The sequence below is a fragment of the Thermococcus onnurineus NA1 genome (assembly GCF_000018365.1).
GTDB classification, from domain to species: Archaea; Methanobacteriota_B; Thermococci; order Thermococcales; family Thermococcaceae; genus Thermococcus; species Thermococcus onnurineus.
On the sequence record NC_011529.1, the window covers coordinates 219,864 to 274,938 of the forward strand.

At 51.9% G+C, this 55,075-nt stretch carries 61 protein-coding genes and 1 pseudogene (2 of these 62 only partly in view); 20 read left to right on the forward strand and 42 right to left on the reverse strand.

Translation table 11 applies throughout. The annotated features are described in order from the left end of the window. From TON_RS01300 to TON_RS01330, 8 genes are all read right to left on the reverse strand, one after another. Nucleotides 1-733 carry the 5' portion of a mannose-1-phosphate guanylyltransferase/mannose-6-phosphate isomerase gene (locus TON_RS01300; protein WP_012571203.1) on the reverse strand. 650 nt of this gene lie to the left of the window's left edge, so 733 of the gene's 1,383 nt are visible here — the first part of the coding sequence; it begins with the start codon at nucleotides 731-733; the stop codon falls past the left edge of the window. Between the two features lie 75 nt (nucleotides 734-808). After that, nucleotides 809-2,170 carry an ADP-specific glucokinase gene (locus tag TON_RS01305; protein WP_012571204.1) on the reverse strand — a complete coding sequence of 454 codons (1,362 nt, stop codon included), beginning with the start codon at nucleotides 2,168-2,170 and terminating at the stop codon, nucleotides 809-811. A gap of 74 nt (nucleotides 2,171-2,244) precedes the next feature. Then, on the reverse strand, nucleotides 2,245-2,814 hold the full coding sequence (pgiA, locus tag TON_RS01310) for a glucose-6-phosphate isomerase (protein WP_012571205.1): 570 nt from the start codon (nucleotides 2,812-2,814) through the stop codon (nucleotides 2,245-2,247). A 65-nt stretch (nucleotides 2,815-2,879) separates the two neighbouring features. Then, nucleotides 2,880-3,476 (reverse strand): site-2 protease family protein, encoded by a 597-nt coding sequence (locus TON_RS01315; RefSeq protein WP_012571206.1) that lies wholly within the window; start codon nucleotides 3,474-3,476, stop codon nucleotides 2,880-2,882. Then, nucleotides 3,473-3,652 carry a KH domain-containing protein gene (locus TON_RS01320; protein ID WP_012571207.1) on the reverse strand — a complete coding sequence of 60 codons (180 nt, stop codon included), beginning with the start codon at nucleotides 3,650-3,652 and terminating at the stop codon, nucleotides 3,473-3,475. The genes TON_RS01315 and TON_RS01320 overlap by 4 nt, the downstream gene beginning before the upstream one ends. Before the next feature lie 49 nt (nucleotides 3,653-3,701). Then, nucleotides 3,702-3,878: a zinc ribbon domain-containing protein gene (locus TON_RS10330; RefSeq protein WP_238516413.1), complete on the reverse strand. Its 177-nt coding sequence runs from the start codon at nucleotides 3,876-3,878 to the stop codon at nucleotides 3,702-3,704. Between the two features lie 5 nt (nucleotides 3,879-3,883). Beyond that, nucleotides 3,884-4,585, reverse strand: coding sequence for a TraB domain-containing protein (locus TON_RS01325; RefSeq protein WP_012571209.1), 702 nt, complete (start codon nucleotides 4,583-4,585; stop codon nucleotides 3,884-3,886). After that, the gene (locus TON_RS01330) at nucleotides 4,582-5,517 is read right to left on the reverse strand and encodes a ribonuclease Z (protein ID WP_012571210.1); all 936 of its coding nucleotides are present in this window, start codon (nucleotides 5,515-5,517) and stop codon (nucleotides 4,582-4,584) included. Before TON_RS01330 ends, TON_RS01325 begins: the two co-directional genes overlap by 4 nt. 88 nt (nucleotides 5,518-5,605) lie before the next feature. Here TON_RS01330 and TON_RS01335 point away from each other — a divergent pair, with 88 nt between their 5' ends. Continuing rightward, nucleotides 5,606-6,565, forward strand: a complete 960-nt coding sequence (locus TON_RS01335) for a tetratricopeptide repeat protein (protein WP_012571211.1) — start codon at nucleotides 5,606-5,608, stop codon at nucleotides 6,563-6,565. On the opposite strand, the gene TON_RS01340 is transcribed toward TON_RS01335, so the two are convergent. From TON_RS01340 to TON_RS01355, 4 genes are read right to left on the reverse strand one after another with little or no spacing between them, the layout of a single operon-like run. Further along, nucleotides 6,533-7,309 (reverse strand): ABC transporter ATP-binding protein, encoded by a 777-nt coding sequence (locus tag TON_RS01340; protein ID WP_012571212.1) that lies wholly within the window; start codon nucleotides 7,307-7,309, stop codon nucleotides 6,533-6,535. The genes TON_RS01335 and TON_RS01340 overlap by 33 nt on opposite strands. Beyond that, entirely contained in the window at nucleotides 7,306-8,340 is a 1,035-nt protein-coding gene (locus TON_RS01345) for a FecCD family ABC transporter permease (RefSeq protein WP_012571213.1), read from the reverse strand. Before TON_RS01345 ends, TON_RS01340 begins: the two co-directional genes overlap by 4 nt. 5 nt (nucleotides 8,341-8,345) lie before the next feature. Further along, nucleotides 8,346-9,482, reverse strand: coding sequence for an iron ABC transporter substrate-binding protein (locus TON_RS01350; protein WP_012571214.1), 1,137 nt, complete (start codon nucleotides 9,480-9,482; stop codon nucleotides 8,346-8,348). Between the two features lies 1 nt (nucleotide 9,483). After that, nucleotides 9,484-10,182, reverse strand: a complete 699-nt coding sequence (locus TON_RS01355) for an FmdE family protein (RefSeq protein ID WP_012571215.1) — start codon at nucleotides 10,180-10,182, stop codon at nucleotides 9,484-9,486. Nucleotides 10,183-10,301: 119 nt separating this feature from the next. On the opposite strand from TON_RS01355, the gene TON_RS01360 reads away from it, so the two are divergent. Next, nucleotides 10,302-10,676: a NifB/NifX family molybdenum-iron cluster-binding protein gene (locus TON_RS01360; RefSeq protein ID WP_012571216.1), complete on the forward strand. Its 375-nt coding sequence runs from the start codon at nucleotides 10,302-10,304 to the stop codon at nucleotides 10,674-10,676. Nucleotides 10,677-10,734: 58 nt separating this feature from the next. Then, complete coding sequence (gene tdt, locus TON_RS01365; protein WP_012571217.1) at nucleotides 10,735-11,760, forward strand: TDT family transporter; 1,026 nt, start codon at nucleotides 10,735-10,737, stop codon at nucleotides 11,758-11,760. Between the two features lie 334 nt (nucleotides 11,761-12,094). On the opposite strand, the gene TON_RS01370 is transcribed toward tdt, so the two are convergent. After that, the gene (locus TON_RS01370; protein WP_012571218.1) at nucleotides 12,095-12,982 is read right to left on the reverse strand and encodes a cation diffusion facilitator family transporter; all 888 of its coding nucleotides are present in this window, start codon (nucleotides 12,980-12,982) and stop codon (nucleotides 12,095-12,097) included. Between the two features lie 151 nt (nucleotides 12,983-13,133). Between TON_RS01370 and hypA the strand changes: the two genes are divergently transcribed. Genes hypA through TON_RS01385 form a run of 3 tightly spaced genes read left to right on the forward strand, consistent with a single transcriptional unit; the run spans nucleotide 13,134 to nucleotide 14,798 of the window. Beyond that, complete coding sequence (gene hypA, locus TON_RS01375) at nucleotides 13,134-13,553, forward strand: hydrogenase nickel incorporation protein HypA (RefSeq protein WP_012571219.1); 420 nt, start codon at nucleotides 13,134-13,136, stop codon at nucleotides 13,551-13,553. Then, a complete protein-coding gene (locus TON_RS01380; protein WP_012571220.1) occupies nucleotides 13,550-14,296 on the forward strand; it encodes an Mrp/NBP35 family ATP-binding protein in 747 nt (248 codons plus the stop codon). Before hypA ends, TON_RS01380 begins: the two co-directional genes overlap by 4 nt. Nucleotides 14,297-14,321: 25 nt before the next feature. Continuing rightward, nucleotides 14,322-14,798, forward strand: coding sequence for a hydrogenase 3 maturation endopeptidase HyCI (locus tag TON_RS01385; RefSeq protein WP_012571221.1), 477 nt, complete (start codon nucleotides 14,322-14,324; stop codon nucleotides 14,796-14,798). 213 nt (nucleotides 14,799-15,011) lie between these two features. Here the strand turns inward: TON_RS01385 and mobA are convergent, their stop codons facing one another. From mobA to TON_RS10080, 19 genes are all read right to left on the reverse strand, one after another. Continuing rightward, nucleotides 15,012-15,593 carry a molybdenum cofactor guanylyltransferase MobA gene (mobA, locus tag TON_RS01390; RefSeq protein ID WP_012571222.1) on the reverse strand — a complete coding sequence of 194 codons (582 nt, stop codon included), beginning with the start codon at nucleotides 15,591-15,593 and terminating at the stop codon, nucleotides 15,012-15,014. Then, complete coding sequence (locus tag TON_RS01395; RefSeq protein ID WP_012571223.1) at nucleotides 15,590-16,030, reverse strand: nucleotidyltransferase; 441 nt, start codon at nucleotides 16,028-16,030, stop codon at nucleotides 15,590-15,592. The genes mobA and TON_RS01395 overlap by 4 nt, the downstream gene beginning before the upstream one ends. Before the next feature lie 25 nt (nucleotides 16,031-16,055). After that, nucleotides 16,056-17,621 carry a proton-conducting transporter transmembrane domain-containing protein gene (locus TON_RS01400; protein ID WP_012571224.1) on the reverse strand — a complete coding sequence of 522 codons (1,566 nt, stop codon included), beginning with the start codon at nucleotides 17,619-17,621 and terminating at the stop codon, nucleotides 16,056-16,058. Between the two features lie 10 nt (nucleotides 17,622-17,631). Then, nucleotides 17,632-18,117, reverse strand: a complete 486-nt coding sequence (locus tag TON_RS01405; protein ID WP_012571225.1) for a Na+/H+ antiporter subunit E — start codon at nucleotides 18,115-18,117, stop codon at nucleotides 17,632-17,634. Then, nucleotides 18,114-18,506 carry a Na+/H+ antiporter subunit C gene (locus TON_RS01410; RefSeq protein WP_012571226.1) on the reverse strand — a complete coding sequence of 131 codons (393 nt, stop codon included), beginning with the start codon at nucleotides 18,504-18,506 and terminating at the stop codon, nucleotides 18,114-18,116. Before TON_RS01410 ends, TON_RS01405 begins: the two co-directional genes overlap by 4 nt. Beyond that, entirely contained in the window at nucleotides 18,503-19,276 is a 774-nt protein-coding gene (locus tag TON_RS01415; RefSeq protein WP_012571227.1) for an MnhB domain-containing protein, read from the reverse strand. Before TON_RS01415 ends, TON_RS01410 begins: the two co-directional genes overlap by 4 nt. Then, entirely contained in the window at nucleotides 19,277-19,531 is a 255-nt protein-coding gene (locus tag TON_RS01420) for a hydrogenase subunit MbhD domain-containing protein (RefSeq protein ID WP_012571228.1), read from the reverse strand. Beyond that, nucleotides 19,524-19,880: a monovalent cation/H(+) antiporter subunit G gene (gene mnhG, locus TON_RS01425; protein WP_012571229.1), complete on the reverse strand. Its 357-nt coding sequence runs from the start codon at nucleotides 19,878-19,880 to the stop codon at nucleotides 19,524-19,526. Before mnhG ends, TON_RS01420 begins: the two co-directional genes overlap by 8 nt. Continuing rightward, a complete protein-coding gene (locus tag TON_RS01430; RefSeq protein ID WP_012571230.1) occupies nucleotides 19,877-20,161 on the reverse strand; it encodes a monovalent cation/H+ antiporter complex subunit F in 285 nt (94 codons plus the stop codon). Before TON_RS01430 ends, mnhG begins: the two co-directional genes overlap by 4 nt. Before the next feature lie 4 nt (nucleotides 20,162-20,165). Beyond that, nucleotides 20,166-20,432, reverse strand: a complete 267-nt coding sequence (locus tag TON_RS01435) for a hypothetical protein (RefSeq protein ID WP_187146214.1) — start codon at nucleotides 20,430-20,432, stop codon at nucleotides 20,166-20,168. After that, a complete protein-coding gene (locus tag TON_RS01440; RefSeq protein WP_012571232.1) occupies nucleotides 20,422-21,222 on the reverse strand; it encodes an NADH-quinone oxidoreductase subunit B family protein in 801 nt (266 codons plus the stop codon). The genes TON_RS01435 and TON_RS01440 overlap by 11 nt, the downstream gene beginning before the upstream one ends. Further along, complete coding sequence (locus tag TON_RS01445) at nucleotides 21,219-21,836, reverse strand: NADH-quinone oxidoreductase subunit I (RefSeq protein ID WP_012571233.1); 618 nt, start codon at nucleotides 21,834-21,836, stop codon at nucleotides 21,219-21,221. Before TON_RS01445 ends, TON_RS01440 begins: the two co-directional genes overlap by 4 nt. After that, nucleotides 21,836-23,587: an NADH-quinone oxidoreductase subunit D-related protein gene (locus tag TON_RS01450; protein ID WP_012571234.1), complete on the reverse strand. Its 1,752-nt coding sequence runs from the start codon at nucleotides 23,585-23,587 to the stop codon at nucleotides 21,836-21,838. Before TON_RS01450 ends, TON_RS01445 begins: the two co-directional genes overlap by 1 nt. Nucleotides 23,588-23,590: 3 nt before the next feature. Next, nucleotides 23,591-24,493 (reverse strand): respiratory chain complex I subunit 1 family protein, encoded by a 903-nt coding sequence (locus TON_RS01455; RefSeq protein ID WP_012571235.1) that lies wholly within the window; start codon nucleotides 24,491-24,493, stop codon nucleotides 23,591-23,593. Nucleotides 24,494-24,503: 10 nt separating this feature from the next. Continuing rightward, nucleotides 24,504-26,483, reverse strand: a complete 1,980-nt coding sequence (locus TON_RS01460; RefSeq protein ID WP_012571236.1) for a complex I subunit 5 family protein — start codon at nucleotides 26,481-26,483, stop codon at nucleotides 24,504-24,506. 6 nt (nucleotides 26,484-26,489) lie between these two features. Further along, entirely contained in the window at nucleotides 26,490-27,941 is a 1,452-nt protein-coding gene (locus TON_RS01465) for a hydrogenase 4 subunit D (protein ID WP_012571237.1), read from the reverse strand. Between the two features lie 14 nt (nucleotides 27,942-27,955). Beyond that, nucleotides 27,956-28,453, reverse strand: a complete 498-nt coding sequence (locus TON_RS01470; RefSeq protein ID WP_012571238.1) for a 4Fe-4S dicluster domain-containing protein — start codon at nucleotides 28,451-28,453, stop codon at nucleotides 27,956-27,958. A gap of 5 nt (nucleotides 28,454-28,458) precedes the next feature. Continuing rightward, complete coding sequence (gene fdhF, locus TON_RS01475) at nucleotides 28,459-30,528, reverse strand: formate dehydrogenase subunit alpha (RefSeq protein ID WP_012571239.1); 2,070 nt, start codon at nucleotides 30,526-30,528, stop codon at nucleotides 28,459-28,461. Between the two features lie 394 nt (nucleotides 30,529-30,922). Next, nucleotides 30,923-31,474, reverse strand: coding sequence for a TetR/AcrR family transcriptional regulator (locus TON_RS10080; protein WP_012571240.1), 552 nt, complete (start codon nucleotides 31,472-31,474; stop codon nucleotides 30,923-30,925). 283 nt (nucleotides 31,475-31,757) lie between these two features. On the opposite strand from TON_RS10080, the gene TON_RS01485 reads away from it, so the two are divergent. From TON_RS01485 to TON_RS01510, 6 genes and pseudogenes are all read left to right on the forward strand, one after another. Then, nucleotides 31,758-32,003, forward strand: a complete 246-nt coding sequence (locus tag TON_RS01485; RefSeq protein ID WP_012571241.1) for a HypC/HybG/HupF family hydrogenase formation chaperone — start codon at nucleotides 31,758-31,760, stop codon at nucleotides 32,001-32,003. 1 nt (nucleotide 32,004) lies between these two features. Then, a pseudogene (gene hypD / locus TON_RS01490) lies at nucleotides 32,005-33,107 on the forward strand (hydrogenase formation protein HypD). A gap of 92 nt (nucleotides 33,108-33,199) precedes the next feature. After that, nucleotides 33,200-35,512 (forward strand): carbamoyltransferase HypF, encoded by a 2,313-nt coding sequence (hypF, locus tag TON_RS01495; protein WP_048055020.1) that lies wholly within the window; start codon nucleotides 33,200-33,202, stop codon nucleotides 35,510-35,512. A gap of 46 nt (nucleotides 35,513-35,558) precedes the next feature. After that, nucleotides 35,559-36,569 (forward strand): hydrogenase expression/formation protein HypE, encoded by a 1,011-nt coding sequence (gene hypE, locus TON_RS01500; protein WP_012571245.1) that lies wholly within the window; start codon nucleotides 35,559-35,561, stop codon nucleotides 36,567-36,569. Between the two features lie 78 nt (nucleotides 36,570-36,647). Further along, nucleotides 36,648-36,941: a hypothetical protein gene (locus TON_RS01505; protein ID WP_012571246.1), complete on the forward strand. Its 294-nt coding sequence runs from the start codon at nucleotides 36,648-36,650 to the stop codon at nucleotides 36,939-36,941. Next, nucleotides 36,938-38,137, forward strand: coding sequence for a cysteine desulfurase (locus tag TON_RS01510; RefSeq protein ID WP_012571247.1), 1,200 nt, complete (start codon nucleotides 36,938-36,940; stop codon nucleotides 38,135-38,137). The genes TON_RS01505 and TON_RS01510 overlap by 4 nt, the downstream gene beginning before the upstream one ends. 41 nt (nucleotides 38,138-38,178) lie before the next feature. On the opposite strand, the gene TON_RS01515 is transcribed toward TON_RS01510, so the two are convergent. The 5 genes from TON_RS01515 to TON_RS01535 all read right to left on the reverse strand — a co-directional run bounded on the left by TON_RS01515 (nucleotide 38,179) and on the right by TON_RS01535 (nucleotide 42,209). Further along, nucleotides 38,179-39,315, reverse strand: a complete 1,137-nt coding sequence (locus TON_RS01515; RefSeq protein ID WP_012571248.1) for an ATP-NAD kinase family protein — start codon at nucleotides 39,313-39,315, stop codon at nucleotides 38,179-38,181. A gap of 4 nt (nucleotides 39,316-39,319) precedes the next feature. Continuing rightward, on the reverse strand, nucleotides 39,320-40,765 hold the full coding sequence (locus TON_RS01520; protein ID WP_012571249.1) for a potassium channel family protein: 1,446 nt from the start codon (nucleotides 40,763-40,765) through the stop codon (nucleotides 39,320-39,322). A gap of 64 nt (nucleotides 40,766-40,829) precedes the next feature. Next, complete coding sequence (locus TON_RS10230; protein ID WP_394295136.1) at nucleotides 40,830-41,138, reverse strand: hypothetical protein; 309 nt, start codon at nucleotides 41,136-41,138, stop codon at nucleotides 40,830-40,832. A gap of 32 nt (nucleotides 41,139-41,170) precedes the next feature. Next, a complete protein-coding gene (locus TON_RS01530) occupies nucleotides 41,171-41,413 on the reverse strand; it encodes a DUF4405 domain-containing protein (protein ID WP_012571251.1) in 243 nt (80 codons plus the stop codon). A gap of 4 nt (nucleotides 41,414-41,417) precedes the next feature. Beyond that, nucleotides 41,418-42,209 carry a hypothetical protein gene (locus tag TON_RS01535; protein ID WP_148202352.1) on the reverse strand — a complete coding sequence of 264 codons (792 nt, stop codon included), beginning with the start codon at nucleotides 42,207-42,209 and terminating at the stop codon, nucleotides 41,418-41,420. Between the two features lie 142 nt (nucleotides 42,210-42,351). Here TON_RS01535 and TON_RS01540 point away from each other — a divergent pair, with 142 nt between their 5' ends. Genes TON_RS01540 through TON_RS01555 form a run of 4 tightly spaced genes read left to right on the forward strand, consistent with a single transcriptional unit; the run spans nucleotide 42,352 to nucleotide 46,541 of the window. After that, nucleotides 42,352-43,962 carry an ABC transporter substrate-binding protein gene (locus TON_RS01540; protein WP_012571253.1) on the forward strand — a complete coding sequence of 537 codons (1,611 nt, stop codon included), beginning with the start codon at nucleotides 42,352-42,354 and terminating at the stop codon, nucleotides 43,960-43,962. Further along, nucleotides 43,959-44,903 carry a FecCD family ABC transporter permease gene (locus tag TON_RS01545; RefSeq protein ID WP_012571254.1) on the forward strand — a complete coding sequence of 315 codons (945 nt, stop codon included), beginning with the start codon at nucleotides 43,959-43,961 and terminating at the stop codon, nucleotides 44,901-44,903. The genes TON_RS01540 and TON_RS01545 overlap by 4 nt, the downstream gene beginning before the upstream one ends. Then, nucleotides 44,890-45,669 carry an ABC transporter ATP-binding protein gene (locus TON_RS01550; protein WP_012571255.1) on the forward strand — a complete coding sequence of 260 codons (780 nt, stop codon included), beginning with the start codon at nucleotides 44,890-44,892 and terminating at the stop codon, nucleotides 45,667-45,669. Before TON_RS01545 ends, TON_RS01550 begins: the two co-directional genes overlap by 14 nt. A gap of 38 nt (nucleotides 45,670-45,707) precedes the next feature. Continuing rightward, nucleotides 45,708-46,541 carry a hypothetical protein gene (locus TON_RS01555; protein WP_012571256.1) on the forward strand — a complete coding sequence of 278 codons (834 nt, stop codon included), beginning with the start codon at nucleotides 45,708-45,710 and terminating at the stop codon, nucleotides 46,539-46,541. Here TON_RS01555 and TON_RS01560 read toward each other — a convergent pair. Continuing rightward, complete coding sequence (locus TON_RS01560) at nucleotides 46,498-46,869, reverse strand: hypothetical protein (protein ID WP_012571257.1); 372 nt, start codon at nucleotides 46,867-46,869, stop codon at nucleotides 46,498-46,500. The two genes, TON_RS01555 and TON_RS01560, sit on opposite strands and share 44 nt — an antisense overlap. A gap of 187 nt (nucleotides 46,870-47,056) precedes the next feature. On the opposite strand from TON_RS01560, the gene TON_RS01565 reads away from it, so the two are divergent. The 4 genes from TON_RS01565 to TON_RS01580 all read left to right on the forward strand — a co-directional run bounded on the left by TON_RS01565 (nucleotide 47,057) and on the right by TON_RS01580 (nucleotide 50,824). Further along, nucleotides 47,057-47,908: a molybdopterin-dependent oxidoreductase gene (locus TON_RS01565; protein WP_012571258.1), complete on the forward strand. Its 852-nt coding sequence runs from the start codon at nucleotides 47,057-47,059 to the stop codon at nucleotides 47,906-47,908. Nucleotides 47,909-47,912: 4 nt separating this feature from the next. Then, the gene (locus TON_RS01570; protein ID WP_012571259.1) at nucleotides 47,913-48,704 is read left to right on the forward strand and encodes a molybdopterin-binding protein; all 792 of its coding nucleotides are present in this window, start codon (nucleotides 47,913-47,915) and stop codon (nucleotides 48,702-48,704) included. Nucleotides 48,705-48,713: 9 nt separating this feature from the next. After that, complete coding sequence (locus tag TON_RS01575) at nucleotides 48,714-49,454, forward strand: Rossmann-like domain-containing protein (protein ID WP_012571260.1); 741 nt, start codon at nucleotides 48,714-48,716, stop codon at nucleotides 49,452-49,454. A 125-nt stretch (nucleotides 49,455-49,579) separates the two neighbouring features. Then, nucleotides 49,580-50,824 carry an MFS transporter gene (locus TON_RS01580; protein WP_012571261.1) on the forward strand — a complete coding sequence of 415 codons (1,245 nt, stop codon included), beginning with the start codon at nucleotides 49,580-49,582 and terminating at the stop codon, nucleotides 50,822-50,824. Nucleotides 50,825-50,832: 8 nt separating this feature from the next. Here TON_RS01580 and cdr read toward each other — a convergent pair whose 3' ends face one another. The 4 genes from cdr to TON_RS01600 all read right to left on the reverse strand — a co-directional run. Continuing rightward, nucleotides 50,833-52,158: a CoA-disulfide reductase gene (cdr, locus tag TON_RS01585; RefSeq protein WP_012571262.1), complete on the reverse strand. Its 1,326-nt coding sequence runs from the start codon at nucleotides 52,156-52,158 to the stop codon at nucleotides 50,833-50,835. Between the two features lie 59 nt (nucleotides 52,159-52,217). Continuing rightward, nucleotides 52,218-53,384, reverse strand: coding sequence for a 60S ribosomal export protein NMD3 (locus TON_RS01590; RefSeq protein ID WP_012571263.1), 1,167 nt, complete (start codon nucleotides 53,382-53,384; stop codon nucleotides 52,218-52,220). A gap of 53 nt (nucleotides 53,385-53,437) precedes the next feature. Then, complete coding sequence (locus TON_RS01595) at nucleotides 53,438-53,737, reverse strand: DUF424 domain-containing protein (RefSeq protein ID WP_012571264.1); 300 nt, start codon at nucleotides 53,735-53,737, stop codon at nucleotides 53,438-53,440. Nucleotides 53,738-53,814: 77 nt separating this feature from the next. Continuing rightward, nucleotides 53,815-55,075, reverse strand: the 3' portion of a protein-coding gene (locus TON_RS01600; protein WP_012571265.1) for a S8 family peptidase. It continues 2,984 nt past the right edge of the window; 1,261 of the gene's 4,245 nt are visible here — the last part of the coding sequence; its start codon lies off the right edge, out of view; it ends in the stop codon at nucleotides 53,815-53,817.

The window sequence follows — 55,075 nt, forward strand, 5'->3', positions numbered from 1 at the left end:
TATCAGTTTTCTCCATTATCCCGTAGTCAACGGAGATATCCTGAACCCGTTCGTAGGCTTCCCGGATAGTCGCAGCCTCTTCAAAAGCAGAGTAGATTTCGGGAGCTAGCCTCTTCACTTCATCAATGAAGAGCTCAGTATCGAACATAAACATGCCGCTGTTCCAGTAATAGCCTTCCTCAACGTAGCGTTTGGCAGTCTTCAAATCCGGCTTCTCCTTGAACTCAGCAACGCGGTAGCCACCTTCAAGCCGTTCCCCTGGCTTTATGTAGCCATAGCCGGTGTGCGGCCTCGTTGGTTTTATTCCGAAGGTTACGAGGTAATCATGAGCAATCCTCTCAGCATTCCTGAAGGCTTTCTCGTAGTTCTTATCCGCTTCTATCAGGTGATCCGACGGGAGGACCGCCACAATGGAGTCTCCGAAGATTTCTTCGATTCTCATTATTCCCCAGTAAATGGCAGGGAGAGTGTTCTTTCCTACGGGCTCAAGGAGGAGGTTCTCTTCTGGGAGCTCCAGGCCGAGCTCTCTTAAATCGTCAAGAATACGAAACTTGTACTTCTCATTAGTCACGATGAATATTTCGTTTGGTTTTGAGAACATCAACGCCCTCTGAATCGTTTTCTGAAAGAGGGAATAGTCATCAAACATCCTTATGAACTGCTTTGGCATCAGCTCCCTGCTCAGGGGCCAGAGGCGAGTTCCCTTACCACCGGCAAGAATCAGAGTCTTCATTGGGCACCACCTTAGTTTAGCTCTGAATCCTTTTAGCATCCAAAGTTTTTAACTTTAAGGGGAAAGAAGGAAAACTCAGCGAAGGGCGAATTCCCCGATGAAGGCGGAACTGGAAATCGTGTCACCAATGCCAACTGTGCTCTTGGGCTTGGTGACTATCTTGGTCGGGACAAATGCAAGCTGATAGTCGTCGACTTTAGCAATGCCATCCTCCGTGCCATACTCCCTAACGAGAGCCCCCTCGACGGCTCTGACCTTCTCGTTAACTGGAACGTCCATGGCCTTAACCACGTCGTCTATGTCTCTAACGTCACCAAGTTTAGCCCTGGCTGCGGCGGCTAGGGCCGCAAAGAGCAGGGCATCGCGCACATGGGTTCCATCGTAGGCAGTCAAAGCCAAGTAATAGCCGTAAGTGTGGAAGTGTATCCTCTCAACGCCGGTCTTCTCCGCCAGCTTGAGCATGGCCTCCGTAACAGCTATCGGATCAACTGGGTCGTTTGCAAGAAGCTTCTCTGCTATGGCTTTCTCGCCAAGAACCTCCATTATCGAGGCCAGCTCGACCTCATTCAGGCCAACGCTCGTGAACTTGCCCAGAATCTCGACGAGCCTCCTTCTGACGGTCTCGTCTGGCGTGAAGGCGAACTCCAGGTGAACGGGAATTCCCCTCTCGTCAAGCACCTCAAGGTGCCTCTCAAGCTCTTCAAAGGGTTCTTTGTAGTTCTCCTTCGTCAAAGCTTGGAGTCCGCTTATTATCACCAGCTCGGCCTTTCCAGCTATCTCCTCGAAGGCTTCCCTAAACTCAGGCCTTATGTAGACGTTTGGATTGTAGTCATCAGCGGATCCTATGAAGCGGTTCTCCCTCGGGGCCTCGAAGTCGAAAACCCTGAATCCGCGCGGGAACTCATAGATGTAGTGGATAAGGTTCTCCTCGTCGCCGGCGAACTCTCTGGGGTGGAGGAGCTTGAGCTTTCCATCCTCGAGCTTCGGCACGTAAATCGGTCCGTCCTTGAACAGGTTCGCCTGGAGCTTTGATATCTGCGGAACGTGCGCTATAACTGGAACGCCGTAAACACCACCGAGGAGGTTGGCCATTATTCCGACCTGGCCGCCCATCCTGAGTTCGTCCCAGCCCCAGTTCTTCATGTAGAGCCTGACCGTGCAGCTCTCGACGAAGAGTTCAGCGGCCTTTCCCCTCCGAATGCTCCAGAGGATTCCACCGAGAAGGTGATGAATCTTCGTTATCCTTCCGGGAAGCTCCTCAGAAAAGCAGAAAACCTCTTCCTTTCCAACCTTCTCCACCCTTCCCTCAAGATCTTCCGAATCGAGGTACTTTATCGCGTCGATGTTGGTATTGTACGCAAGAAGAACGCTGCCGACTTTTCCGATTTTATCCTTGACGCGCTGAAAAGCCGATGAGTAGAGAGCGTCCCACATCATGTATATCACCGGGAGTGATGTAACTCCTGGAAGTTAATAAGGGTTGCGGTGAACGTTAAAAATTAAGAAGAGGCTCATGCTTTCCACTTGGGATTGTCAACAACCTTAACTTCACCGCCCTCCTCAATCACAAGCTTTGAGAAGCCCTTCTCCTTTATTGAGCCGTAGTCATGGCCGGCATCGGCCGGATATATCGCCAGGAATATAAATGGCTCATCCCCAGTGTTCACCGTCCTGTGGGCCCAGTATGGTGGAACGTAGACGACTGTTCCCGGCTCCATTGGGACCCACTTGGCATTTCCTTCAGGCGTCTGGAGGAGCATTCCTCCCTTACCTTTGATGGCGTAGTATATCTCCGCCCTGTCGGCCTTGGCATGGTAGTGACCCTTCGTAAAGAAGAATTCCTTTCCAACCTTGCCCGGATAGAGAACCGTGGTCGCGAAGTTGAGATCACCGTCCTTCTCCTCCTGCTCTATTGCATAGACTTCATAAACAACAGGATCTTCCCTGAGGAGCTCGTTGTATGCCTCTTCATCGATGAAGTATCCCTTGAGGTCACTGAGCCTTCTCACAAGCTTCTTGGCGCCGGGGATAACGCCGGTTTCAAGGTCAATCTTAACACCAATCGGAGCTTTGTACTCCATTTTGATCACCGCTCTAAAGTCGTTCCAGGCCTATTTAATCTTTCGCTTCTATATCACTGTGGGTGTTATATAAAGGCCCTAAGCAGATAGGCCACACCTATGGCTATCGCCCAGTAGCCGGTGTTCCAGCGGAGCACCTTCCAGCCATCGAGCGGAGGAACCGGAAGGAGATTGAAGAAGGCCAGCCAGAGGTTCACGCTCGCGGTTGTCCTGAGAACCCACCACAGCGTTGTGAGCGGCGTAACCGCCCTCATCATGATTATGGCCACTATGCCTATCACTATGTTCGTCAACGGGCCGACGAGGCTTATCTTTCCATGTGCCTCCTTATCCTCCCAGTACTGATAAGGCGCGTAGATATAAACCGCCCCCAGGGCTGCAAATATCCACACTCCCCCCGTTAAGAGCTTCGTAAGTATGCCAAGGAGAAGGGCCATCACTATTCCAGTGTCCCACCGCTTATAGTAGGCAACGTAGCCATAGCGCCTGGCCATGCTTCTATGAGCGAGTTCGTGGAATATAAAGGCCGTCAGAACCGCCACTACAACGTAGGGGATGTTATAGGGGTCAAAGTTGGAAAATAGCAAGACGAGGACGAGGAAAGAGATGGCTAGGTCTTCCAGCTCCCTTCGGTGGAAACGCTCCCCAAGGGAGAGATTCATTTACTTTTCACCTCAATCTTCTTGCCGATAACGAGCTCGGCAGCTTTCACTGCAGCACCGCCGCTACCAACGGCTATCCTCACCTGATCCTCTGGAACATAGACAACTATCTTGTCGTCGAGTTCCTCTATCTCCAAGATCTTAACGTTGAGCATCTTCTCCAGCCTGTCCTTCATGGTGAATCCCCAAGAATGCTCGGCGGTTCCAAATATAAAAGTAACGAAATCAGTCGAAGTCCCAGATGGTCCTTCCCTTGTAGAACATCATCACATAGCCGCAGTTCTTGCAGATGACTATCTTGACCTTATGGGCAGTAAAGCCCCACTTGCTGTCGAGCTTTCCTTCCTCAACTTTGAAATCTGTCCCTCCGCAGAGGGGACATTTAAGGTGCCTGTGTTCCATGTCGATCACTGGTAGTAGCTCCAACTTGAAGATATAAATGCTTTTTCCTTTGCAGAGTTTAGCAAGTGTTCAATGCCAGGTTTGTGGCCAAGGCCAACCACCGCCACAACCTTCGGCTTCTTAACGCCTTGAGCCTTCAGGAAGTTGACGATTGAGATTAGGTTCCTCGCCATGACCTCGTTGCGCTCTTCCACAAGAACGCGGTAGAGATAGGGGTAACGCAACCTGAACTGTATCATCATAACTTTGTAGTCTGCCATAACATCGGGAGAGCTCCCAGAGACCCCAACAGGCAAAAAGACGCTCAAAGCCTCAAGCGCCATCAGGAGCTTCTCGCGCGATGGGGCCGCGGCTATCTTCGCTAAGATGACGTTGATGTCCTCGTCGATGAGGTATAACGGGACGCCGAGGGTTTGGGCAGCACTTATAGCTGCCTTCATTTCCTCTCCCGGCTTCATGCCGAACTCTTCCCCAAGCCTCTCCTCGACCTTAGCCAGAACGTAGTTTATAAGCCCTTTCTTTCCATAACGGAGGGATTCCTCCAGCGTTAGCTCTCTGTTCTGCTTCATAGCCAGGAAACGTGCCCTGTCGAGCTCTATCGCAACTGCGTGAGGTTTCTCAGAAAGGATGGTACTTATTACCTCTTCTCTACTCTTTGGGGAGACATGCATGGTTCCGATAAGCTTGACGTAGCGCAGGTAGCTCATTGCCAATCCTCCAGAAGGTTTCTCATCTCCCAGCGTCCGGATTTGAAAGTCAGAACGTCGAAGTCCTTAGGGATAACAAAGGGGACATCGCACAATTCTCTGGCCTTTGCCATGTATTCGTCATAAGTATAACGGAACGCTCTGTGGAACAACGCCAAAAGTTTAACCTTGGCCTTTTTGGCTATCTCACAGGCCTCCCCAACGGTGGTGTGGTAACTGTCCCCTCTATCCTCCGGCCTCAGATAGGTCGCCTCGTGGATGAGCAGGTCAGCGTTCTCGGCGAAGAGCCTCGTCCTCTCGCACGGCTCGGTATCGCCGGTGTAAACCACCTTAACACCCTTCCTCCTCGGTCCGGTCACGTCCTCCAGGCGGATTATTCGACCGTTCCACTCGATTTGACCCTGCTTCTCAAGCTTCCCCAGAATTGGCCCCTCGCTCAGGCCGTATTCTGCGAGCTTCTCGGGGAGGAACTTCCCACGCTTATCCTTTTCCTTGAAGACATAGCCCAGAGCAGGAATTCCGTGCTCAACTTTGAAGCTCCAGATTTCGTAATCACCAAACTTGAGCCTTACCTCACCTATCTCATGGACGTGTATATCAAAGCCTGGCCTGAAGAAGCCGCTGTTGAGAAAATTCTGGATGAACCGGAAGGTGTACTTGGGTCCGTAGATGTGGAGAGGCTTTTCCCTGTTCCAAAGGTTCATGGTCTGGATTAGCGCGGCCAAGCCGAGGTAGTGGTCGCCGTGGAAGTGCGTGATGAATATCTTCTCGACTTTCATGGGGCTGAGCTTGGCAGTGCTCATCTGCCTCATCGTGCCTTCTCCAACATCGAAGAGGATAATCTCACCTTTGTAGCGGAGCGCTATGGCCGGGACGTTCCTCTCGCGGTTAGGCATTATACCACCGGTGCCAAGGAATATCACTTCAAGCATGGTCTAATGTTCCATTCTGGGATTAAAAACCTAAGCATGCCAAAGCGTTAAATACCTGAGAGTGTTAATCCGTATGAGGTGTTTGGGAATGGAAGAAATTCTGAAGGCTATCGAGGAGAAGGACTGCAAAAAGGTGGCAAGCCTTCTCTACTACAAGGTCGATGAGCTCTCGGACGAGGAGCTAAAAGAGGCTCTCGAGAGGGCCGAGAAGCTGGCCCTCGAGTGTAAGGATCCGGAACTGTACAAGCTCATCGTTTACTACTTCCATGCACTTCTCGACGTGGACAAGATACACGAGTTCGAAAATCTGGCGGAGGAGATGGATACCTTCGAGGCAAAGTTCAACCTGGCCGACCTCTACTACCTCATCGGAGAGCTGGAGAAGAGCCTCGACCTCTACCGCGCTCTTCTCGAGGAGGAAACCGCGAAGGGCAACAGGGAGAACGTGGCGAAGGTGTACTACAACATGGCCCTCATTCACGAAGAGATACAGGAGTACGAGAAGGCCCTCGAACTGCTGGAGAAAGCCAAGGAGGTCTACGAAGAGCTAGGAAAGGAGGAGGAAGTCCTCCACGTCGAGGTCTACAGGGCATACGTCATATTCGAAGCCGGCGAGCCTTACAGGGCCAAGGCTCTGCTGGCTAAAGTTATTCCCAAGGCCGTGAACAACAGCAGACTGCTGGCAGAGATACACCTTGCCTTCGAGGAGATATTCGAGGAAGACGAGAACTACGAGGCGGCACTGCAGGAGTGCCTCTACGCGGCGATGAGCGCCAAAGGAACTGAGTACCAAGACGTCGCCTTTGACTCGCTCATAGACGTCATCTGGCAACTCATGCTTGACGACGAGTTCGAGATGGTATACCTTCACATGGATATGTTCGCCAACGCAATGCCCGAGCTGGCGGACTTCTTCGAGGCCATAAAGGCAATAGCCCTCTACAAGGACGGCAAGATTGAGGCGGAGGAAGCCAGCAAAGTCATCGAGAAAGTCAAAGACAGAAGGCTACTTGACTTACTTGAATTCCTCGGAGAAGCCGAGATGTGAAAGGGAAACGATCACTGGAATTCCCCTTATTTCTTCCACCTCAACTTTTACGCCGTAGACCTCTTCGAAAAGCTCTGGCTTGAGGATTTTCCTCCCACCGTCGGCTATTATTTCTCCATTCTTCATGAAGACGAAGCGCTCGGCGAAGCGAAGGGCTAAGTTGACGTCGTGCATAACGACTATAGAAGTTCCTCCCGAGAGCGCGAAATCCCGGGCTATCTCCATCACCTCGAGCTGGCTCTTCAGGTCGAGGTTGTTGGTGGGCTCGTCCATCATGAGGATTCTCGGCTCCTGGGCTAACGCTCTCGCTATACTGACCTTCTGCAGCTCACCGCCGCTCAGTCTGTTGGTCGGCTTCAGGGCGAGGTGAGATATACCGAGCTTTTCGAGGGTTTTCCTAACAACCTCAATATCCCTCTTCGAGGGCCGTAGCCCCATGTAAGGCCTCCTGCCGAGGAGAACCGTGTCAAAGACAGTCATAAAGCCAGGTTCACATCTCTGAGGAACATATGCTAAAACCCTCGCGAGCTCGTTTCTGGGATAGCTCTCGATGGGTCTCTCCAGAACCTCAACACCCTCACAGTGAAGGATTCCTGCGATGCATCTCAGGAGCGTGCTCTTTCCAGCGCCGTTCGGTCCGAGGATTACTATGAACTCGCCCTCCTCGACCTCGAGGTCTATTCCCCTCAGCACCTCGGAGCCGTTGTAGGTGAAGCGCAGGTTTCTGACTTTTACTGCCTTCATCGCCGCCCCTCCATCCTTATGAGGAGGTATATGAATGTCGGCGCACCGAGGAAGGAGGTTACAACGCCAACGGGCAGGATCATCGGTGAGAAAGCCAGCCTCGCAACTGTATCCGCCGCGAGGAGGAGCAGAGCCCCGGTTAGGGCAGAAAGGGGAATGAGGAAGCGGTAGTCACCGCCGACGATGAGCCTGATTGCGTGGGGAGCTATTAAGCCGACGAAGCCTATTACCCCAACGAAGGCCACGCTGATTGCTGTTATCAGTGCAGCCAAAAACGTCGAGATAAGTCTGACCCTCTCGACCTCTACACCGACCGACTTTGCAACATCATCTCCCATCGCCGAGGCGTTAAGGTCCCAGCGCTTGATAACGAAGTATAGGAAAACCGGAATGAAAACGGCAAACATTATTCCGTCTTCCCTCCACGTCGCCCTGCCAAGATCGCCGAAGCTCCAGTAGACCATTGCAGCCAGCTGGAGCTCGTCGGCGAAGTATTGGACGAGTGTCGTTAGGGCCACAAAGAGGGAGCTCATTGCCACCCCGGCAAGAATTATGGCCTCGGGACTGAGGCCTTTGAGTTTGGCGAGGGCAAGGATAACCGCGGTAGCACTTACCGCCCCGAGAAAGGCGAAGATAACCACCGCGTATGGATTGCTGAGCGAAATCCTGCCCGAGCTTTCCGCGTAGCCCGCTCCTAGGAGTATCGCCAGAGAGGCGCCAAACATCGCCCCGTGTGAAACGCCTATCGTGAACGGAGTGGCGAGAGGGTTCCTGAGGAAGCCCTGCATGACCGCTCCGGCTATGGCCAGAGAAGCCCCTACAAGAATAGCAGCAACGATTCTCGGCAGGCGGATGTTCCAGACGACGAGATGGGCGCTCCCGCTCCCACCACCGAGAAGAGCATTCATCATCTCTCCAATCGTGAGGCTGTAGGCACCATGGGTGAGGGAGTACAGGCTAACCAGGACGAGAATGAGAAAGAGGGAAAGGCCAACGAGCAGCTTTTTGGCGACATAACCCTCGTAGTCCATGGCCATCACGGTGAAGTAGGCAGTGAGTACTTAACGGTTCCGTTGGCGAGGTCGATCTTTCCGAAACCACCGAACTGCTCGGCCATGACGCTGTAGACGGGCTTCCCGAGGAGGAAGGTGTATATCTCGTCGGCCTTCTCGACGGGGTCTATGTCTTCAAAGCGCTCTGGATAGAGGACTTTTCCGATGAAGTAGGCGTCCGCTAAAGCGGTTCCGATGTTGGTGGTGTAGAAGTTGTACGGGAGGATTCCGTAGACGTTGCCCTCTCTGACAGCCTTGAGGGAGTTGTAGAAGTCCGGGTCTTTCTGGTAGTCATCGAGGACGAGCTTAAGGCCGCCCTCATCGATGAAGATGTAGTCTGGGTTCCACTCAAGGAGCTGCTCCTTATCAATGAACTTGTGCCCGTCACCGAGCTCATCAGCGACGTTCTTGGCGTGAACAACCACAAAAGGTGGATATTTGGCCTCGGTGCTCTCTATGCCGTGTGCTCCCTTGTAGCCTATTCCACCGACGTAAACAGCTGGACTCTCAACGTTCTCGGTGCGCTTCATGAGGTCGTCCTGGATGGATTTGACAAAGTTTATAACCTCCTCCGCGCGCTTCTCCTTTCCGAGGATTTTACCTGCCAGCTCGAGGGACTTAAAGAGCTCCTCGTCGTCGAAGGTAGCCAACTGGCCGTAGCTGAGGACTACAACTGGGACGCCTGTCTTCTCTTGGATGTCGTCAGCGGTCTTGGCGTCAACGTAGGTGATGAATATCACGTCCGGTTTGAGCTTAACCAGTGCTTCCAAATCGGGAAGCTTTCCGGGGCCGCCTGGCCCTATGGTGGGCAGCTCCTTGAGCTCGGGATGGGCTATTATGTAGGGCCTGCCGTAGTTGTAGCGCTTCTCGAAGTCCTCGACTCCAATCACCATGCCGCTAGCGTTGAGATAGACCATCAGCCTCAAAGCTCCGGGTCCAGCGGCTACAACCTTGGTGACCTGAGCCGGAACCTCAACGGTTCTTCCGAGCAGATCCGTCACAGTTACGTAAGCCGAACTGGTCTCTGTGGTTGCAGTATTGGTTGGATTTTCCGTCGTGCCTATGCACCCGCTTACAGAGACAACCAGCAGAACGAGAAGTAGAGCCAGAGCCTTCCTCATTTCAGCACCCCCTAAAGCTGTTGACATCGACTATGCCTCTGCCGATGATGGCGTGATACTTCTCATTAGCGCATCTCATGCAGAGAGGCTCCTCGTTGATGTAAACGATCCTCGTGGACATGACCAGCTCGCCACAGCGAGAGCAGCGGATGCTCTCAACTATTGGCGCCTGTTCGATTGGCGGAACCTTGACGCGCTCGATTTTGAACTCTTCTTTTGGCAGGTAAAGCATGGTCTTAGCAATCGATTCCCAGAGCCCCCAGAGGCGCTTCCGCTCTTCAGGGGTTCCTTTCCGTTCCTTAACGACCTTATTGAAGAGCTCGGTTGTGCCCGAAGGGTAGTACTTCCTCAGCTTCTCAGCATCGGTGTAGACCCTAACGCCCTCCCATGTGGAGCGTTTGACGAGAGTCAGGGCTGTCTTGCCGAGATCGATGTATATCATGGAGTTATTTCCCAGCGTGCAGCCTGTAGCTACCTGGACGCCGTCAGTAAAGCAGCTGTTGACCTCGACTATGGCAAGAATGGACTCATCGACGCTTCCAGAATAGTCAAGCCTTCCGACACCTAGTTCCTCCATTGCTATCAGTGAAGCCCTTATTCCGAGGGCTAGGTATGGACAAACATGGCCATGGAACTCGCGGGCGTATTCAAGGATTTTCTCCGCGTCCCTCTCCTCCACGAGACGGTTGAGCGCGAGCATGGTATCACCAATAACAGTAAAAGTAACACGCTTTTAATCATTTTTGAACCCAGGTGTTATCAACCCTTGGTTGCGGCAGGTTTTTAATGAATGAGTTTTCATGAATTAGTGGTGGTACCATGAGGATAGTCGTGCCGATAAAGGACAATAGCGGCCTTGAGAGCGAGGTTTGCGAGCACTTCGGAAGGGCCAGATACTTCGTTTTCATCGACGTCGAGGATGGGAAAGTTAAAGGATCGGAGGTTATAGAGGTACCCTTTAAGGAGCATGAACCTGGAGACCTACCCGCCTTTATTAAGGAGCACGGGGGAGAAGTCGTCCTTGCCTACGGCATGGGGAGGAGGGCCATCGCCTACTTCAACACCATGGGAATAGAGGCCATCACAGGCGCAAGCGGAAGGGTGAAAGACCTCGTGGAGGCCTTACTGAAGGGAGCACTGAAGGTGGACCCCGAGTGGAGGAGCAAAGGCGATTTCGGACGGCACGAGTTCTGAACTTTCAGTTGCGGTAAGGTTTATATATGAAATTTTTTTCATATATTTTGGTGGTGATATGAAGCTGAACGTGAAGGACTTCGCCCCAAGCTGGTTCGCGAGCGTCATGGGCACAGGAGCTTTGGTACTGGTGAGCAAAGCTTACTCCTCAAAGCTCACAATCCTTGAAAGTTTCGCTGAGTTCCTCGTTTATCTCAACACCGTCCTCTTCTTCGTTCTGCTGATTCCGTGGGTTCTCAGATGGATCAAATACCGAGAGAACGCTCTGGCGGATCTACACCATCCAGTCCTCGGCAACTTCTACGGAACGATAGCCATAGCGATGCTCGTGCTCTCGGCCGATTACCTCACGGTCTTCGGGAATACAAGTGTGGCGTGGGCCTTCTGGCTCGCCGGGACACCGCTGACGATATTCTTCGCCCTGATGATTCCATACCTTGTTTTCACGAGCGAAGGAGTAGATACCAAGGCCATAACACCCGCCTGGTTCATTCCGCCGGTGGGGCTGATAGTCATTCCGATAAGCGGGGCGAAGCTCATGACACTCGCTTCTGGAACTGCGAGAGAGGTTATGGCCTTCATCAACTACTTCGCCTGGGGCGCTGGGTTCTTCCTGTATTTAGCACTCTTTGCCATCGTGATGTACAGACTCATAACCCACGAGCCGATGCCCTGCGGCATAGCGCCTTCGATATGGATAAACCTCGGTCCGATAGGGGCTGGAACCTCAACCCTCTACGCCCTCGTTAAAGCTTCCGATTTCATAACCGTCAAGGAACCGCTCTTAGCTTTCGGCTTGTTCTTCTGGGGCTTCGGCGTCTGGTGGTTCGTCATGGCAGTCCTGCTGACCATCCACTACATCAGAAAGCTCAACCTGCCATACAGCCTGGCTTGGTGGGCCTTTATATTCCCCTTTGGAGCCTACGTAAGTGCCACATACAACGTTGGGACGACGTTCGGAATAGGTTCAATCGTTAACTTTGGCTTCGCCCTGTACTGGCTGCTCCTAGCGATGTGGCTGGTGACGGGAGTTAAAACTATCGTGCACGTACTTTCCGGCCCCAAAACAAGAGGCAAGGTATGAGTAGTTTCCTCCCAAGTTCAGAAACATGGAGAACCAAAGTGGCGCTCTCACTTTCCCTGTTTCACCCTTTTCGCCGAGGTGCTCAGAGGCTCCACTCCTTCTGGAAGCCGTCAATCCATTGGCGTTCCTTTTCCTCTGGGCATACTACGGTGATGGCGTTCTCCTCGTGAGAGAGGTCTGGGATGAGGTGGGAGGGTCACCTCAAGTTTATGCTCCTCGGGGCTGTTTACGGTACAGGTGAGCCAAGGCCATCCTTGGGATAGTGACCTTTGCATACCTTCTCAAGAAGAGAAAGGAAAATGGCCCAAGCACAGCCCGAAGGCAAGGAAAGCGCTTAACTCTTGCATACCACATCGTCGTCATCACAGCGGTTCACCTCGAGTTGCACTGTGACGTGGGTTACTCCATACTTCTCCAGAATCTTTTCGACATCGTCAATGATACGCTGAGCCTCGCTTAGGGACATGTCGTTCACATCAACGTGGCACTCAAAGTGGGTTTCATTTTCTCCAATGCGCCATGCGTGGAAGTGGTGAGCATTTTTAACGCCGGGAATTGACTCGAGTTCTGCCTTTATTGCATCGAAGTCGAGCTCGGGCGATGCCTCCATGAGAACATCAACGCTTTCTTTCAGTATATCGTAGCCCTCGCGGAGGATGTAGAGGGAAATGAACACAGTGACAAGTGGGTCTATCCAGACGAGGTCGTAGTATCTTATGGCCAGACCGCCGGCCACCACAGCCACCGAAGACAGCGTGTCGCTCACAAGATGAAGGTAAGCGGAGCGAACGTTGATGCTCTCGTGGGCGTGCTCGTGGAGGAGGAGAACGGAGAGAAGGTTAGCCAGAAGTCCAATAACCGCCACCACAAGCATGAGCCCTGTGTCTATTGGATTGGGATTCCTGAAGCGCTTATAGGCCTCCACGAGCAGGAAGAGGGCAACGCCGACGAGGACGGCAGAGTTGACAAAGGCGACGAGTATCTCGGCCCTCTTATAGCCGAAAGTGTACTTTTCGTTCTTTTCACGCTCACCGATTCTTATCGCTATGTAGCTCGCCAGAAGGCTCATAGTGTCGCTGAAGTTGTGGAGCGAGTCGCTCAGGAGAGCTAAACTTCCGGAAAGAATTCCACCTATGACCTCGGCTATCGTAATGACAAAGTTCAGGATTATAGAGAAGACCATACGGGATTTCATGGCCCTGTGGGAGTGTTTGTGTCCCATTTCTCTCCCTGAGAGGGGTCTAATTGGAGACTTAAAAGCCTTTTGAGGTCAGAATTGGGAAGTTTTAATCCCAGATAGGGGAAGACATAAACATAGGGTTAAAAACTTAACCCTTTTTAAGGATAGCACTGAAAAAGTTGGTGGTGATACAATGCACGAATGGGCTCTGGCTGATGGAATAGTTAGAACCGCCCTCGACTACGCTCAAAGAGAAGGTGCAAAAAAGCTTCTGGCAATTCAAGTAGTCCTCGGAGAGCTCCAGGACGTTAACGCCGAGATAGTCGAGTTTGCCATGAAGGAGCTTCTCAAGGGCACCATCGGGGAGGGTGCGGAGATAGAGTTCATCGAGGAGGAGGCAGTTTTCAAGTGTCGCGACTGCGGTCACGAGTGGAAGCTCAAGGAAGTGAAGGGAAGCTTCGATGAGCGCATCAAGGAGGACATCCACTTCATCCCCGAGGTAGTTCACGCCTTCTTGGCATGTCCAAAGTGTGGCAGCAGGGACTTCGAAGTCGTACAGGGTAGGGGAGTCTACATAAGCGGGATAAAAATCGAGAAGGAGGGGGAGGCATGATAGCCATAGACCCTCGCGTCAAGGGCATAGAGGCTCGCCTTGAAAATGTGAAGCGCATCATTCCCGTCGTCAGCGGCAAGGGCGGCGTTGGAAAGTCGCTGGTTTCAACAACGCTCGCCCTTGTTCTGGCGGAGAAGGGCTATAAGGTCGGCCTCCTTGACCTCGACTTCCACGGCGCGAGCGACCACGTAATCCTCGGCTTCGAGCCGGAGGACTTCCCTGAGGAGGACAGAGGCGTCGTCCCGCCGACGGTTCACGGAATAAAGTTCATGAGCATCGTCTATTACTCGGAGGATAAACCAACACCCATGAGGGGCATGGAGATAAGCGATGCGCTCATTGAGCTCCTCACTATAACCCGCTGGGACGAGCTGGACTACCTCGTCATCGACATGCCTCCCGGTCTCGGTGATCAGTTCCTAGATGTCCTTCGCTTCCTTAAGAGGGGTGAGTTCCTGGTTGTGGCAACACCTTCAAAGCTCTCCCTCAACATCGTCAGGAAGCTTCTTACCCTCCTGAAGGAGAGGGACTACAAGATTCTCGGTATCGTCGAGAACATGAAACTTCATTCGGAGCAACGAAACAACGAGAAGGGCATAGAGGCTCTTGCAGAGGAGTTCGACGTGCCCTATCTGGCTGGTATCCCGCTCTACGACGACCTCGAGGAGAAGATAGGAAAGCCCGAGGAGCTCCTCAGGACGGAGTTTGCAGAGAGGATAAGGGAAGTTGCGGGGAAGCTCTGATCCTTCTTTATTTTGGGGTGAAACTATGGAGCTTGAAGAACTCTTTCAGAACGCTAAACGTATCGTTATCTGCGGCATAGGGAACGAACTTAGGGGGGACGACGCCTTTGGTGTCCTTGTGGCGGAGATGCTGGCGGAGCTCGTCAAAAGCCCGAACGTCTTAGTCATCAACTGCGGTGAAGTGCCTGAGAGCTACACCGGAAAGATAGTGGATTTCAAGCCTGATCTGATTATCTTCGTCGATGCCGTTGACTTCGGCGGGGAGCACGGAGAGCTCGTAGTCGCCGATCCAGAGGGAACACTCGGTGAGGCGGTTTCGACACACAGTCTGCCCCTAAAATTCTTAGTCCAGTACCTCAAAACGAAGGTAAACGCAAAGTTCGTCCTCATAGGCTGCCAGCCACGCTCGCTCGGCCTTTTCGAGGAGCCAAGTGGGGTGATAAGAGAGAGGGCTGAGATGCTGGCACAGGCGATTGCAGATTCGCTTAATGGGGGCGAATGAATGGACTGAAACATCCTGTGGCTGATTGCAGGTCTTCTCTCACTCTTAGCCTTCTTTCTGGATCTCGGGACAGAGGAGAGCCGATACGAGACCCTAAAAGATCTGTTTCTTGGCATCAGCTTCCTCGCATGGTACTGGGGAGGGTTCATTGTCGGACTGGTGTTCGTTGCAGCTGCCGGAATAATCTACCTGCCAAGGCAAAGAAGTGGCGGATTAGAAGGAGGTATAGGTAAGCTTCCGTAAATCCTCTTTCCTGTTCACGTTGAAGAAGCTCTTGCGCCACCTCTCTGGGAGCTCCTCTATCGGCAGGTAGCAAGTGTCGACTCTCTCTATGGCTTTCCTTATCATGTAGTCTCCGCTCTTAATCTGTTCCTCAAGGATTTTTCTGAATCTCTCAGAGTAAGCCGCGTGGAGGGGTTCTATGTATCCATTACTCCAGCGCGGAACGCAGACTGCTTTCCCACTTTTCCTGAATTCACGAATTATGTAATCAACGAATTCTGGGACTATCAGGGGCATATCGCCAGCCACCACGAAGGCATCATCGAGGCTCAATGCAGTGTAGATGCCGCCTATGGGGCCGACCATCAGCTCGTCAACGATGACCTCGTAGCCGAACTTTTTTAGACGTTCTGCATTCTCGGGAGAGGCCACAAGGACGATCCCATCTATTTCTTTGGTGGCTTCAAGGGCTTCGACGGCGTAAAGAACAAGCGGCTTCCCGTCTATCCTGAAGAGCAGCTTATTGCCGCCGAAGCGTCTGCCCCTCCCCCCGGCCAAAACTGCTCCTATCATTGCTCCTCCCTTTTCTCCTCATCAACTGGGATGTACTCGATGGTGCTTATGTACTTCACGTACTCTATAGTCTTCTTCGGATTTAGCATCTCTCTTAGCAGGTTCTGGAAGTAGTTGTCCCTGTCGTAGGCAATCTCGTGGGCCTTGGCAACGTCGAGGAAGGACGAGTGGAAGTTCTCCGCCTCTTCCCTCGTGTAGAGCTCAAAGGCTATAAAGTGGCCGTATTCCTCCTCAACGGGTTCCTTGATGTTTTCTATAAAGTCCGCCACCCGGTTGATCTTGACCGGGTCGTAGGGTTCATCGATTATAACCAGCACATCAATCTCATCAAGCCCTCCCTTCAGGTGTGCCCCATAGAAGACCACGGAGAGCAAATTGTCGCCGTAGAATTCCCTTATCCGCTGAAGAAGACTCTGCTTTGCCGCCTCAATGCTCATTCCAACACCTCCAAAAATTGAGAGGTTAGAGGAGTTTTAATCTTGACGCATACTCCAGGGCGGTCTGGATGTAAAGCTTGTAGTCCATCGTCTGGGTCGCGGCAGGTTCGATGTAGTGCTGGAGTATTACCGGCGCGGCAAGACCTATCACAACAACCGCAGCCGCCAGCAGGAGCACCACGAATGCCATGCTCTTAGATTCTCCCACTGCCACTTCTCTGGATGGCTTGCCGAGCCATATCTTGTAGAAGACGCGCATGTAGGCAACGAGTGCAGTTACTGAGCTGACAACGATAACCATCGCCAAGGCTAAGCTCTTCTCCATCAGCGCATCAAAGAGGAGCAGCTTGCTGAAGAACACGTTGAACGGTGGGATTCCAACGAGGCTGAGGGTTGCTATTGCGAGTCCGAGAGTTGCCATTGGCATCTGTCTGCCCAAACCAGCCATATCATTGATGTCCCTTGAACCGATGGCGTGGATGAACATGCCCGCAGCAAGGAAGAGTAATGCTTTAGCAATTGCGTGGTTGATAATGTGGAATAATGCCGCCTGAAGTCCAAGCTGGGTGCCGAGGCCAACGGCCATGAACAGGTAACCCATGTGCATTATCGTGGAGTAAGCAATGAGCTTCTTGACGTCGCGCTGGGCGTTCATCATGAGTGCACCGAAAAGTGCCGAAACCGCACCGAGAGCTATGACTACTGTCCCCAAGGTTCCAACGATTTTTGCTAGACCCGGTGTGAGTTCACCACCGTAAACAGTGTAGAGGAATCTAATCAGAGCGTAAACTCCAACATTTACTACGAGACCACTCAAGACTGCCGAGATTGGACTTGGTGCCGCTGGGTGAGCTTCTGGAAGCCAGAAGTGGTTCGGAACAATTGCTGCCTTTATGAGGAAAGCCCACGTAGCTAAAGCCAAAGCAACACCAGAAGCAATTACAATATTACCAACTGGTGAACCTGTTACTGGAAAACTCAAACCATGAACCTTTGCACTCAAATCAGCAAGATTAACCGTACCAAAAGCCCCGTAGAGAATTCCAAGCGCTAAGAAGTACATTGTAGTACCAATTGCACCTATGAATGCATACTTCAATGCAGCATGAACTGCGTCCTTCCTTCCCCTGTAGAAAGCTACGAGGGCGTATGCTGCGATGCTGGTGACTTCTATCATGACGAAGAGGTTGAAGGCATCACCAGTTAGTAAAACACCTATTAGTCCAGCTTCCAAGCCTAAATAGAGTGTATAGTACCACTCCAGACCCTCCTCGTGCTCTAGGTAGCGATAACTGTAAATCGCAATGAGGAACATCAGCGCGGCGGTGAGGAGAGTTATAAGTGCCCCAGTTCTGTCAACCTCATAAATTATGCCAATTGGAGCAGTCCAGCCGCCAAAAGTATATATCGGCGGCTTTTCAGATGAGTACACTAGTTCGAAAAGCTTGAGCGCACTGATTAAGGTTAAACCCGTGCCGAGCAGTGCATAGGCTTGGATTATCTTCCTGTTGCCCTTAACTATGATCGAAGTCAGGGGGAGTGCAAAGGCAAAGATGACCGGAATCACAGGAGTTAGTCCAACCACGTCCATGCCTCTCACCTCACTCCAGTATTCTCTTTGCAAATCTCTCAAAGTCCGCCGAGATTTCTCCCTTAGCCGTCTCAGGGTCCAGAGTCGTCACGTCAATCCAGTTTACGTAAAAGTACTTGTCGTCCATGTCCACCACGACCGTTCCAGGGGTGTTGGTTATCGAGTTCGCCACGAGGGTCTTAGCGTAGCTCGTCTCGACACCAATAGGTACCTTCACTATTCCGGGGTTGTAGTTGCCGGTGATAATCCTGATTATGACGTCTATGTGGGACTTCGTCTCTGCCACGAGCATATACCAGAGGAAGTAAATGACTCCCCACAGCCACCTCACTGGATTCATGGCCTTGGCATCATTCTGGACAACGTATCTCCCCATCAGCAACCCCACTCCTATTGCCACAACTGCTCCAGTGAACATGTCGTAGGGGCTGCTTGAACCAGAGAAGATTATGTACGTGATGAACGCGAGCAGGGCCGTTGGAATGACCCCCCTCATTCCTCACCACCCCTCTTCGCTATCTCCCTCACGTCAAGCGTGCCGTAGAGGCGGTAGAGCTGTATCGCTAGCACCGCGAGGAGCATGTTCACCGCCATTCCTATGACGACGGCGGTAATCACTAGTGCCTGCGGAAGTGGATCAACGGCAGAGCTCACGAACCCTTCCAACGCTTCCTTTGAGAGCGATGGTAGTATCGGTGGGGCGATTGGATAGGTGAGGTGGTAGCCTATGAGAACGACCATGACGTTGACGGCATCGCCTAGTATCGTGAGAGATATGATTTTCTTCAGCATGTTCGGCCTAGCGATTATGCCATACAGCGATACCGCCAACGTGAGCAGTAAGACGGTCCAGAGGTAAGCCCACAGGAACTCTGAAGTGCTCATTTCTTCACCCCCAGGATTTTCTTGAACTTCTCCTCTGGGATGCTCAGAAGGAGGAACACCGCCGTGAATCCAACGCCAACAGCCAGGAACTCGAAGAAGTTGTAGTAGATTAGGGAACCACCGATAAGCTGACTCTCAATCTCAGCCGGGAATATTGGCTGGTTCTGCATGATGAAGCCACCGCTGAGGAGGGGAACCAGAGCAACCAGGGCTATGCCAAGCAGTCCGATGGAACGAAGGATTAAAGCTCTGGTTTTGTCCAGGCCGTGGCCTTCCAGAGTGTATTTTGAGTATGCCGCTATTATGAGGAGCGGTGCCACAGCCAATGCCGAACCGCCCTGGAAGCCTCCTCCAGGCGTTAAGTGACCGTGCAGGGCTATTGAAGCTGAAACGGCAAGAATCATGACGACGATAACTTTAGTAACGTCCTTCACTATTGGCGTCAGCTCGGTTGGAGTGCTTTCAGCCTTCTTGACTTCTTTCTCCTGCTCCTTGGTGAGCCTGAAGACGGTCAGGCTGCCTATTATTGCGAGGAAGAACACTGCAGTCTCGAAGAGCGTGTCAATGCCACGGTAGTCCCAGAGGATTGAGGTGATAACCTCCGGGCTCTTGGCCGAGTAATCTCCGAAATAGCTGTTTTCAAGGTAAAACTCGCCAAGGGGCCTAACTCCAGTACCCTCACCGAAGACCTGGAGTGAGATAACAGCGTAAGTCATGAGCGCGGCGAAGGTCAGGATTATAACCGCCGTGATGAGGCTTTTGCCCCTCATTCACACCACCTCATACCTCTCGGTCTTGCTGATGGCGAATATCAGCAGGGCGGAGTATATTCCCACGGCTATCGCTATGTAGGTGAGAACTATGTCCGGCGCCATTAGGATGTAGAAGGCTATTGCGTAGGCTATTGCCTGGACGGATGAAAAGCCCACTGCTTTAAGCAGATCCCTCTCCATCACCGCTAGATAGCTGGCTATGAATCCCAGGATGAGGGCAAGGCTGAGGATGAGCAGATGAACTTCAATCACTCTTCCTCACCTCCCCGAGGTGATCCACTTTGGGCTCCCACTCCACGAGCTTGGCCCTGTGAGCGGCATAGGCCAAAGCGTGGCTTCCAGCTGGGGAGGCAAGGAGGACTATTATGCCGGTGATGAAGCTCGCTCCCGCTATGGCATACCTGTGGGGTAGGAAGTCCGCACCAAGGGCAAGCAGGGCAACGCCGAAGAGCGGAACCGCTGCACCGCCGATGATGCCCACGGTCGCGGCGTGCAGCCTAACGTAGAAGTTAGGGAAGCGGAGTAATCCTAATGCTCCGAAGAAATCGCAGAGGGCGCCTATGACTATCAGAAGCGCTCCTATGTAGAATAAAATGCTCATGCTCCCACCTCCTTGCTCACTAGGTGCTTGGCGATGTAGATATCCAGCAGATAGCCCCACAGTGCCAAAATCATCGCCCCGCTCACTAAGTAAACGCTCTTGAAGTAAACCGCAAGGATGGCCATGAACGCTGCCACATCGAAGGAGAGACAGTCAACGGCGAGGATTATATCCGCTATCGTTGGACCCTTGAAGGCTCTGACGGCATAGATGATGAAAGCCAGCAGATAAACAGGTATCACAAACTTCATCAGTAGGAAGAACTGAGACTCAAGGCTCATACCCTCACCCCCTCACTATCTTGAGCTTGGCGTCCGCCCCAAGCTCCTGGGCGACTTTTAAGAGGAGCTTCCTATCGTCCTCGGGCAACCTTTCCACTGGTATCAGTATAAGGTCGCCTATAGACAGGTCTATCTCGTTTCCCTTTGCCCCGAGGCTCTCCTTGATTATCTCGACGCTTTTCTCATTCAGCGTGCCTATTTCCTCTAACACAGCCATGTCGCCGGCGAAATGTGCCATCGCCTTCGAGACGTAAGGTGGATTAACGTACACCAGCTTTAACAAGTGCCAGGTGCCTCTTTTCGTAGGCATCCTTCAACCTCCAGTACTCGTTTTCGAGGAACCTTATCGCGAACTTCACACGGGAATCCTTCTCCCTCAGGAAGTATCCGATGACTAGCTCGTGGAGCCTCTCCCTCGGGTTCTCGCTCTCCTGAGCCTTTTCCACGAGGGCCATGAAGTCCTCGAGAACCTTCTCCCTGTCGAAGTACCCCACGACGCGCCTCAGGGATTCTCTGAGCGTCAGGTAAATCCTCTCCTCGATGGGTCTCTCTGGAAGAACGAACTCAATCTCGTCTGCATAGTAGTACTCGCCCTTCATCTTCTTCTCCTTCAGGCCGAGGAGCTGGGCCAGCCCATATAGTATCTCCTCCGGACTCGGTGGACATCCTGGAATGTACATGTCGGGCTTTTTCCCGTACTCCGCCAAAAGGACCTCTATTCCACCCGTCCTGAGCCTGTCGCTTCCCCTCTCAGGGTTCGGGTTGTAGATTGGGTAACCGTTGTAGAATATACCACCACTGGACGCGCAGGTGCCTATGGCCACAACTATCCTCGGCTTCGGCGGCATCGCCTCGTAGGCTGCTTTGACAGCGTAGTAAGTCTGCCTCGTGAGTGGGCCTGAAACGAGGAGGGCATCGGCATGTCTTGGACTCGGCACGAGCTTTATCCCAAGCCTCTCGGCGTCGTAATAGGGCGTGAGCACGTCGAGTATCTCTATGTCGCAGCCGTTGCAGCTCCCACTGTCAACGTGGAAGACCCAAACGGACTTCAACCCGCTCATCTCCTCTCACCCATCACCTTTGAGCCTCTCGGATAGAGGGAAAGGAGAAGGCTATCCGCATAGGGCCCTTGAACCGCCAAGGTCTTGGCGCTCTCCTCCATCCTGCACTCCCTGCAGAGAAAAGCCCTCTCAGCTATGCCGTGCTGGTCAATGACTTCCTCCGGCAGAATCTGGAACATCTTCCCTATCTGCCTCTCGGTGAACTCCTCGTACCGCCCACAGCGCGGGCATCTGTAGAGCTTGTGGTCAACGACCTCGATGAGGTCCTCCTTGTTCGGCGTCGCTATCTCGAACCTCGTTGTGCCCTGCATCGCACCGGTTGGACAAACCTCGACGCAGCGGTGGCACCTTATGCAGCGCGCGGCGTTGAAGACTATCCTCTTCCTCCCGTTCTCGAAGTCCCACTCTATCGTGAGCGCGTCCGGTGGACAGGCCCTAACACAGGCTCCACAACCAATGCAGAGGTGAGGATCTATGCGAGGTATGCCCCTATATTCCGGCGGCTTTTCGATATCAACAAAAGGATAAGAAGTCGTGACGGGAGCCTTCTTAACGTCCTCCTCTGGTCGCTTCCAGAACTTGAGCCTGTCGGTGAAGGAAATCGCCTGGGCCATCAGGCCACCCCCTTGCCCTTCTGTATTGAGAGCATGTTGAACTGCTGCTCGTTCAGGGTCTGGGCCTTTCCGGTCTCAACGTCCACTATCTGAACCCTCTCCGTACAGGAGTAGCACGGATCTATGCTCGCTATGATGAGCGGGGCATCGGCAACGCTGTAGCCCTTGAGCATCTCCGGAACAGCTGGAAGGTTGTTGTAGGTCGGGGCTCTAACCTTCCAGCGGTAGACCTTGTTCTTCTTGTCAGTCATGACGTAGTGGATGACTTCGCCCCTTGGAGCTTCACTGTAGCCTAGGGCCTCTTCATACTCCGGAAGCTCCCCTATCGGCACGAAGACGTCTCCTCCCGGCATCTGGTCAATGGCCTGCTCTATTATCCAGATGCTCTCGAGCACCTCGTCCATCCTGATGAGGAACCTTGCCAAGACGTCGCCCTCCTTGTAGACTGGAACCTTGAAGTCCAAATCCTTGTATGCTGCGAACGGCTGATCCCTTCTAATGTCAATGTTCCTCCCACTGGCCCTTCCGTTCGGACCAAGGACTGAGTAAGCCTTGGCCACCTTGTACGGCAGAATTCCAACCCCCTCGGCCCTCTTGACGAAGGTTGCCGTACCGGTCGCTATTTCGATGAACTCTTCGACCTGCCTCCTGAGCTCCTTGATCTTCTCCATTATCATCTCCTTGCGGTAGTCGAGGAAGTCCCTCCTAACTCCTCCGACGATGTTGATTCCGTAGGTCTTCCTGTTTCCTGTGAGCCTCTCTGCGAGCCACATAACAGGCTCTCTGACGCGCCAAGCGTGCATGAATCCCGTGTCAAAGCCCGTCAGGTGAGCCGCAACACCGGCCCAGAGCATGTGGGAGTGAATCCTTTCTATCTCCAGCATTATCGTCCTTATGTACATGGCCCTCTCGGGGATTTCAACGCCGGCTATGTTTTCAACCGCCTGGGCGTAGCTCGTCGAGTGCTGGAAGCCACAGATTCCACATATTCTCTCGGCTATGAAGAGCACCTGATTGTAGGTCAGTCTTCCCTCTCCTATCTTCTCGATTCCCCTGTGGGAGTAGAAGCCGCGGTAGTCAACGTCAACCACCGTTTCCCCCTTGACGAATATCCTGAAGTGGGCCGGCTCGTCGAGCGCCAGGTGGTACGGACCAATCGGAACCGTCATTGTGTCGGGCGGCCCGGGCTTGTAGTAGCACTTTGGCGTATCCATCGGCGAGGCCTTGTAGTCATGGTCCTTCCTGAGCGGGTAAACACCCTCCGGCCAGTCCTCCGGCAGGACGAGCCTCCTCAGGTCGGGATGGCCTTTGGGGTTGAAGCCAAGCAGATCATAGACTTCCCTCTCCGCCCAGAGGGCTGCTGGAAGCTTCGCGGCTATGGAGGGGAACTCCGGGTTGTCCTCGTCGAGGTAGGCCTTCAGAATAACCCAGTAGTTCCTCTCCCCGTTTCCAGGCTCAACGGCAACGTTTATTACCGGAGCGTAGGTGAACTTTCCGGCGATGTTCCTCTCATCGGTTCCTGTTCCCATCGAGAAGTGGGTTTCTTTTAGCTCGGAATGGTTGTGCCAGTGGAGGACCATCTCCGGAAGTGCCTCCCTATCAACGATGAACAGGTACTGGTTCCTCGTCAGCTTCTTGCACTCGAAGATCGCTCCCCTAAACTTCTCCACGAATTCCTTTAGATGACCATCCTCAAGGACGTCCTCAACTTCAGCCGATCTGCATCCACCCGCACACACGCTGCACTCCATAATTCACCACCCCACCAGCGCTATTATCAGGACAGCAAGGGACATCAGGAAGACCTTCTTGTTAAGGGAAACCGCCTGGTCGATCCTCAGGCGGGCGTTTGCAGCCTCAACGGCCACGGCAAGCGAATAAAGCAGAAACGTAACGACCAGCTGGGCGACGAGCAGTGCCATTGAGCTTGTTATACCGAGAGACCTCATGGCGGGAATCACAATCATAGACGCCAGCAGCCAGAGCAGGACAACCCTCTTGACGAGCAGGGCGTACTTGAAGACTCCGAGGAGCCTTCCGCTGTACTCGGTGAGCGGGCCCCCGATTACTTCGGTTTCTGCCTCAGCTATGTCAAATGGAACGAATCCGCCCTCAACGTAGACCGCGTAAGCCAGCAAGATGTAAGCTAGGGCAACGGAAAGCGAGAGGTTAGCACTGAAAGGCATCTCAGCGACGTTGAGCGTTCCAAGCTTGAATGCCAGGACACCGAAGACGACGGCCAGCACTGGCTCAATCGAGAGTATCAGCATGACCTCTCTGTGTCCACCTATGTGAGAGAACGCGTTCTGGACGGAGAAAGCAGCAAGTATCATCACTACGCTGACCATCGCCATGACGTAGAAGAACACTATGAGGCTCTTTCCAAAAGCCAACACCGGCTCGCTTCCGAAGGGAAGCATTAGGCCGCCGGCAATGGCAGATGCCAGGGCTATGTACGGGGCCAGCCTGAAGATTGGGCCCTCAGTTGGAAGCACTGACGGCAGCTTGAGAAGCTTTTCGAGGTCGTAGAACGTCTGCATTATAGGCGGTCCTCTCCTGTACTGAATCCTCGCCTTTATCCTTCTCCCTATTCCGTCAAGGAACGGTGGAAGGAGGAAGAGGACGATCGGAGCAGCGATAATGCTTACGTAGTCCATCACCATCACCTCACAACACAAGGAGTGCGAGTATTATCACCGTGGTCAGCATTGAAGCCAGGAAGAGCTCGTCCATGGACACCGAGATGCCCGCTGCCAGCACGGCGATGTTTTTGAGTAGATCCATCATCGGCGCGAAGAATGCCTCGTCCAGGTACCTGACGGTGCGGTGGCGAAGCTCGTCAAGGGTGAAGGAGCGCTTCTTCTCCCTGCCGGTGTAGACGAGGCCCCTGGCGAGAACGAGGTAGACGGACATCAGAGCAGAGAGAAGGACCCTTCCGACCTTGCCAGCGGCGCTTCCAAGCTTGTAGAGGCCCTCCATCTCGGTAAAGTACTGCCTGTAATAGTCCCTGGCCTTCGCTCCATACCTCTCCTCCGGCAGGAAAAGCGCTCCAGTGTTCCAGGGTTTGACATTGGTCGTCTTTGGCCTGAAGACGAAGTATGAAGCAACCGCAATGAATGAAACCGCAAGGAGCAGGGCTATTGGCGAGAAGTACTCAAAGTCAGTGGATATCGAGCCCATTGTAACGGTGACGTCGCCGCCATTCAATGAAATCGTTAATATCGGGTAAGCAATAGCCGGAAGTATTCCAACGGCAAGTGAAGTTAAGGCAATAATTCCCTCACCGAGGAGCATACCCGACGGGACTTCCCTGGCGTTCTCAGTTCTCTCGTTCGGTTCGCCCCCAAAGGCAGAGGTGTAGAGCTTGAGCGAATATGCCAAGGTTACGGCGCTCATAAACACCGCCATTACGGAGCCAAAGACGAAGAGGCCGATTCCAGAGTAGTAGCCGGCCTGGTAAATCATCCACTTGGAGAGGAAACCGCTGAAGAGGGGCACTCCAGCGAGGGAGAGCGCACCTATGACGGTGAAGAGCGACGAGTACGGCATTGCCCTCCTCAAACCACCAAGCTCGTTGAGGTCAGCGGTTCCGGCGGAGTACTCGAAGTTGCCCGAGATGAGAAAGAGCAGCCCCTTGAAGAGTGTGTGATTGAAGGAGTGGAAGACTCCGGCGAGGAAGGCCAGGTAAGCCAGGCTCTCCATGCCCATCGTCAGGAAGATCATGCCCATGCCCACCGCGAACCAGATGTAGCCCATTTGTCCAACGCTTGAGTAAGCGAGGAGCCTCTTTGCGTGAGTCTCTCTGAGGGCGTAGAGGGTTCCGAAGGTCATGGTAAGTATGCCGACGATAACGAGAACGTAACCAATGCCTTCACTGCATGGCAGGGCGTTGCAGAGGAGCCTTATCAGACCGTAAACCGCCATCTTCTCCATGACGCCGGCCATCAGCGAGGCTATATTGCTGGGAGCGGCTTCGTATGCATCGGGCACCCAGAACTGGAAGGGCACGCTTCCAGATTTTGCAAGGAACGTCACGAGGAACATCGCGTAGAGCAGCTTGAGCTGGACTGGAGAAAGGGAAGATGCAACCTCCCTAAGCGTGGCGTAATCAACGCTGAAGCTTCCAGTGGCGGAGTAGATTATGCCGAGGGCCACGAAGAGGGGCACCGTGTTGGCGAGCTGCATCGTGAGGAGGTATTTAATTCCAGCGTCCTGCTCCCTCCAGCTCACGAAGATGAAGGAAGTTAGGGTCATCAGCTCCCAGAAGAAGACGAACCAGAGCAGGTTTGACGTCAGAGCCACGAATACAATCGACAGCACGAACGTGCCGTAGAGGATGGTGTACGCCAGTGGTCTTCCGGTATCTCTGTGGACTTCCATATATGAAATGGAATACACTGAAACCACAAGGCTGAGCAGGGCTATGATGAACAGGAACGGGAGGGAGAGGCTGTCTATGATTAGGGGAATGCCCAAAAAGCTCTCCTGAACGGGAAGCCCCCTGGACAGGGCGTGGGCAGCTATGCCCAGAAGGGATAGGGATGCTATGGCTGAGAGGACGCTTGAAATCTTAATGCTCCGCTTAAAGTCTCCAATCAGGCCGGAAATCGCTGAGAGTGAGTAGAGCGCGATTGGAATTTCCATCATCCCACATCACCCCATGAACCCTATCTGAGTCACGAGCTTCACGCTTAGGAACGGCGCAACGATGGACAGGACTATTAGGACTACGAGGACAAAGCGCATCAGCGGGGAAACTTCTGCACTCTCCTGGAGGGGCTCGCTGAATACCATCCTCTTAATCCATCCGAGAGATACCGCAAGGAAAACCGTGGCATCGGCCAACACTAGGAAGAGCGGAATCCAGCCAACCCAGCTGGTTATTGAAGACGCGTTCATGAAGAGATACGCCTTGCTGAAGAACAGGCCGAGCGGAGGAACTCCAGCCAGGCCGAGAAGGGCTAAGAACCAGCTTGCACCAACGACCGGAACGAGCTTTCCGAGGCCCCTAATCTTCTCCATGTCGAGCGTTCCAAAAGCGTAACTGAAGGTTCCCGCGGTGAGGAAGGCAAGACCCTTGACGAAAGCGTGGTTAGCCAGCTGGAACATGGCCGCCTGGAGACCATAGACAGAGCCAAGCACGGCATAGAGCACGCCAACGTACATCACTCCTGCCTCTGCTATGGTTGAATAAGCAAGGAGTCTCTTGGCGTCCTTCTGGAGCGGGTAGTAGAGAATTGCTATGAGTAAAGTTAGCGACACGAAGACGAGCATAACGTAGAAAGCTGTCTCCGGAATCGGTTGCATGAACTGGGTGACCCTGGCGAGCAGGTAAACGCCCATTTCAACCATTGCAGCACCGTGGAGAAAAGCGGAAGCAGGTGTCGGCGCCGCCATTGCATCCGGAAGCCATGAATAGAGCGGGAACTGGGCGCTCTTGGTAAAGGCCGCAACCATTACGCCAAGGAACACGAGAAGCTTGAGCTCATCATTCAGGTTCTGGAGCGCATAGATGCTCAAATCATGGAGCTTGAGGATGCCAATGCCAACGGTGGTGTAGAGGCCCACCATGGCACCGAAGTTCGGCACAAGCAGGGCCTTGTATGCAGCCCTCTCGGCTTTTGGGCCCTTATAATACCCAACGACACCCCAGCAGGCGAGTCCCATTATCTCGAAGAATATGAGCAGCTGAAGCGTCGTGGAGGAGTATATGAATGCCAGCGTAGCTCCAACGAAGATGACCATCCAAGCATAGAACCTGCCCTTATCAGAGTAGACGGGGTGCTGCTTGTTTCTCTCGCTCATGTAGTCCACCGCGTAGAGAAGGAACAGCACGCCAGCCAAGCTCACGACAAAACCGACCAAAACGCTCATTGGGTCGATTATAACGCCGTAGACCTCACCGAGGGAAGAAGTTTCGAGGTAAACGATATGATGAGCGCCACCGACTTTCAGGTATTCGAGGACTCCCACAAGATTAGCCAGGAAGGAAGACACAACGGCGATGAGCATGAATACATCGGCCTTTCTACCGTCTAATTTGAACAGGAGTGGACCGAGGAGCAGGGGGATCAAAAAAGATATAATGAAGGGAGAGGCGTTCATCCTGGCACCTCCTTTCATCTGATGAGGTAGGCCTCGAGGACGTTGGTCCTGTCGCCGATGTCCTTAAGCTCGGCGACTATCTTTCCTTCTCTGGCCCAGAGGACATCGTTTATGTCGCCGTACTTGAGGGCCTCAGTTGGGCACGCTGAGACACAGGCAGGAAGCTTTCCTTCGGCTCTCCTGTGGGCACAGAGGTCGCACTTGTCCATTATCTTGTTGTACTCGTCTATCTTTGGAATGCCGAATGGACAGGCCAGACCGCACATGAGACAGCCGATACACTTGAGGGGATCGAGAACGACTGCGCCATCATCGTCCTTGGAGAGCGCGTTAACTGGACACACTTCCATACATGGAGCCTTTTCACAGTGGCGGCAGTTGAAGGCGACGCTGGTCAGATCGGGGAACTCAAAAACCCTAATCCTCGCTTCCCCGTGCTCCATTTCACAGGCGACTTCACAGGCCTTACAGGCAATGCAGCGCTTAAAATCGATAAATATCTTTTTGCTCATTTAAATCACCCCTCAACCTTGGAGATCCTACACGCGGCCGTCTTCAACTCCGGCATCTTGGCGTATTCGTCGAGGACGTCCGTGGTCAGGTAGTTGAAGTCCCAGTGCCACGGCGCGGCAACGACGCCCTCCCTGATGTGCGGTGTAACCTTGGCCCTGAGAACCAGCGCTGCCCTCCTGGTCTCGACTCTCACGAGGTCGCCGTCCTTTATGCCGAGCCTCTTCGCGTCGTTCTCGTTGATCTCAATGTACTCCTCTGGCCACCTCTTGCTCAGGCTCTTGCTCCTGTGGCTCATGGTTCCGGTGTGGAAGTGGCCAACGAACCTGTAGTTGGTGAGCCAGAACGGGTACTCCTCATCGGGGACTTCTCCAGGCTCTTTATACTCCACAGGAATAAGCTGGGCCTTTCCGTTTGGCGTGAGGAAGCCCTGGACAAAGAGCCTCGGAACCTCAGTGTTCTCGTCTGGGCAGGGTATCATACAGCCTTTGAGGTTCTTCTTGAGCCTCTCGGGTGTCGCGCCAGCAAGGGGCGGAATGATTCTGTTTATTTCTCTCAGGATGTCGTCTGCATCAGAGTAGTTGAAGTACTCTCCAAAGCCGAGCTCCTTAGCGAGCATAACAAGGATTTCCCAGTCAGGCTTGGCCTCTCCCGGTGCGTCAGCAGCCTTAAAGCTCCTCTGAACCCTTCTCTCGAAGCTTATGGCGGTTCCGTCCTTCTCAAACCATGCAGCCGCTGGAAGGACTATGTCGGCGTATTTCGCGGTCTCAGTAAGGAAGATATCCTGGACGACGAGGAACTCGATGTTCTTAAAGGCCTCCTCAGCCTTCTTGAGGTTCGGAAGGGCCTTGGCAGGGTTGGTTCCCATGACGTAGAGGGCCTTGAGCTTGCCCTCAAGGATTGCATCAATCATTTCAACGTAAGTGATTCCAGGCTTCTCTGGGATCTTGAAGCCCCATGCCTCCTCAATTCTCCTCTTGTGCTCCTCGGCGTGGAGCGGGAATCTTCCTGGCAGTTCGTGTGGTCCAATACCCATTAGACCAGCGCCCATACCGTTGTGGGCACCGGGTATAGCTCCAGACATGACGCCCTCCTTTCCGAAGTAGCCGCAGAGAACCATCATCTCAGTGATAGCCATAACAGTCCTCGTTCCGTTGGCGTGCTGGTTCACTCCCTCGTTCGTCAGCAGGGCGGCAGTTCCAGCCGTTGCAAAGGTGATTGCGGCCTTCCTTATGAGCTCGGCAGGAACGCCGCTGACCTTCTCAGCCCATTCTGGAGTGTACTTTTCGACGGTCTTGGCGAGCTCCTCAAGGCCCTCCGCGCGCTCCGCCACGAAGTCCTTATCGTAGAGCTCCTCGGTGATTATGACGTTGAGCATAGCCAACGCAATGGCAAGGTCGGTTCCGGGATATGGCTGCAGGTGTATGTCTGCGTACTTGGCAGTCTTCGTTTTTCTTGGGTCAACGACAATGAGGGTGGCGTTGTTGTCGAGAATTGCCTTCTCAATGTACTGGCCGAAGAAGACCGGATTAGTTGCGGCTGGATTGTATCCCCAAAGGACGATAACTTTGGCCTTAAGAATGTCCTCGAAGGGGTTCGTCAGACCGGGGTGTCCAAGAACCATCCCCTTACCTGCAACAGCCGTTGACTGACACATCCTACACACATATTCAATGTTGTTGGTTCCCAAAGCCCTTGCCAGCTTCTGAAGAACGTAGTTCTCCTCTATGGAGCACCTTTCACTTCCGAGAAAAGCAAGAGCCTCCGAACCATACTTCTCCTTGATTTCACTGAGCTTCTGTGCGATTTCCTTAATAGCCTCTTCCCAGCTTATTTCCTTGAACTTGCCTTCACCCCTCTCGCCAACCCTCTTAAGGGGCTTTTTAAGCCTGTCTGGATGCCTGAGATGCTGGAAGGCTGCGACACCCTTTGGACAGAGCTTGCCGTGGTTCCTGATGTCGTGGTCGTAGTCGAACTCGATCTTCTTTGGGTAGCCATTGACGTTTACTATGTAAAATCTACAACCAACGGAACACCACGGACACACCACTGATATGCGCTTTTCTGCCATACCCATCACCAACCCGTGATGACTGACTAGTCAGTTTATTCAGATGGTGTGAGTAATGAACCATTTAAATAATTTTCTCTAACATTATGTTGTACACATAATTGATTTTCCAGTGTAAATTTATGATCATTTAGTAATATGGTGACTAAAAGTGTTGATTTTTTAGTCTATAGAAATCATAGTATTCAGATCAGCATGATAATGCTAAAATTCGTAACAATTCACATATGCATGACAACAATTTGAATACCAATTACTAGATGGACACGAAAAGGCACCAAAGTTAAACGAATATCTAATCAAGCGATATATTGTATTTACTTTCGTTCGCACTTCCATTGGGATGCATAAAATAGTTCAATAACAAGCGAAATATCTAAAAAATTATTCATAAAAAGTGCTAGTTTTTCAAGCTTTTCTCTATAAGCTGGATGAGTTCCGAAACATAATCAACATCAGGGGTACACGAATACTCAGCAAAAACAAGTCTCGAAAATAAGGCTCCATAAAACGCCTTAAAAACAACCATGGCAGTTTTTTCATCCACGTTTGCGAGCTGTGATATCTTCTTGGCACCTTTGGAAATCGCCTCTGTGCAGAATTTCCTGTGAATTTCCTCAACCTCTCTTATCTTACCCTTAACAGCTAGTGTGTAGAAAAACAGGGATCTCAGAACAGGATCGCAGTAATATACGATGTACGCCTTTGCAATACTGTGCAGAAAATCAGCGAGGTTCTCATGCTCTTTTTCAAGCTCCTCTCGTATTGCTGAGTACGGCAGAGACTGGAGAGCAACGATTTTTATCAATTCCTCTTTACTCTTAAAGTAGTTGTAGAAAGTGCCCTTAGCAACTCTAGCTTTCTCAACGATTTCATCAACAGTGGTCTTATCGTAGCCCTTCTCGGCAAAGAGTTCTTCTGCAGCTTTCAATATCCGTTCCTTAGTGTCCATCCCCAGCACTCCCCGTATAGTACTGACTGCGAGGTCATTGGCGTTATATAAAAAAGTTACGGCAATTTAAATAATTCAATTCACTCAATAGAATAATCATACATTCCTAAAAGGATATCAAATCCGCTATTCCTTGGGATTTTTGATTTGTGAGTGTCATCAGGCCTTAAGTTAGAACTAGAATTCGCAGTTAGAGAATCCTCCCTTTAGTTGAGGTTATATGAAATTCTTTTTTATGCAACATTTAAAAAGTCCCAGACAAACCTAGAAACAGGTGAGAAAAATGTGTCTGGCAGTTCCAGCTAAGGTTCTTGAGATCAACGGAAACGTTGCGATTGTTGATTTCGGGGGCGTAAAGAGGGAAGCTCGCCTTGATTTGCTTCCTGATGTTAAGGTTGGCGATTACGTGATCGTGCATACAGGCTTTGCAATAGAGAAGCTGGACGAGGAGCGCGCTAAAGAGATACTCGAAGCATGGGACGAGGTGTTCAGAATAACTCGGGGCGAGGAACTCCCACGGGGGTATTGAGATGCTCGAGAAGTTCAGGGATCGAGGACTGGCCCAGAAAATCGTTAAAAAAATCCACGAAGAGGCAAATGGTCTCGAAGAGGTCCGTTTCATGCACGTCTGCGGAACCCACGAGGACACTGTAACGAGAAGCGGAATCCGGTCACTACTTCCAGAGAATGTCAAAATCGTCAGTGGCCCCGGCTGTCCCGTCTGCATAACGCCAGTCGAAGACATAGTCAAGATGCAAGAGATAATGCGCCAAGCTCATGAAGAAGGCGAGAGAATAATTCTCACGACATTTGGGGACATGTACAAGATACCAACCCCGAGAGGAAGCTTCGCCGACCTAAGAGCGAAGGCTATGACGTTAGGATAGTATATTCTATCTATGATGCATACAAACTTGCCAAGGAAAATCCCGACAAAACAGTGGTTCACTTTAGTCCAGGTTTTGAAACCACCACTGCACCGGCCGCTGGGATGCTCAACTCTGTTGTTGAGGAAGGGCTTGAGAACTTCAAAATATATTCCGTTCACCGCCTAACGCCCCCCGCAGTTGAAACTCTAGTGAAGCAGGGCACAAAGTTCCACGGATTAATAGATCCCGGCCACGTCTCAACGATAATTGGGGTCAAGGGATGGGAATATATAACCACCGAGTATGGCATCCCGCAGGTTATAGCTGGTTTCGAACCAGTGGATATGTTACTTGCGATTCTGCTGCTCCTTAAGATGGTCAAAGCTGGTGAAGCAAGAATCATCAACGAGTACACCCGGGCTGTCAGATACGAGGGCAATGTTACAGCCCAGCGGCTTGTGGACAAGTTCTTTGAGGTTAAAGACGCCAGATGGCGTGCTCTAGGTGTGATGCCCAAGAGCGGACTCGAACTCAAGAAGGAGTGGAAAGAGCTGGAGATAAGGACATACTATGATCCAGAAGTCCCGAAGCTTCCCGACCTTGAAAAGGGTTGTCTTTGCGGTGCCATTCTGCGTGGATTGGCACTCCCTCCACAGTGTCCACACTTTGGGAAGACCTGCACTCCAAGACAGCCGATAGGGCCATGCATGGTGTCTTATGAGGGGACATGCAGCATCTTTTACAAATATGGGGCTTTGTTCTGACACCAAAGGTTCAAAACTCCTTCCAAGTTTTTAACTTTTGGTTTCAGAAACCTATAAAGACTGTAAAAACAAAGAAGAAAGCGGTGAGAGGAATGAAGGCTTACAGACTTCACGTTCAGGGCATCGTTCAAGCGGTTGGATTCCGACCGTTCGTTTACAGGATAGCTCATGAGCATGGTTTAAGGGGCTACGTCAAAAATCTCGGCGATGCAGGTGTTGAGATCGTCGTTGAGGGTCCTGAGAAGGATATAGGTGCGTTTCTGCTAGATCTGAGAGAGAAGCTCCCCCCTTTAGCTAAGATCGAGAAGATTAAAAAGAGGGAGATTCCGATTCAGGGCTTTGACCGCTTCTACATCGAGAAGAGCTCCCAAGGGGGAAGCGGAGGAGACTCGATAATCCCGCCGGACATAGCCATATGTGAGGATTGTCTAAGGGAGCTTTTCGACCCAACCAACAAGCGCTATATGTACCCATTCATCGTCTGCACTAACTGCGGCCCGAGGTTCACAATTATTGAGGATTTACCTTATGATCGCGTGAACACAACAATGAGAGAGTTTCCGATGTGCGACTTCTGCGAGAGTGAGTACAAAGATCCCTTGAACAGGCGCTACCACGCCGAGCCCGTCTGCTGCCCGGTCTGCGGGCCGAGCTACCGGTTATATACCAACGACGGTGAGGAGCTCATAGGCGACCCGCTGAAAAAGGCCGCGGAGCTGATAGATAATGGCTACATCGTGGCCATCAAGGGGATCGGTGGAATACATTTAGCCTGCGACGCGACGAGGGAAGATGTGGTTGCCGAGCTAAGGAAGAGAATCCACAGGCCACAGAAGCCCTTCGCAATAATGGCGAAGGACGTGGAAACTATAGAGGAGTTCGCCTTCATATCCCCGGAAGAGCTGGAGGAACTGAAGAGTTACAGAAGACCCATCATGACGCTCCGCAAGAAGGAGCCCTTCCCGCTTCCGGAAAACCTCGCTCCCGGCTTGCACACCATCGGTGTGATGCTCCCCTATGCCGGCACCCACTACATCCTCTTCCACTACTCCAAGACTCCTGTTTACGTCATGACCTCCGCCAACTATCCGGGCATGCCAATGGTCAAGGACAACGAGAGGGCCTTTGAGGAGCTGAAGGACGTTGCCGACTACTTCCTCCTCCACAACAGGAAGATACTCAACAGGGCCGACGACAGCGTTGTCAGGTTCGTCAACGGGAGGAGGGCGGTTATAAGGCGCTCCCGCGGCTTCGTCCCGCTTCCAATAGAGATTCCCTTCGACTACAGAGGATTGGCGGTCGGTGCAGAGCTCATGAACGCCTTCGGAGTGACCAAAAACGGTAAGATTTATCCGAGTCAGTACATAGGAAATACGTCGAAAGTGGAAGTCCTTGAGTTCATGCGCGAGGCGGTGGAGCACTTCAAGAGGATTCTCAGGGTTAGGGACTTCGATTTAATCGTGGCCGATCTCCATCCAGGCTACAACACCACCAAGCTCGCCATGGAAATGGCCAACGAACTCGGCGTCGAGTTCCTGCAGGTCCAGCACCACTACGCCCACATAGCCTCGATCATGGCGGAGCACAACCTTGACGAAATAGTCGGCATAGCGGTCGATGGAGTCGGATACGGAACGGACGGGCACACGTGGGGCGGCGAGGTGATCTACCTCTCCTACGAGGATGTTGAAAGGCTGGCGCACATAGATTACTATCCACTTCCCGGCGGTGATTTGGCGAGCTACTACCCACTGAGGGCTCTAATGGGAATTTTAAGCAAGGTATACGGCATAGAGGAGCTGGAAGAGGTAATAGAGAAGTGCTGTCCAAAGGCCATCGAAAGCCTCCGCTACGGAAAGGTTGAATTCAACGTCGTCCTCACCCAGCTGGCGAAAGAGGTAAACACGAGTTACGCATCATCTACGGGCAGGGTGCTCGATGCCTTCTCCGTTCTGCTCAATGTAGCCTACAGAAGGCACTACGAAGGCGAGCCGGCAATGAAGCTTGAAAGCTTCGCCATTCGCGGCAAGAACGACCTCGGCTTCAGCGTTCCCGTGGAGGGCGAGCTGATAAAGGTAGAAGAGCTCTTCCAGCAGGCACTAGAGATCAATGCCTCTCCTGCGGACGTGGCCTATTCAGTCCACCTGGCCCTCGGAAGGGCATTCGCAGAGATAGCAGTGGAGAAAGCCAAGGAATTCGGCGTCAAGAACGTAGGAATCAGCGGCGGTGTTGCGTTCAACGAACTTATCGTGAAGACGGTGAGGAAGATAGTGGAGGCCAATGGTCTGAGATTCTACTCGACCTACGAGGTGCCGAGGGGCGACAACGGAATAAACGTCGGTCAAGCCTTCCTCGGTGGACTTTACCTGGAGGGATATCTAACGAAGGAAGACCTGATGCTGTGAAAAAGTTAAAGGTGTTCACCATCAAGATGAATATGGAGGGGTAGGCATGAAAATCAAGCTCGAACACGGAGCCGGTGGAGAAATAATGGAGGAGCTTCTGAGAGACGTCATATTGAAGAACCTCAGCCTGAAATCTGCGGGTGGAATTGGCTTGGATGCCCTCGATGACGGGGCCACAATACCCTTCGGGGATAAACACATCGTTTTTACCATCGACGGCCACACCGTGAAGCCCCTCTTCTTTCCGGGGGGAGACATAGGGCGACTGGCAGTTAGTGGAACGGTGAACGATTTGGCCGTTATGGGCGCAAAGCCCCTCGCGCTGGCGAACTCAATGATAATCGGGGAGGGCTTCGATGGGGAAGACCTGAAAAAAATCCTCCGTTCGATGGACAAAACCGCCAGTGAAGTGCCCGTTCCAATAGTCACAGGCGACACGAAGGTCGTCGAGGATGAGATAGGCATGTTCGTCATAACGGCAGGCATAGGAATCGCGGAGAGACCTATAAGCGACGCTGGGGCGAAGGTCGGCGACGCCGTCCTCATCAGCGGGACGATAGGCGACCACGGAATAGCACTGATGAGCCATCGTGAAGGGATAAGCTTCGAGACCGAGCTTAAGAGCGACGTGGCCCCAATCTGGGAGGTCGTTGAGGCCGTTGCAAAGGCCATCGGTTGGGAGAACATCCACGCCATGAAGGACCCCACGAGGGGTGGTTTAAGCAACGCCCTCAACGAGATGGCCAGGAAGGCAAACGTTGGGATACTGATAAGGGAAGCCGACGTGCCGATAAGGCCCGAAGTCAGAGCTGCAAGTGAGATGCTCGGCATAAGCCCCTTCGATGTAGCAAATGAGGGCAAGGTCGTCATGATAGTTCCAAAAGAGCACGCCGAAGAAGCCCTAGAGGCTATGAGGAAAACGGAGAAAGGAAAGAACGCGGCGATAATCGGTGAGGTTATAGAGGACTACCGTGGAAAGGTCTTAGTTGAGACAGGCATAGGTGGAAAGAGATTCCTTGAGCCACCTGCGGGAGACCCTGTTCCGAGGGTCTGCTGATTTTCCCATTTTTGTCCTTAACCATCGGTTTGGGAAAGCTATAAATCATTCCTTCTCAAGCTCTCAATTGGTGAGAGCATGATAATTGCGAAGCCATGCGTAACCATGAAGGGAATAGTGATAAGCGGCTATTCTTGGGATAGAAAGGTCGAGGTGGATCTAACGAGAACCGCGCAGTGCCTGAAGGAAAAAGGTTACGTCATCAAAAAGATTCTCCCCGGGATGATGCTGATCCTTGAGATGGAAGGCTATGAGGTCAGCGTCTATCCAAGCGGTAAGATAATCATCAAGCTCCTTGAGGACTCGAAAAAGGGTGAGGAGATGGCTAGAATCATATACGACTGCGCCGGAATATTGGAGGTGGTTTCATGAGGATTCCGGAGGATGTTAGGAAGGACATACCTCTTACAAATGAGGTGATTTACTTCGACAACACCGCCACTTCACTCACGCCGAAGCCAGTTGTTGAGGCCATGGACGAGTACTACCTGAAGTACCGCGCCAACGTTCACAGAGGCGTTCACAGGCTCTCCCAGATGGCGACTCACAAGTATGAGGAGTCCAGAAAGATCGTTGCGGACTTCATTGGAGCCAAGTTCGAAGAAATAGTCTTCACAAAGAACACGAGCGAGAGCCTTAATTTAGTTGCCCTTGGCCTGGGGCACATATTCAAGAGGGGCGACAAAATCGTGACTACCCCCTACGAGCACCACTCCGATCTGCTCCCCTGGCAGCGTCTGGCCACGAAACTCGGCCTTAAGCTGGAGTTCATAGAAGGTGACGACGAAGGCAACCTTGATTTAAGCGATGCGGAAAAGAAGATAAAAGGAGCAAAGCTTGTCGCTGTTCAGCACGTCTCGAACGCGCTGGGAGTGATCCATGAGGTGGAAGAGCTTGGAAAGATCGCCAAGGATGAAGGCGCGATATTCGTAGTCGACGCCGCCCAGAGCGCCGGCCATATGGAGGTTAACGTTAAGAAGCTCCACGCGGACTTTTTGGCTTTCTCCGGCCACAAGGGACCCATGGGACCGACTGGAATAGGTGTGCTCTACATCAGGGAAGAGTTCTTTGATACATTCGAACCGCCCCTCATAGGCGGTGGGACTATTGAGGACGTTAGTCTAGACGGCTATAAGCTCACAGAGCCGCCAGAGCGCTTCGAGGCCGGGACGCCGAACATAGGTGGTGCTATAGGCCTCGCAGCAGGAATCCGCTACATCGAGAGGATTGGGCTGGGCAGAATCGAGAGGCAGGAGCACAAGCTTGTTAAGAGAACCACCGAAGGCCTCGACGAGCTCGAGGTCCCGTGGTATGGACCGAGGAACCTGAAGAAACATGCAGGAGTCGTAAGCTTCAATGTGCCTGGGCTTCACCCCCACGACGTCGCTGCTATACTCGATGACCACAGCATAATGGTCCGCTCCGGCCACCACTGTGCTTTGCCGGTGATGAAAAAGCTTGGAATAAACGGGACGGTGAGGGCTTCATTCCATGTCTACAACAGCCTCGAAGAGGTCGAAACTTTCCTCGGAGTCATGGAGGAGCTGGTAAAAGGTCTGAAGACTTAATGCCCTTTCTCTATGTTTATTTCTATGCCTGAGAGACCTATCTAAATAACCCTCACCATTCGTTCCATCCAGGGGCTTACACGAACCCTGATGTAACCCCTGAGCTTCTCATCGACCTCTTTATCACCGGTATATACCCTAATGGTACCTTTTTCAATCTTTGAAGGCGTCGCAACGACGATTATGTTCTCCTTTGGAATGCGCCTCAGGACTTCTGGAGAAAACTGCTGGTTGCCCCTGCCAAAGAGGAATCCGAGACCTCCGATCACAGTGACAACTATCCTGGGATTTCTGTCAGCAAACTCCAGAAGGTCTTTCTCGGTGGCATCTTTAACTAAAAGCTCAGCCTCTCCGTCCTTCACCTGGACTACGTCGACACCAAGAAGGGTTCCCTCTATACCGAGCTTCTCCTTTATCCTCTTTACCGTCGAGCCAGCACCGAGGAAGTAAATCCCATCACTTTCAAGGATTTCCTCGGCCAATGCCTCGGCTATAGCTTCAAGCTCTTCCTCCTCGTCGAGTGGGGTCGCTTCCTTGCTCCCCTGGACAAGGGTCTCGACGTAGGGGACGAGGGCCCTTCCATAGAGCCTTGCTTTAACCTCATCGTGGCGATAAGCGTTTTCGTCTATGTCATTAACTTCCCTCTCCACGAGCTTTGCCCGCCCCCTGAGCCACTCCACGAGAACCCTGGCGGCATCCTCCGGGGAGGTTGCAAAAACTCCCGAGTACATCTTGACGCCGGTAGGAATTCCTAGAATCGGAACCTTCTCATCGACGGCCGAGTGAACGTCCCTTGCCGTTCCATCTCCGCCAGCGAAGATTATGAGCTCAGCCTTCCCGAGCATGCGCTTGGCGAGCTCTCGCGTGTCTTCCGAACTTGTATCCGGTATCTTAACTCCAAGGATTTCACGAGGGCTTATTTCCCTGTGTTGTATCACCTCGAAGGGGAAGTTGAACTCCCTCAAAACATCCTCACCGAGACCATTTGGCCCGGTCAGGAACTCTATCGAGCGGGCTTCTTCATAGTGGGAAAGCTCTCTCAGGAAAAGCCTGACCAGATCAGAAGCTACCGGTCTCGCACCGCGCTTAATCGCTTCCTCAACGACTCCGTCGGTGCCCTTCAGGGCAACCCTGCCTCCCATGCCTGCTATGGGGTTAATGATCAGTCCAACTTTCATAGACTCACCTCATGTACTTCCTGGCAAAGACTGTAAGGAACACTGCCCACATGAACATTCCGAACAGCGCCTCGACAGACGCTATAATCCTGCCCACTCCCACTGGATGGTAGTCGCCATAGCCAAGAGTGGTGGCGGTCACAACGCTGAAGTACTCATAGTCAAGGAACCCCATGTTACCTGAAACGCCTTCCACGCTCTGGGTTAAGAAGAAGAGGAGTGGGAAGAAGACGTTAACGGCCGCGAGCCATATCAGTATCGGCCTTTTCCAGTCCATTCCGTACTTGCATGTCAAATCGGCGAAGAGCCATTCAAAGGTCGCTTCCAGCTTCAGCAGGACCTTCTTAATTCCCCTCACCCTCGCTGTGAGGCGAGACTGCCTTCTGGAAACCATTTCTTTGTAATAGTACTCATCGGCACGCTCTAGATCACCGTTCCGTTCCCAGCTAGTTCTTGCTATCCTGTAGAATATCTCCGCCATCCTTGGGTTGCTGAAGCGGCAGTCCTCAACGACGACGAAGCCTTGAACGCTTAGCTCGAGGGGAAGGTGGGGCAGAACCGTCACGTTCCAGGTGGCATCGCCGTAGAAGCCAACCCTTCTGAAAATGAAGTTACCCATCACGGTGACGTGAACGAACTCGGGGGACTTTATCCTGCCGCCAAGAATTTCAGCGTGACCAAAGACGTTGAGGTTTTCAAGGACGAGCTGGCCGTGGAAGTGTCTCACGCTCAGCCTGACCTGCCTCTTAAAGCGCGCGGATTGGTCAAACCTGACGTTCCTGAAGGCGAGTACCGTTGCCTTTACACTCCTCTCCGACGAGCCAGAGGGCGTTATGCCATGCTCCTCGAGGATACGCCTCATAAGTGGATACCTGACGTTCACACCTATTCTGCGAATGTTATCCAGATTGCTAAGCTCTATCCTGCCCGTTGCCGTCTTTCTCTCACCGTATTCCTCCTCACTCTTCTCAGCCTTTCCAACGTACTCTGTCGAATTAATCATTAGATACCTGACACTCGAGTTCCTGACATACATCGAGTTCGAGAACTTTACGCGGAGGATGTTGAGGCCAAAGACATTGGAACTATGGACAAGGAGCGTTCCGACCTTACTCTCAAAGACGACTATTCTACCTGCGTAGGAGTTGTAGAAAGTAATTCCCGGAACTGTGACGTCGTCAAATAGGATTGTCTTAATCCGCGAGTTTTTGAAGACTATCGGTTTTTCAGCCCGGAAATTACTTATTTTAGCTTCATACAGGTAGACACTCTCAAAGTATGTCTGACCCTCCTTCAACCTCTTGAGAAAGGCTTCCTCTTTGATGCGCTTTATATCCTCCCCGAACAGGCGTTCGCCCTCGTCGTAGGAGATATGGAGGGCGCAGTACTTAGAGCCTTCAAGGGATTTCAACCTGCACTTTTTACCGTTTTCGTAGGTATACTCGCACATGGCTCCCCCAAATAAACTCATCTGGCAACTAATTAAGTTTTCTCCTGCTTTCCATAGTTCTCATCTAGAACTTCTTCCCGTTATAGTCCAGCTCTATCAGCAGACTTCTCCTCAAAAGCTCCTCAACGACGCTCCAGTCAGCATGGGCCTTTCTCAGGAGTTCCCTAACGGCCTCCTCACGCATAGGATGAACAGTGGTGATGCTCAGTATGTCCTCCTCAACGTTGCCCGGGAAAGCGAAAGCGTTGCCTTCGTGGTCTATGAGTATCCCACAGGATTCAGCGGGGGCCTCGTGGGAATAGCTATGTAAGCTTTGTCCGGATCTAGCCCCCAGGAACTCGGCGATTCCCCTGGACTCATCACTGTAATCCACGTTGGTTTGGCCTAAAAGCGTATAAACTTTGCTCACGAACGGAGCTTCCTGAAGTAGGCCTTCATCGCGGACCAGTTGAGGGCTATGTGGACAAACGACAGCCCGAAGAAGGCAAAGCCTAGGTATGTGTGGAGGGTATCGGCCAGACTAACCGGCAAGGTTAGCCCGAATTGAGCTGCCAGTGGAGCAATCAGAAGTATTATTCCCGTTATTCCTGTAATTAACCATAGGGCAAAGAGGGTGAGTGAAACCCACATCCTCAGCTTATAGCTCATGACGCTACCCCCTTACAAACCTCTGGCCATTTATGATTATGATGTCGGCCTTCAGCTCGCCATTTTCATAGCTCGCGAAGACTTCAACCCTATCCCCAACGTGGAGAAGGAGAAGCATGTCTTTCCAGTTGTATTCAGCCCCATCTGGTCCCGTCCACTTACCCCTCACCGCTATCGTCTGCCCCTCCACGACAAAATAGCGGTCAACCAAGTTGACCTCCTCAACGATGCCTGTGATGTTCAAAGTCGTGACGTTGAGCACTTCCTCGGGATTCGTCACGGTGAGATTGATATCCTCAGGGGGCTGTCCTATGTAGAACCCGATGGTTACCCTTTCCTCAGTACCGTAAGGACAGCCACTGCCGTATTTAAACACAACGTCAAGGGTGCCGTTGCCGAGAACTCTGACGGTGTACTGCCTGAAAGCTGTGTACGGATCAAGGAGCTCCGTCTCAGTCTCGTTGATGACCTCAACGTTTTCGGGATTCTCCGTAACTATCTCCCAATCAGAGTACGGACAGGGCTGGGCGTGCTTGAACTTGACGGTGACGTTAAGGAGGACTTCAGTCCCAGGCTCAGGAACGTAGGCTTCAGCTGGAATCACGCACAGCAGGTCCGAGCCCTCATGAGAAACTGCAGATCCGGCGTAGATGACTCCGTTTGATGCGATTATCGAGGAATTAGACGGAAGAACTGAGGTGGTGCTCGAGAGCTTTCCCTCTCCCCATTTAACCACGAAGGGCAGAGCCGTAAAGAGGATGCACAGGATGAATGCCGCGATAAGTTTCCGCTCCATACAGTGAAATCTTACATATGAAAGAGGATTTAAGCTTTTCGATCATGACCTAATTTTCGCAAACATTAGTGTTTAACTTTAACATTTTTATTTACGCAAACGTTTAAATTCCCATATGTGGGTAATCCTCCGGTGAGCCTTAATGAGAAAGTACCTAGCCCCGCTTTTAATTGGAGTTTTGTTGCTCAGCGTGATTTCAAGCGGATGTATCGGAGAAAAGAATATCACAGCCTCAAATACAAGCCCCACTTCGGCAACCCCCACCCCGTCTGAAAACAGCGAGGTTGTGCTGACACTGATTGGGCCTAGTGGAGAAAAGAGCCTGACGCTCGAAGGCCTCAAAAGCCTGCCTCAGATCGAAGGCAAAGGCGGATACAAAACAAAGATGGGCTCGATAAGAGGAGTTGGCACTTATAAGGGTGTTTCCCTAAAAGAGCTGCTCGAGCTCGTTGGTGGCCTCTCACCGGACTACAACGTTAGGATAGTTGCCGCCGATGGCTACTCCGTTGTAGTGAGCTACGATTTTGTCCTTGGAAAGGGAATTGACACCATGGACGAAAATGGAAACCCCACAGAGGGAAGCGTCGTACCCATAATAGCCTACGAGTTCAACGGAGAGCCAATAACCTTTGAGCTCGATGGGAAAGTTTACCCCATACAGATCGCTCTTGTCGGCGATGATGGATGCATAACTCCGGGCAACCTATGGGTTAAAGCAGTTACAAGGATAGAAGTAATTAAACCATCGTATGTCAGCACCGGGACTAACGAAGAACCGAAAACCGGGTATATAACTGTCACCGATTTTAGAGGGAAGGAAGTAAAAGTCTCACAGCCAGTAAACAGAATCGTTGCCATTTACGGACTCGCTGCACAAATGGTCTACCTAATAGGCGAAGGTGAAAAAATCGTTGGCGGAACTCCGATGGTTGTGAGCGACAGCTTCATTCAGCTGATTGATCCAGATGCAAAGGACAGAGTAATCTTAGCGGGTGACCCAACGAGTGCCAACGTGGAGGAAATTAAAAAGCTCAATCCAGACGTTGTTTTTACCGCGGCTTGGGGAGATGAGCGGGTCAACGAGCAGATAGAAAGTCTCGGTATCCCAGTCATAGCCCTTGATCTGGAAACCGTTGAGAGCTACCTTAAGAGCCTCGAGATAATTGGCAAGGTTCTCGGAAAGAGGAACGAAGTCAAGGAGATAACAAAATACTACGTAAACGCTATGGAGCGGATAACAAACAAAACGTCAAAGTTCAGCGAAGACCAGAAGCCAAGGGTTCTCCTGGTCATGTACAGCATGAAGAGCAAGGCCTTTAAGGCTCCAGGTCAGGAATACTTCCAGAACAGGTTAATCGAGATGGCCGGAGGAATAAGCGTTTCCAAGGAACTGCCGGGAGGGTGGAACGTAATAAACATTGAGCAGGTTGCGGAGTGGAACCCCGACGTTATAATAGTCGTAGGTTACTCTCCAGTTTACCCGAGCACGAAGATAAAGGAAGACATCCTCAATGACCCAGCATGGGGGCAGATAAGGGCCGTGAAAGAGGGTAAAATCTACGCTATGCCAAACGACGGGGAGAGCTGGGACTACCCGGCTCCAAAGTGGATTCTCGGCCTCTACTGGACGGCAAAAGTTCTGCATCCAGAACTTTTCAGCGACTTGGACATAATGAAAGAAGCCAACGACTTCTACGAGAGGTTCTTCGGGATAAGCATCAACGATGTATCGCTGGTTGGTGATATAAGTTGAAGCGCTTCGTTTTTCTTTATTTCATTGTTTTCATTAGTTCCTTGTTCGTGGGAAGATTCGCATTCAGTCCCTTCAACATGGACGAGCTAGCCAAGACCATACTAGTTGACGTGAGGCTGCCAAGGATCGTGGCGGCTTCCCTCGTCGGCGCTTCGCTCTCCTTGGCTGGACTGGCCTTCCAGAACGTCTTCAGGAACTATCTCGCCGGCCCGAACATTCTGGGCGTGACCAGCGGTGCAGCCTTCGGTGCCGTCGTCGCGATAATGCTCTTCTCATTCAATCCATATTTCGTCCAGATGTTCGCCTTCGTTTTTGGCATTGCCGCCGTCTTCGTTGCCTACAAAATGAGCAGACTTGTTGGAAACGGCATAGTTGGGCTTCTACTGGCGGGAATAGCCGTTTCAGCTTTCTTCTCAGCACTCGTCGGCATGGCAAAGTATCTGGCGGATCCATACGACCAGCTCCCCACCATAGTGTTCTGGCTCCTCGGGAGCTTCGCTGGAATCAGATGGGTTGACTTGAGGTTCTTCTCCATCCCAATGATTATCGGGATAGCCGGTCTTATCCTCCTCCGCTGGGCGTTTAATGTACTCTCTCTGGGGGAAGAGGAAGCAAAAGCCCTCGGAATGAACGTCTCCCTATATAAAAAGCTCGTGATTGGACTGGCAGCGCTGGCAGTTTCGGCTGCAACAGCCGTGAGTGGGATAATCAGCTGGGTCGGTCTCGTCTCACCCCATATAGCCAGGCTCTTAGTCGGCTACGACAACAGGAAGCTTGTTCCAGCGTCGGCATTTACAGGTGCGATACTGCTCGTGATCTGCGACGACATAGCAAGAACACTGACTCCAGCAGAGCTTCCCTTGGGCGTTGTGACTTCACTGATTGGAGCACCGATTCTGGTGGCAATACTCGCCAGGAGGAGAGAGCATGCTAAGGGTTGAGAACCTGGAATTCTCCTACCGCAACGGCAAGGTACTCAAAGGGGTCACACTTGAACTCGAAAAAGGCGTTGGATGTCTCCTCGGGCCCAATGGGGCAGGAAAATCAACGCTCCTGAAGTGCATCGCGGGGATTTTAAGGCCGCAGTCCGGAAAGATAGAGCTCGATGGAACCGACTTAGTCGGCCTGAGCTTCAGAGAGCGGGCAAGGCTCGTTTCATACGCTCCCCAAGAGTTCTCAATAAACTTCCCCTACACGGTTTTTGAGGTCGTACTCATGGGACGCAGCCCCCACGCGAACCTGCTCACTGGGCCGGGGGACGAAGATGAGGAGAAGACCATGAAGGCCCTCAGAGCTCTTGGAATCGAAGAGCTGAAGGACAGACCGTTTACCTCGCTGAGCGGAGGTCAGAAGAGGCTGGTGCTCATAGCCAGGGCCCTCGCACAGGGAGGAAGGCTAATCATATTTGACGAGCCAACGTCGTTCCTTGACTTCAAAAATCAGCTCCTCGTTCTTTCGGTCATTGAAAAAATCGCCAAAAAGCTTGGAAAGCTGGTTCTCCTATCACTCCACGATCCGAACCTGGCTCTTCTGTTCTGCGATGAGGTATTCCTGATGAAGGAGGGCAAGGTTCTGATGCACGGCAAAGCCGAAGATGTCATCAACGAGGATACGATGAGCATCCTCTACAACCTACGGGTCAGGCTTGTAAATGTTGACGGACAGCCAATCGTCGTTCCAGAGAAAGAAAAGCACGGCAAGATTTAAAGCTGAATTCAAGAAGCCCTCGTAGGGAGAGGAGCGCGATGAAGATAGCGACCGTCAGAGGCATGAATTTTGAAGTCCCCAACGACGCGTGGTGGAGCTTCTACAACAGTCCATATCCAGCTCACAAACTCGGGACGGCAGTTGATGTGTACTTTCCCGAGAAGGCGCTGTTTCCCCTTGAGGAGGGCATCGTTGAGGGCATCAAAAAGGTCAGAACTCCCGCTCACGTACCCATAAGGGAGGACTACGTTATGATTTTCCGCATTGGGGAATTCTGCCTCAAAGTTCTCCACGTTAAACCCACGGTTAAGGTAGGGGAGAAAGTTGCCCTTGGGGACGAAATTGGGGAAATGACAGTGTCGGGATTTTACATGCCGTGGAGCGACAGACACGTGCACTTCGAGCTTCGCTCCTGCGAGAATCCCTATCGCGCGAGGGGTGCTTTTCAAATTCGGCCGGAGCTTTTGAGGCTAGTCCCCACGGCGGAAGGACGGGAATTCGAGGTCGTCGAACGCCGTGAAAACTACTGCTGGATAGTGCCCACAAGACGGGGAAAGGAAAACCTGACACCAATTGCTTTTAATGACCATCCCATTGAAGGGGGCCTGCCGCACTATCACTACGGGGCGGTTTTTGGAAACACAGAAAAGGTTAGGGTACTTAATGTTGAGCTGCCAGCCCAGCAAATCTCTTCAGGGGCTTCGATTTTTAGAGCTGATTTCGAGATTATGGCAAATGGAGAAAAAGCTATAGGAGTGGGAATATACTGCAATCAGGAAAAGCTAAAGCTCGTTGGAGGTAATTTTGAAGAAGGGGAGATTATTGTGCTCACCGTGTTTCCAAAGACCCGGAAAAGTCGGAGAGTGTATTGAAACACCTCACTACATCTTTCCAGACCCACTCTCTGTTTTCAAGTGTGACCTCGAAAAGGGCATCGAATTTTACCTTTCCACTCATTTCGTTGAGGAGATCCTTCCTAACTATAAAAATGCAGTCCCCTTTGATATATCTGAAAACATCAAAGTAGCCGAGCATCTCTAGGTACCCGATTTCGTCGTACACCATTATCTTTCCATCTCTCTGGAGCGCCCGCTTTATGAACTCAGGGGCATCTGGATTGAAGTAGAACTTCCCGAATTTGAAGTCTATTTTCCCGTTCAGATGCCAGGACGACTTTCTCGCCAGTTTTGAGGTCTTCAACGTAAAAACCACTATCAAAACGCTCGCTTATTATTCCATATATATCGTCCAGCTCTCTGATAGCCTTTCGACTATCATAATTCCAAATGAGAAGCACGCCAATAAATTTTTCTATTTAACAGATAGCAAATTTGTTTAACGGAAGTGTTATATATAAATCAATTTTCATGTTTGGTGGTGATTCCCAATGAAAAAGTTTGTGGCAGTACTGTTGATTTTAACAGTGTTCATTTGTGGGTGTATAAACCAGGAAACAACAAGCCCTACCCCAACACAGTCCTCAGCTACAACATCCTCACTTCAAGCGTCGTTTGCTATAAAGGTCAGCGGACTTACAACTGGAGAGATAACACCGGAAGAACTTCAGTCCCTGGGAGGCGTGGAGTTCAATGCAACCCTCGTAAAGTCAACTGGGGCCAAGATAAACAACACATACGTGGGAGTTCCACTCAAGAAAGTGTTTGAAAAGCTGGGAATTGATGAGAGCAAGGTCAAATGGGTCAGGTTCAGGGCGGAGGATGGCTACGAGATAACGTTGAGCATGGACGATTTAAAGAACGCCTACCTCTGCTGGGAGGAGAACGGAGAGCCTCTCGGCCCCGACAACGGCGGCCCCATCAAACTCGTCATACCCGACCAGCCTGGAAAGCTGTGGCTCAAGTGGCTGAGCGAAATTAAGCTGATCGGGGACGAGAACGCAGTGGTGATACACGGGAAGACCAAGGTAACGGTTGTGGTGACCCGGGAAGATATCGACGAGCTGATGAAGTCCTTCGGAATGGAAGTGACTGTAGAGCTGAGAGGAGAGAACGTGACCTTCAGTGGAGTTCCGCTAAAGCTCTTCCTTGACAAAGCCCGCCCCGATGACGATGCAGTAAATATAACCTTCATAGCAAAGGATGGATACAGCGCCACGCTAGATTTCATGGCAGTCTATGAGAACGATAAAGCAATACTCACCCCAGACTTCAGGGTGGTAATCCCCGGCGAGCCGAGCAGGACTTGGGTAAAGGACCTGAAGGAAATCGTGATAGGGTGATTCCATGAAGCGGGCCGTTCTTGCAATCATCATCCTTCTCACATTTTCCCTCGGCTGCATAAGTCAGGGGAACACCAGAGAAACGACGACTCCCGCGTTAGTGTCCCTCAATGTATCAACCGAAGATTATTCGAACTGGACAGTCTATGTCACAAACGGCGAGAACGTTACGGAATATACCCTCGACGAGCTCAAGGGGATGCCCATGGAAGAGATGCTTGACAAGGATCTATCCATCGGAAAAACACTGGTGTGGAAGGGCGTCCCACCCCAAAAGCTCGGAAAAGGCGACGTCATAAATTTCGTTTCCGATGATCTGTATCTGGTGAGCATTCCGTACTACACGAAGATGATTCTGGCCCTATACGTGGATGGAAATCCACTCCAGGGAAACGACGCGCCGATAAAGCTCATCGTCGATCTGAGCTATGGCTGCCGCTGCAACTGGATTAAAAAGATTCGCGTCGTCGAGTTCGTAAGGAAGAGTGAGTGCTTCTCCGTTTACGGAGAGGTGTTCAACATACTCTACTTCTCGCCAAGAACCCTCAACATCTTCCGGGGGATAGATTCCATAGTGAAAAACGAGAGCAACTCAGCAAGGCTCAAAGACGTCCTCGATAAGGCGATCCTTAAAGAGACCGCAAAGAAAGTCGTTTTTGTGACCGGAGAGGGAAGATTCGAGTATTCTCTGGAGGAAGTGCTCGAAAAAGACCCAACGATTGTCTATGAAGACGGAGAATTCAAAATCCCAGAGCTCGGAATAAATGACCTTAAAGGTATTAACATCGAAAAGTGAGGGATTCTCATGCTACTGAGGAAATTTAAGAAAAAGGCCCTAAAACTAGTTGACGAGGATTTCAGAGTCTTAGATTTTTCATTTGGCCTGCCGTATACCTACGTCCTCATCGAGGGCAGAAGGGGAAAGGCCCTTGGAGTCGCAATGACCCTGCCGGAGGAGGTACAAAGGTACGAGAACTCCATCGAGGAGCCCTCTCTGGAGGCGTTCATAGAAAAAGCCGACAGCCTGAACATCATCGAGAGAGCCTTCGGCTTAGCAGCGATAAACGCCGTCTCTCAATATCACATCGACCTGAGCGATGCAAAGTGGATCGACGCCGTGGAGTTGCTCGATGAGAGTATTGAAAAGGTCGCAGTTATTGGAAACATGCCTCCCATAGTCAAAGCCCTGCGTGAAAGGGGCTTTGAGCTCTACATCTTCGAGCGCAACCCGAAGCTCTGGGACAGGAACACCTTCAGCGATGCCCTTGAGTACTGGCTTCTGCCAGAAGTCGATGCAGTAATGGCAAGTGCAACCTGCATCCTGAACGGAACCATCGACATGCTGCTTGACAGGGCTAAAAACGCCAGAATCTTCCTCTTGACCGGTCCAACGGGCCAGGTTCTTCCAGAGTTCTTTAAGGGCACAGGGGTAACGCACATAGCCTCGATGAAGGTTGTGAACGTCGAAAATGCAATACTCCAGCTGAAACTTGGCTGCTTCAGGGGATTCTCCAACGAGAGCAAGAAGTACGTCGTTGAACCTTGAGGGTTTTTCTTCTTTTGTCGTTTCTTCCACACATATTCAATGAACAATTCCGAACATCATAGCCTTCTCCGCGTCACAAATCTTTTTAAACCGAAAGCGACTCCCGAAGGCCTCAAGGTGAGAAAATGAGTCAGAGAGTTTCGGTTGCGGTTAGAAACGCAATGGTCTCGAACCGCTACCGCTACGTCCCCAGGATGCCGCGGTGGTTTTACTCTTTCGTGCCCTTCAAGGTAGCCACAGGTGGAAGCTCCGCCTTGGTCAGCCTCTACCTCCTTGAGCTGGGTGGGAATGCCTCGACCGTCGGTCTTACTTTCGCACTGGCGAGCTTGGCATCGATGCTCGGCGCTCTCTTCTGGGGAAAGCTCAGCGATAGGACTCTGAGGAGGAAACCCTTTATACTGCTCGGCTTCGCGAGCGTGCCGCTCTTCCTAACGCTGATGGCACTGGCGAGAACTCCTGCACAGCTCATAGCAATAAACACCGCCTACGCATTCTTCCTTGCATCGACGCTTTCCGTGCCGATAGCCCTGGTTTTAAGAAGCGTCAGAAAGCACAGCTGGGACTACGGTATAGGGAAGTTTAACGAGATAAGCGGCTGGGGCTGGGTGCTCGGTCTAGTTCTCGGCTTTGGCCTGTCAAGGTTTCTCACGATTCCCCAGCTGTTCGTGGCATTCGCCCTCTTCGGTCTGCCATCTGTGTTCATGGCCCAGAGGATGATACGGGAGGTCCCGATATATGTCAACAGAAAAGCCATAAGAGTATTCGGCAACTATGTCATCGAGAAGGCTCGCTACTTCCCTAGCTTCATCCTCCACACCAATTTCAGCCTTCCAGAGGGTCTGAAAAGGTTCTACATATCGTTTCTGCTCTTCTGGATAGCGGCAGGACTGTATTTCCCGCAGGTCCCCGTGCTCCTTACGGAGAACGGCTTCACTAGGGAAATCATTTACCTTGCCCTGATCGTCAACTCCACCATAGCGGCCCTCAACTACACCAGCGTCGGGACGAGTATGGGTGAAAACAAGGAAGGAACGCTTAGAAAAGGCCTCCTTATCAGAACAGGGGCGTTCGTAGCAATCACCGTCGGCGCGCTGATCTCTCCGGCACTGCTCCCCCTGGCGTTCGTCTCATACGCCCTGGCTGGCTACTCCTGGACCTTCATAGGTGTTTCATCGACGGCCATAGTTAGTGAAAATGCCGGTGAAAAGGAAAATGGAAGCGCTATGGGGACCTACAACGTTGTAAGCTCTGCTGGTTACATCACGGGAAGCGCCCTCGGCGGCTGGATTGTAGCCACTGCAGGCTTTGGAACAGCTTTTGGCCTTGGCTTAGTGCTCCTTGGGGGAAGCATCGCGCTATTGAGGAAATGAAAAGAGAGTCAGAACTTCAGAACCCTAGCTAGGACTATCAGAGGGTCCCACACGGGAGCGAAGGGTGGCGCGTAGGCCAGATCCGTGAAGAAAACATCCTTCGTGGTGAATCCAGCCTGAATCATGGCCGCTGCAGCGTCAATCCTTGGCAGTATCTCCCCACCGACGGCCTGAACGCCAAGCAGCCTGTTGGTCTCGTTGTCAACGACGCCCTTGAGATGGATTTCCTTAGCCCCAGGATAGTAGTGCGGTCTTGTCTTCGCCTTTATGAAGGCGGTTCTAACGTCGTAGCCCTCTTTTATGGCCTCGGCCTCGGTGAGACCGGTCTTACCTATCTCAAGGTCAAGGAACTTGGTTATGCTGGTACCAAGGACACCCGGGAAGGTTATTTCCTTGCCGGCGATGTTGCTCCCGGCCACGTAGCCCATCTTATTGCCTGACGGAGCCAGTGGAATCCACACGCGCCTGCCGGTTATGATATGCCGAGTCTCTGCTACATCTCCAGCGGCATAGACGTTCTCAACACTGGTCTGCATCTTTTCGTTCGTCCAGATTGCCCCAGTTTCGCCTGTTCTAACTCCAAGCTGTTTGGCTAGTTCAGTGTTGGGTTTTATGCCCGTCGCGATTATAACAAGGTCAGCGGGATACTCGGAGGCGTCGGTGACTACCTTTTCGACCCTTCCGTCACCCTCTATCCTCATCGTCAGCTCCTGCAGGCGGAGGTTGAGGTGGGCTTTGAGTTTCTCCTCCACAATGTCAGTGATCTCCTTGTCGAAGGTCTTTCTAAGAACGCGCTCACTCCTGCCGATGAGCGTTACGTTCTTGCCCTGGGCGACAAAGGCCTCGGCCATCTCGATGGCTATGTAGCCCGTTCCAATGATGACGACGTTTTCAACCTTGTTCTTCTCAATGTAATCTCTTATCGCAACGGCATCCGGAGGGAGATCTGCAGTGAAAACTCCCTCTAGCTCGAGTCCCTCTATGGGTGGAACATGAGGAGAAGCACCGTTGGCGAAGACGAGGTAATCCCACTCGTAGGTGTGTTCCCCGTCTTCCTCGCGAACCCTCACAGAACCCTCTTCGACCTCTATTACCTCTGCCTTCATGTGAAGGTCTATGCCACGCTTCTTAATGAAAACCTCCGGTGGATAGTGCATGAGCTTCTCCTTCGGCGAGATTCCTTCTACCACGTATGGAACTCCGCAGGGAGCGTGGCTGACCCATTCTGTTGCTTCAAAGACCTTAACGTCCCATTCCGGCTTCAGGCGCTTGATGCGAGATGCAGCGCTCATTCCAGCTGCTCCACCACCTATGATAACGACTGTCTTCTTCATAAGAATCACCAAAAGAGGTTCAAAACCTACGGTTAAAAAAGTTGGCGGACAAAAGCGGATCACTCCTTCTTCCTAAGGAAGTACTTCCTGCCCCTGACCTCCACCATGCGGTATATCTCACCTTCCCTCAGATCAATGCCTGGCTTGTCAAGCTCATACGTCTCATAGGTTTCCATATCCATCAGCTGAACTTCGTTTGGGGTTATGCTTGTCACCATTGCCTCGCTTTTCTCGTACTCCACCCAATCTATACCCTCCCTCTTCACGGTCTTCCAGTCCCTGTGCTCACTTTCGTTGGTCGAAAGGTTCCTGAGGCTCATGCCCTTCCCATCGACCCTCTCAACTTCATAGACGTTGCCGCGCCTATCTTCAACTATGTCCCCTTTCTGGAACTTCGGGATTCTAATGCTTACGCTCGTGCGGTAGACTTCCTTACTCGTCAGCCTGTCCATGCCCACGAGTTCATAGGCCTCACTTATTGTTCCGCCGAAGCGTTCCTTTATTGCCTGGGCAAGCTTTCTGGCACTCGAAGTCGAACCCATGTAGAAGTCCAAGCCTTCCTCCTTCTCTATAGTATCTTGAATGAAGCCCATCCTGTCCTTGCGCATTATCTCGTCAACCTTCTCCTCCACGAGCTTGCCTATGGCCTTCCTTTCCGCCTCTGTTAATGGCCTATCTTCCGCCCTGACCTGAAGGATAGCCTCAAAGTAACCGCCGAGGAACTTCTGACAGCGGGGACATACCGTCTGGCGGACGTAGACCGTCACGTACTTGACCTCATCGTGGAGCTCGCGCTGGAGCTCGTGGATTCTGGCTTTAACACGAACTTCATAGGTTATTATGGCAGGGAAGTACTCGATGTGCCAGTCCACCGGCTGGAAGGCTACTACTGCCGCTCCAACCGGGAGATCGTTTATTTCTCCAAGTTCTTCCATTGAAACTACTTCAAAGCTCCTCACGCGTTCATCGAGGGAATCCCCGAGCTCCTCAAGGAGAGCACCCTCAGCAACTTCAAAAATAAGCTCCTCAAGCTCGTAGGTGCTCGGGTCAACCCACACCCCTCGCTTCTTGTAGCTCCCACAGTTTTGACAGAGCTCTGTGTTTATCTCTCTTTCGATGAGCAGGACAGGGTTCTCTTTACGGAAGCACACCTGGCAGAGACCAACCACTAGAGGCCCACCCTCGCTCTCGCTTATTCCACACCTGTAGCAGAACCTCTCACTCATAGTTCTCACCGGAGAAGAAGTGAGAAGGGATGTTTAAAAAATCTCTGATTTCCTCAGAGGAACATCTTGGCCATTTGGGCATGTGGAATTCCCTGGATCCTCAGGACTCTATCCTCGTCCACATAGCCCAGCTCTATAGCCTTTCTAACGCATCTTTCGCCCGTGAGGTTAGCTATCGTGGCTTCCTCGAGAAGGCTTTCCAGGGCATCTTCCTCAACTAATTCTCCTTTGTAAAAGCGTTCCTTTACTTCTAATTTGAGTTCTCCTTCTCTGAAGGTCTTTCCAAGAAGCTCCTCGTCGCATGCTGCTAACAGAACTTCTCCCTGAACGCGATAGACCTTGATGTATATCATGAGCGCCACCGAGAAGAGAAACATCTGGTGGTTTAAAAGCATTGGGTAGAAAAATCAAGAGAGAAGAAAAGAGGGCATCAGCCCTCGGAACCTTCAATCTCGTTAACTGCCTCCTCGAGCAGTGTGTAGGCCTTGAGGATGTTGAGATAGGCCTTCCTGACGTACGGAAGTGCCGCAACGGCGAGGTTCTCTCTGTACGGGTTCATGTACTTCTTTGCCTCTGCGTAGTACTCGTCGGCGAGCTCCTTGTAGCGCATGGCCTCCTGAAGGGTCTTGTTGTCAACACCGAGTTCGACGGCCTTCTGGTAGAGCGGATCAAATTTCTGGTTGTACCTCCAGTAGAGCATGTACCAGACATAGTTCCAGGTGCTGACGATGTAGCGGGCGGTCTTGTACTCGATGGTGACGGTGACCGGTGAGGCATACTTTACCTTGATGACAGCATAGAGCGCGTTCTTACCCTCGATGGTATAGTAGTCAATGATGTGGTCGCCGGTTATCTTAATGTAGCTTGTATCCACAGGCAAAGTGACGAAAATGTAGTCTTCGGCACCGCTCGGCCCGTTAGCGGTTATCGTGAGCATGGTCTCGTCGGTGGTGACTCCAGTGACCTCACCGACTCCAACCGCCACGTATGGCTCGAGGATGGTCGGCGAGTACACCTCATTTTCGACTGGCTCCTTGGCCCTAACAGTGATCTCCGTGTAGGTGTCCTTGTAATAGTCGCTTATCACCTGTATCCTGAAAGTCTCTGTACGGTGCAATGGGACATAGCTAATGTCAAGTACTCCTGTACTGGTATAGTACTCTTGGCCATTTATACTAACAGCAACTGGAACCGCTATGGGGTCCATAGTAGCAAGGTCCAGGAGCCTAATCTTAAGCACTGAAGGTTTACCAAGGGTCGCCTCGGGATAGGCAACTATCACCATTTCAGGCTGGCCTACTTGGAACATCGTTGGAGCATATGTTATTCCCTCACCAGTATCTGCATTAATGAGGCCAAGGATACCTAGATACGTGCCGTTAGCGCTGAACTCTATTGTTGCATTTATAGTCCTGTTAGTACCCATTTCGAACAGGAATGGGCTTTCTCCTGTGGAGATATCCCCATTATCTCCAAGTATCTGGTAGTAGAAGACGTATTGCAACTGGTCGTATCCCACAGTATCATAGCCATGGACATTCACCACATAGTACCCTGGCGCCGGCATGAACTGTTCAAAAACTTCATCGCTAGTTGGGCCTATCTGGTAGTCATAGATAGTGTAGTTGGTAAAGTTAAGGAGATCCTCATAGGTCGGGAAGTAGAACACGTACAAGTCGAGGTCAGCGGTG

Bases quoted from the DNA above. Each gene is read 5' to 3' on its own strand.
- TON_RS01305 (WP_012571204.1), bottom strand. From the start codon at position 2,170: ATGATGTGGGACGCTCTCTACTCATCGGCTTTTCAGCGCGTCAAGGAT.
- pgiA (WP_012571205.1), bottom strand. From the start codon at position 2,814: ATGGAGTACAAAGCTCCGATTGGTGTTAAGATTGACCTTGAAACCGGC.
- TON_RS01315 (WP_012571206.1), bottom strand. From the start codon at position 3,476: ATGAATCTCTCCCTTGGGGAGCGTTTCCACCGAAGGGAGCTGGAAGAC.
- TON_RS01320 (WP_012571207.1), bottom strand. From the start codon at position 3,652: ATGAAGGACAGGCTGGAGAAGATGCTCAACGTTAAGATCTTGGAGATA.
- TON_RS10330 (WP_238516413.1), bottom strand. From the start codon at position 3,878: ATGGAACACAGGCACCTTAAATGTCCCCTCTGCGGAGGGACAGATTTC.
- TON_RS01325 (WP_012571209.1), bottom strand. From the start codon at position 4,585: ATGAGCTACCTGCGCTACGTCAAGCTTATCGGAACCATGCATGTCTCC.
- TON_RS01330 (WP_012571210.1), bottom strand. From the start codon at position 5,517: ATGCTTGAAGTGATATTCCTTGGCACCGGTGGTATAATGCCTAACCGC.
- TON_RS01335 (WP_012571211.1), top strand. From the start codon at position 5,606: ATGGAAGAAATTCTGAAGGCTATCGAGGAGAAGGACTGCAAAAAGGTG.
- TON_RS01340 (WP_012571212.1), bottom strand. From the start codon at position 7,309: ATGAAGGCAGTAAAAGTCAGAAACCTGCGCTTCACCTACAACGGCTCC.
- TON_RS01345 (WP_012571213.1), bottom strand. From the start codon at position 8,340: ATGGACTACGAGGGTTATGTCGCCAAAAAGCTGCTCGTTGGCCTTTCC.
- TON_RS01350 (WP_012571214.1), bottom strand. From the start codon at position 9,482: ATGAGGAAGGCTCTGGCTCTACTTCTCGTTCTGCTGGTTGTCTCTGTA.
- TON_RS01355 (WP_012571215.1), bottom strand. From the start codon at position 10,182: ATGCTCGCGCTCAACCGTCTCGTGGAGGAGAGGGACGCGGAGAAAATC.
- TON_RS01360 (WP_012571216.1), top strand. From the start codon at position 10,302: ATGAGGATAGTCGTGCCGATAAAGGACAATAGCGGCCTTGAGAGCGAG.
- tdt (WP_012571217.1), top strand. From the start codon at position 10,735: ATGAAGCTGAACGTGAAGGACTTCGCCCCAAGCTGGTTCGCGAGCGTC.
- TON_RS01370 (WP_012571218.1), bottom strand. From the start codon at position 12,982: ATGGGACACAAACACTCCCACAGGGCCATGAAATCCCGTATGGTCTTC.
- hypA (WP_012571219.1), top strand. From the start codon at position 13,134: ATGCACGAATGGGCTCTGGCTGATGGAATAGTTAGAACCGCCCTCGAC.
- TON_RS01380 (WP_012571220.1), top strand. From the start codon at position 13,550: ATGATAGCCATAGACCCTCGCGTCAAGGGCATAGAGGCTCGCCTTGAA.
- TON_RS01385 (WP_012571221.1), top strand. From the start codon at position 14,322: ATGGAGCTTGAAGAACTCTTTCAGAACGCTAAACGTATCGTTATCTGC.
- mobA (WP_012571222.1), bottom strand. From the start codon at position 15,593: ATGATAGGAGCAGTTTTGGCCGGGGGGAGGGGCAGACGCTTCGGCGGC.
- TON_RS01395 (WP_012571223.1), bottom strand. From the start codon at position 16,030: ATGAGCATTGAGGCGGCAAAGCAGAGTCTTCTTCAGCGGATAAGGGAA.
- TON_RS01400 (WP_012571224.1), bottom strand. From the start codon at position 17,621: ATGGACGTGGTTGGACTAACTCCTGTGATTCCGGTCATCTTTGCCTTT.
- TON_RS01405 (WP_012571225.1), bottom strand. From the start codon at position 18,117: ATGAGGGGGGTCATTCCAACGGCCCTGCTCGCGTTCATCACGTACATA.
- TON_RS01410 (WP_012571226.1), bottom strand. From the start codon at position 18,506: ATGAGCACTTCAGAGTTCCTGTGGGCTTACCTCTGGACCGTCTTACTG.
- TON_RS01415 (WP_012571227.1), bottom strand. From the start codon at position 19,276: ATGAGGGGCAAAAGCCTCATCACGGCGGTTATAATCCTGACCTTCGCC.
- mnhG (WP_012571229.1), bottom strand. From the start codon at position 19,880: ATGAGCATTTTATTCTACATAGGAGCGCTTCTGATAGTCATAGGCGCC.
- TON_RS01430 (WP_012571230.1), bottom strand. From the start codon at position 20,161: ATGAGCCTTGAGTCTCAGTTCTTCCTACTGATGAAGTTTGTGATACCT.
- TON_RS01440 (WP_012571232.1), bottom strand. From the start codon at position 21,222: ATGAGCGGGTTGAAGTCCGTTTGGGTCTTCCACGTTGACAGTGGGAGC.
- TON_RS01445 (WP_012571233.1), bottom strand. From the start codon at position 21,836: ATGGCCCAGGCGATTTCCTTCACCGACAGGCTCAAGTTCTGGAAGCGA.
- TON_RS01450 (WP_012571234.1), bottom strand. From the start codon at position 23,587: ATGGAGTGCAGCGTGTGTGCGGGTGGATGCAGATCGGCTGAAGTTGAG.
- TON_RS01455 (WP_012571235.1), bottom strand. From the start codon at position 24,493: ATGGACTACGTAAGCATTATCGCTGCTCCGATCGTCCTCTTCCTCCTT.
- TON_RS01460 (WP_012571236.1), bottom strand. From the start codon at position 26,483: ATGATGGAAATTCCAATCGCGCTCTACTCACTCTCAGCGATTTCCGGC.
- TON_RS01465 (WP_012571237.1), bottom strand. From the start codon at position 27,941: ATGAACGCCTCTCCCTTCATTATATCTTTTTTGATCCCCCTGCTCCTC.
- TON_RS01470 (WP_012571238.1), bottom strand. From the start codon at position 28,453: ATGAGCAAAAAGATATTTATCGATTTTAAGCGCTGCATTGCCTGTAAG.
- fdhF (WP_012571239.1), bottom strand. From the start codon at position 30,528: ATGGGTATGGCAGAAAAGCGCATATCAGTGGTGTGTCCGTGGTGTTCC.
- TON_RS10080 (WP_012571240.1), bottom strand. From the start codon at position 31,474: ATGGACACTAAGGAACGGATATTGAAAGCTGCAGAAGAACTCTTTGCC.
- TON_RS01485 (WP_012571241.1), top strand. From the start codon at position 31,758: ATGTGTCTGGCAGTTCCAGCTAAGGTTCTTGAGATCAACGGAAACGTT.
- hypF (WP_048055020.1), top strand. From the start codon at position 33,200: ATGAAGGCTTACAGACTTCACGTTCAGGGCATCGTTCAAGCGGTTGGA.
- hypE (WP_012571245.1), top strand. From the start codon at position 35,559: ATGAAAATCAAGCTCGAACACGGAGCCGGTGGAGAAATAATGGAGGAG.
- TON_RS01505 (WP_012571246.1), top strand. From the start codon at position 36,648: ATGATAATTGCGAAGCCATGCGTAACCATGAAGGGAATAGTGATAAGC.
- TON_RS01510 (WP_012571247.1), top strand. From the start codon at position 36,938: ATGAGGATTCCGGAGGATGTTAGGAAGGACATACCTCTTACAAATGAG.
- TON_RS01515 (WP_012571248.1), bottom strand. From the start codon at position 39,315: ATGAAAGTTGGACTGATCATTAACCCCATAGCAGGCATGGGAGGCAGG.
- TON_RS01520 (WP_012571249.1), bottom strand. From the start codon at position 40,765: ATGTGCGAGTATACCTACGAAAACGGTAAAAAGTGCAGGTTGAAATCC.
- TON_RS01530 (WP_012571251.1), bottom strand. From the start codon at position 41,413: ATGAGCTATAAGCTGAGGATGTGGGTTTCACTCACCCTCTTTGCCCTA.
- TON_RS01535 (WP_148202352.1), bottom strand. From the start codon at position 42,209: ATGGAGCGGAAACTTATCGCGGCATTCATCCTGTGCATCCTCTTTACG.
- TON_RS01540 (WP_012571253.1), top strand. From the start codon at position 42,352: ATGAGAAAGTACCTAGCCCCGCTTTTAATTGGAGTTTTGTTGCTCAGC.
- TON_RS01550 (WP_012571255.1), top strand. From the start codon at position 44,890: ATGCTAAGGGTTGAGAACCTGGAATTCTCCTACCGCAACGGCAAGGTA.
- TON_RS01555 (WP_012571256.1), top strand. From the start codon at position 45,708: ATGAAGATAGCGACCGTCAGAGGCATGAATTTTGAAGTCCCCAACGAC.
- TON_RS01565 (WP_012571258.1), top strand. From the start codon at position 47,057: ATGAAAAAGTTTGTGGCAGTACTGTTGATTTTAACAGTGTTCATTTGT.
- TON_RS01570 (WP_012571259.1), top strand. From the start codon at position 47,913: ATGAAGCGGGCCGTTCTTGCAATCATCATCCTTCTCACATTTTCCCTC.
- TON_RS01575 (WP_012571260.1), top strand. From the start codon at position 48,714: ATGCTACTGAGGAAATTTAAGAAAAAGGCCCTAAAACTAGTTGACGAG.
- TON_RS01580 (WP_012571261.1), top strand. From the start codon at position 49,580: ATGAGTCAGAGAGTTTCGGTTGCGGTTAGAAACGCAATGGTCTCGAAC.
- cdr (WP_012571262.1), bottom strand. From the start codon at position 52,158: ATGAAGAAGACAGTCGTTATCATAGGTGGTGGAGCAGCTGGAATGAGC.
- TON_RS01590 (WP_012571263.1), bottom strand. From the start codon at position 53,384: ATGAGTGAGAGGTTCTGCTACAGGTGTGGAATAAGCGAGAGCGAGGGT.
- TON_RS01595 (WP_012571264.1), bottom strand. From the start codon at position 53,737: ATGATATACATCAAGGTCTATCGCGTTCAGGGAGAAGTTCTGTTAGCA.